This window comes from Arthrobacter sp. SLBN-122, assembly GCF_006715165.1.
Classification (GTDB): domain Bacteria; phylum Actinomycetota; class Actinomycetes; order Actinomycetales; family Micrococcaceae; genus Arthrobacter.
In genome coordinates, this window is the sequence record NZ_VFMS01000001.1 from 2,103,606 (window position 1) to 2,158,414 (window position 54,809).

Annotated in this window: 57 protein-coding genes (2 of these 57 cut by a window edge); 26 read left to right on the forward strand and 31 right to left on the reverse strand. The window is 65.9% G+C overall.

The window, feature by feature from the left end:
• From FBY36_RS09810 to FBY36_RS09825, 4 genes are all read left to right on the forward strand, one after another.
• Positions 1-456 carry the end of a GMC oxidoreductase gene (locus FBY36_RS09810; RefSeq protein WP_142118949.1) on the forward strand. 1,113 nt of this gene lie to the left of the window's left edge, so 456 of the gene's 1,569 nt are visible here — the last part of the coding sequence; its start codon lies off the left edge, out of view; the stop codon is at positions 454-456.
• Positions 457-516: 60 nt separating this feature from the next.
• The gene (locus FBY36_RS09815) at positions 517-1,479 is read left to right on the forward strand and encodes a LysR family transcriptional regulator (RefSeq protein ID WP_142118951.1); all 963 of its coding nucleotides are present in this window, start codon (positions 517-519) and stop codon (positions 1,477-1,479) included.
• A 124-nt stretch (positions 1,480-1,603) separates the two neighbouring features.
• On the forward strand, positions 1,604-2,167 hold the full coding sequence (locus FBY36_RS09820) for a DoxX family protein (RefSeq protein ID WP_142118953.1): 564 nt from the start codon (positions 1,604-1,606) through the stop codon (positions 2,165-2,167).
• Between the two features lie 125 nt (positions 2,168-2,292).
• Positions 2,293-3,075: an SDR family NAD(P)-dependent oxidoreductase gene (locus tag FBY36_RS09825; protein ID WP_142118955.1), complete on the forward strand. Its 783-nt coding sequence runs from the start codon at positions 2,293-2,295 to the stop codon at positions 3,073-3,075.
• An 8-nt stretch (positions 3,076-3,083) separates the two neighbouring features.
• Here the strand turns inward: FBY36_RS09825 and FBY36_RS09830 are convergent, their stop codons facing one another.
• The 9 genes from FBY36_RS09830 to FBY36_RS09870 form a co-directional block, all read right to left on the reverse strand.
• A complete protein-coding gene (locus FBY36_RS09830) occupies positions 3,084-3,860 on the reverse strand; it encodes an SDR family NAD(P)-dependent oxidoreductase (RefSeq protein WP_142118957.1) in 777 nt (258 codons plus the stop codon).
• Positions 3,861-4,859, reverse strand: coding sequence for a fumarylacetoacetate hydrolase family protein (locus tag FBY36_RS09835; RefSeq protein ID WP_142118959.1), 999 nt, complete (start codon positions 4,857-4,859; stop codon positions 3,861-3,863). It lies immediately after the preceding gene.
• A gap of 11 nt (positions 4,860-4,870) precedes the next feature.
• Positions 4,871-5,944 (reverse strand): amidohydrolase family protein, encoded by a 1,074-nt coding sequence (locus FBY36_RS09840; RefSeq protein WP_142118961.1) that lies wholly within the window; start codon positions 5,942-5,944, stop codon positions 4,871-4,873.
• Positions 5,941-7,065, reverse strand: a complete 1,125-nt coding sequence (locus FBY36_RS09845) for an FAD-dependent monooxygenase (protein ID WP_142118963.1) — start codon at positions 7,063-7,065, stop codon at positions 5,941-5,943. Before FBY36_RS09845 ends, FBY36_RS09840 begins: the two co-directional genes overlap by 4 nt.
• Positions 7,066-7,133: 68 nt before the next feature.
• Complete coding sequence (locus FBY36_RS09850; protein ID WP_142118965.1) at positions 7,134-8,171, reverse strand: cyclase family protein; 1,038 nt, start codon at positions 8,169-8,171, stop codon at positions 7,134-7,136.
• The gene (locus FBY36_RS09855) at positions 8,168-9,112 is read right to left on the reverse strand and encodes a fumarylacetoacetate hydrolase family protein (protein ID WP_142118967.1); all 945 of its coding nucleotides are present in this window, start codon (positions 9,110-9,112) and stop codon (positions 8,168-8,170) included. The genes FBY36_RS09850 and FBY36_RS09855 overlap by 4 nt, the downstream gene beginning before the upstream one ends.
• A gap of 6 nt (positions 9,113-9,118) precedes the next feature.
• The gene (locus FBY36_RS09860) at positions 9,119-10,138 is read right to left on the reverse strand and encodes a VOC family protein (RefSeq protein WP_142118969.1); all 1,020 of its coding nucleotides are present in this window, start codon (positions 10,136-10,138) and stop codon (positions 9,119-9,121) included.
• Between the two features lie 226 nt (positions 10,139-10,364).
• Positions 10,365-11,084, reverse strand: a complete 720-nt coding sequence (locus tag FBY36_RS09865; protein WP_235008790.1) for a matrixin family metalloprotease — start codon at positions 11,082-11,084, stop codon at positions 10,365-10,367.
• 468 nt (positions 11,085-11,552) lie between these two features.
• Positions 11,553-12,731, reverse strand: coding sequence for an ABC transporter substrate-binding protein (locus FBY36_RS09870; RefSeq protein ID WP_142118973.1), 1,179 nt, complete (start codon positions 12,729-12,731; stop codon positions 11,553-11,555).
• A gap of 243 nt (positions 12,732-12,974) precedes the next feature.
• Here FBY36_RS09870 and FBY36_RS09875 point away from each other — a divergent pair, with 243 nt between their 5' ends.
• On the forward strand, positions 12,975-13,121 hold the full coding sequence (locus tag FBY36_RS09875; protein WP_142118975.1) for a lmo0937 family membrane protein: 147 nt from the start codon (positions 12,975-12,977) through the stop codon (positions 13,119-13,121).
• Between the two features lie 54 nt (positions 13,122-13,175).
• On the opposite strand, the gene FBY36_RS09880 is transcribed toward FBY36_RS09875, so the two are convergent.
• Together FBY36_RS09880 and FBY36_RS09885 are read right to left on the reverse strand one after the other, a co-directional pair.
• Positions 13,176-14,474 (reverse strand): Y-family DNA polymerase, encoded by a 1,299-nt coding sequence (locus FBY36_RS09880; RefSeq protein ID WP_200830477.1) that lies wholly within the window; start codon positions 14,472-14,474, stop codon positions 13,176-13,178.
• A gap of 8 nt (positions 14,475-14,482) precedes the next feature.
• Positions 14,483-14,914, reverse strand: coding sequence for a LexA family protein (locus tag FBY36_RS09885; RefSeq protein ID WP_142118977.1), 432 nt, complete (start codon positions 14,912-14,914; stop codon positions 14,483-14,485).
• Between the two features lie 133 nt (positions 14,915-15,047).
• Here FBY36_RS09885 and FBY36_RS09890 point away from each other — a divergent pair, with 133 nt between their 5' ends.
• The 3 genes from FBY36_RS09890 to FBY36_RS09900 all read left to right on the forward strand — a co-directional run bounded on the left by FBY36_RS09890 (position 15,048) and on the right by FBY36_RS09900 (position 17,091).
• Positions 15,048-15,866 carry an HAD family hydrolase gene (locus tag FBY36_RS09890; RefSeq protein WP_142118979.1) on the forward strand — a complete coding sequence of 273 codons (819 nt, stop codon included), beginning with the start codon at positions 15,048-15,050 and terminating at the stop codon, positions 15,864-15,866.
• A 109-nt stretch (positions 15,867-15,975) separates the two neighbouring features.
• Positions 15,976-16,239: a hypothetical protein gene (locus tag FBY36_RS09895; protein ID WP_142118981.1), complete on the forward strand. Its 264-nt coding sequence runs from the start codon at positions 15,976-15,978 to the stop codon at positions 16,237-16,239.
• Between the two features lie 27 nt (positions 16,240-16,266).
• Positions 16,267-17,091, forward strand: coding sequence for a glycerophosphodiester phosphodiesterase family protein (locus FBY36_RS09900; protein ID WP_142118983.1), 825 nt, complete (start codon positions 16,267-16,269; stop codon positions 17,089-17,091).
• On the opposite strand, the gene FBY36_RS09905 is transcribed toward FBY36_RS09900, so the two are convergent.
• A complete protein-coding gene (locus tag FBY36_RS09905; RefSeq protein WP_142118985.1) occupies positions 17,088-17,555 on the reverse strand; it encodes a hypothetical protein in 468 nt (155 codons plus the stop codon). The two genes, FBY36_RS09900 and FBY36_RS09905, sit on opposite strands and share 4 nt — an antisense overlap.
• 134 nt (positions 17,556-17,689) lie before the next feature.
• On the opposite strand from FBY36_RS09905, the gene FBY36_RS09910 reads away from it, so the two are divergent.
• On the forward strand, positions 17,690-17,926 hold the full coding sequence (locus tag FBY36_RS09910; RefSeq protein WP_142118987.1) for a DUF6480 family protein: 237 nt from the start codon (positions 17,690-17,692) through the stop codon (positions 17,924-17,926).
• Positions 17,927-17,978: 52 nt separating this feature from the next.
• Here FBY36_RS09910 and FBY36_RS09915 read toward each other — a convergent pair whose 3' ends face one another.
• The 3 genes from FBY36_RS09915 to FBY36_RS09925 form a co-directional block, all read right to left on the reverse strand.
• Positions 17,979-19,049 (reverse strand): EAL domain-containing protein, encoded by a 1,071-nt coding sequence (locus tag FBY36_RS09915; RefSeq protein WP_235008791.1) that lies wholly within the window; start codon positions 19,047-19,049, stop codon positions 17,979-17,981.
• A gap of 170 nt (positions 19,050-19,219) precedes the next feature.
• A complete protein-coding gene (locus FBY36_RS09920; protein ID WP_142118989.1) occupies positions 19,220-20,770 on the reverse strand; it encodes a putative bifunctional diguanylate cyclase/phosphodiesterase in 1,551 nt (516 codons plus the stop codon).
• A gap of 18 nt (positions 20,771-20,788) precedes the next feature.
• On the reverse strand, positions 20,789-22,474 hold the full coding sequence (locus tag FBY36_RS09925; RefSeq protein WP_142118991.1) for an ATP-binding protein: 1,686 nt from the start codon (positions 22,472-22,474) through the stop codon (positions 20,789-20,791).
• Between the two features lie 184 nt (positions 22,475-22,658).
• Between FBY36_RS09925 and FBY36_RS09930 the strand changes: the two genes are divergently transcribed.
• From FBY36_RS09930 to FBY36_RS09950, 5 genes are all read left to right on the forward strand, one after another.
• The gene (locus tag FBY36_RS09930; RefSeq protein WP_142122581.1) at positions 22,659-23,435 is read left to right on the forward strand and encodes a class I SAM-dependent methyltransferase; all 777 of its coding nucleotides are present in this window, start codon (positions 22,659-22,661) and stop codon (positions 23,433-23,435) included.
• Positions 23,436-23,590: 155 nt separating this feature from the next.
• Positions 23,591-24,040, forward strand: coding sequence for a hypothetical protein (locus tag FBY36_RS09935; RefSeq protein ID WP_200830478.1), 450 nt, complete (start codon positions 23,591-23,593; stop codon positions 24,038-24,040).
• Positions 24,041-24,129: 89 nt separating this feature from the next.
• Positions 24,130-24,573 (forward strand): hypothetical protein, encoded by a 444-nt coding sequence (locus tag FBY36_RS09940; RefSeq protein WP_142118993.1) that lies wholly within the window; start codon positions 24,130-24,132, stop codon positions 24,571-24,573.
• A gap of 62 nt (positions 24,574-24,635) precedes the next feature.
• A complete protein-coding gene (locus FBY36_RS09945) occupies positions 24,636-25,445 on the forward strand; it encodes an SDR family oxidoreductase (RefSeq protein ID WP_142118995.1) in 810 nt (269 codons plus the stop codon).
• A gap of 96 nt (positions 25,446-25,541) precedes the next feature.
• A complete protein-coding gene (locus FBY36_RS09950) occupies positions 25,542-26,666 on the forward strand; it encodes a glycerate kinase (protein ID WP_142118997.1) in 1,125 nt (374 codons plus the stop codon).
• 5 nt (positions 26,667-26,671) lie between these two features.
• Here FBY36_RS09950 and FBY36_RS09955 read toward each other — a convergent pair whose 3' ends face one another.
• From FBY36_RS09955 to FBY36_RS09965, 3 genes are all read right to left on the reverse strand, one after another.
• Entirely contained in the window at positions 26,672-27,037 is a 366-nt protein-coding gene (locus FBY36_RS09955) for a LuxR family transcriptional regulator (protein ID WP_142118999.1), read from the reverse strand.
• Between the two features lie 71 nt (positions 27,038-27,108).
• On the reverse strand, positions 27,109-27,771 hold the full coding sequence (locus FBY36_RS09960) for a DUF6766 family protein (protein WP_142119001.1): 663 nt from the start codon (positions 27,769-27,771) through the stop codon (positions 27,109-27,111).
• Between the two features lie 3 nt (positions 27,772-27,774).
• Positions 27,775-28,296, reverse strand: coding sequence for a DUF6328 family protein (locus FBY36_RS09965; protein ID WP_142119003.1), 522 nt, complete (start codon positions 28,294-28,296; stop codon positions 27,775-27,777).
• Positions 28,297-28,516: 220 nt separating this feature from the next.
• Here FBY36_RS09965 and FBY36_RS09970 point away from each other — a divergent pair, with 220 nt between their 5' ends.
• From FBY36_RS09970 to FBY36_RS09980, 3 genes are read left to right on the forward strand one after another with little or no spacing between them, the layout of a single operon-like run.
• Complete coding sequence (locus tag FBY36_RS09970) at positions 28,517-29,416, forward strand: SDR family oxidoreductase (protein ID WP_142119005.1); 900 nt, start codon at positions 28,517-28,519, stop codon at positions 29,414-29,416.
• A gap of 48 nt (positions 29,417-29,464) precedes the next feature.
• Positions 29,465-29,830 carry a hypothetical protein gene (locus tag FBY36_RS09975; RefSeq protein WP_142119007.1) on the forward strand — a complete coding sequence of 122 codons (366 nt, stop codon included), beginning with the start codon at positions 29,465-29,467 and terminating at the stop codon, positions 29,828-29,830.
• Between the two features lie 41 nt (positions 29,831-29,871).
• Entirely contained in the window at positions 29,872-30,930 is a 1,059-nt protein-coding gene (locus tag FBY36_RS09980; protein ID WP_235008793.1) for a glycosyltransferase family 2 protein, read from the forward strand.
• 26 nt (positions 30,931-30,956) lie between these two features.
• Here FBY36_RS09980 and FBY36_RS09985 read toward each other — a convergent pair whose 3' ends face one another.
• The 7 genes from FBY36_RS09985 to FBY36_RS10015 form a co-directional block, all read right to left on the reverse strand.
• On the reverse strand, positions 30,957-31,958 hold the full coding sequence (locus tag FBY36_RS09985; RefSeq protein ID WP_142119009.1) for a sugar phosphate isomerase/epimerase family protein: 1,002 nt from the start codon (positions 31,956-31,958) through the stop codon (positions 30,957-30,959).
• Positions 31,959-31,983: 25 nt separating this feature from the next.
• The gene (locus FBY36_RS09990) at positions 31,984-33,168 is read right to left on the reverse strand and encodes a Gfo/Idh/MocA family protein (protein ID WP_142119011.1); all 1,185 of its coding nucleotides are present in this window, start codon (positions 33,166-33,168) and stop codon (positions 31,984-31,986) included.
• A gap of 72 nt (positions 33,169-33,240) precedes the next feature.
• Entirely contained in the window at positions 33,241-34,044 is an 804-nt protein-coding gene (locus FBY36_RS09995; protein ID WP_235008794.1) for a carbohydrate ABC transporter permease, read from the reverse strand.
• 28 nt (positions 34,045-34,072) lie between these two features.
• Positions 34,073-35,086, reverse strand: a complete 1,014-nt coding sequence (locus FBY36_RS10000; RefSeq protein ID WP_142119014.1) for a carbohydrate ABC transporter permease — start codon at positions 35,084-35,086, stop codon at positions 34,073-34,075.
• 64 nt (positions 35,087-35,150) lie between these two features.
• Complete coding sequence (locus FBY36_RS10005) at positions 35,151-36,476, reverse strand: ABC transporter substrate-binding protein (protein ID WP_142119016.1); 1,326 nt, start codon at positions 36,474-36,476, stop codon at positions 35,151-35,153.
• A 50-nt stretch (positions 36,477-36,526) separates the two neighbouring features.
• Positions 36,527-37,669, reverse strand: a complete 1,143-nt coding sequence (locus FBY36_RS10010) for a Gfo/Idh/MocA family protein (RefSeq protein WP_142119018.1) — start codon at positions 37,667-37,669, stop codon at positions 36,527-36,529.
• Positions 37,666-38,406, reverse strand: a complete 741-nt coding sequence (locus tag FBY36_RS10015) for a sugar phosphate isomerase/epimerase family protein (protein WP_142119019.1) — start codon at positions 38,404-38,406, stop codon at positions 37,666-37,668. The genes FBY36_RS10010 and FBY36_RS10015 overlap by 4 nt, the downstream gene beginning before the upstream one ends.
• 186 nt (positions 38,407-38,592) lie before the next feature.
• Here FBY36_RS10015 and FBY36_RS10020 point away from each other — a divergent pair, with 186 nt between their 5' ends.
• Positions 38,593-39,819, forward strand: a complete 1,227-nt coding sequence (locus FBY36_RS10020) for an ROK family transcriptional regulator (protein WP_142119021.1) — start codon at positions 38,593-38,595, stop codon at positions 39,817-39,819.
• A gap of 34 nt (positions 39,820-39,853) precedes the next feature.
• Here the strand turns inward: FBY36_RS10020 and treS are convergent, their stop codons facing one another.
• Complete coding sequence (treS, locus tag FBY36_RS10025) at positions 39,854-42,130, reverse strand: maltose alpha-D-glucosyltransferase (RefSeq protein WP_142119023.1); 2,277 nt, start codon at positions 42,128-42,130, stop codon at positions 39,854-39,856.
• A gap of 364 nt (positions 42,131-42,494) precedes the next feature.
• On the opposite strand from treS, the gene FBY36_RS10030 reads away from it, so the two are divergent.
• Both FBY36_RS10030 and FBY36_RS10035 read left to right on the forward strand, forming a co-directional pair.
• The gene (locus FBY36_RS10030) at positions 42,495-43,379 is read left to right on the forward strand and encodes a GAF and ANTAR domain-containing protein (RefSeq protein ID WP_142119025.1); all 885 of its coding nucleotides are present in this window, start codon (positions 42,495-42,497) and stop codon (positions 43,377-43,379) included.
• Positions 43,376-44,305: an SGNH/GDSL hydrolase family protein gene (locus FBY36_RS10035; protein ID WP_142119027.1), complete on the forward strand. Its 930-nt coding sequence runs from the start codon at positions 43,376-43,378 to the stop codon at positions 44,303-44,305. The genes FBY36_RS10030 and FBY36_RS10035 overlap by 4 nt, the downstream gene beginning before the upstream one ends.
• Here the strand turns inward: FBY36_RS10035 and FBY36_RS10040 are convergent.
• Positions 44,302-45,654, reverse strand: coding sequence for a uracil-xanthine permease family protein (locus FBY36_RS10040; protein ID WP_142119029.1), 1,353 nt, complete (start codon positions 45,652-45,654; stop codon positions 44,302-44,304). The genes FBY36_RS10035 and FBY36_RS10040 overlap by 4 nt on opposite strands.
• 200 nt (positions 45,655-45,854) lie before the next feature.
• Between FBY36_RS10040 and FBY36_RS10045 the strand changes: the two genes are divergently transcribed.
• Together FBY36_RS10045 and FBY36_RS10050 are read left to right on the forward strand one after the other, a co-directional pair.
• Entirely contained in the window at positions 45,855-46,460 is a 606-nt protein-coding gene (locus FBY36_RS10045) for a malonic semialdehyde reductase (protein ID WP_142119031.1), read from the forward strand.
• A 104-nt stretch (positions 46,461-46,564) separates the two neighbouring features.
• Entirely contained in the window at positions 46,565-47,074 is a 510-nt protein-coding gene (locus tag FBY36_RS10050) for a 2'-5' RNA ligase family protein (RefSeq protein ID WP_142119033.1), read from the forward strand.
• Here FBY36_RS10050 and pgm read toward each other — a convergent pair.
• Positions 47,071-48,735, reverse strand: a complete 1,665-nt coding sequence (pgm, locus tag FBY36_RS10055) for a phosphoglucomutase (alpha-D-glucose-1,6-bisphosphate-dependent) (RefSeq protein ID WP_142119035.1) — start codon at positions 48,733-48,735, stop codon at positions 47,071-47,073. The genes FBY36_RS10050 and pgm overlap by 4 nt on opposite strands.
• 238 nt (positions 48,736-48,973) lie before the next feature.
• On the opposite strand from pgm, the gene FBY36_RS10060 reads away from it, so the two are divergent.
• Complete coding sequence (locus FBY36_RS10060; protein ID WP_142119037.1) at positions 48,974-49,918, forward strand: nuclease-related domain-containing protein; 945 nt, start codon at positions 48,974-48,976, stop codon at positions 49,916-49,918.
• On the opposite strand, the gene FBY36_RS10065 is transcribed toward FBY36_RS10060, so the two are convergent.
• Positions 49,878-50,804 (reverse strand): LysR family transcriptional regulator ArgP, encoded by a 927-nt coding sequence (locus FBY36_RS10065; RefSeq protein ID WP_142119039.1) that lies wholly within the window; start codon positions 50,802-50,804, stop codon positions 49,878-49,880. The two genes, FBY36_RS10060 and FBY36_RS10065, sit on opposite strands and share 41 nt — an antisense overlap.
• 71 nt (positions 50,805-50,875) lie before the next feature.
• On the opposite strand from FBY36_RS10065, the gene FBY36_RS10070 reads away from it, so the two are divergent.
• Positions 50,876-51,472 carry a LysE/ArgO family amino acid transporter gene (locus FBY36_RS10070; RefSeq protein ID WP_235008795.1) on the forward strand — a complete coding sequence of 199 codons (597 nt, stop codon included), beginning with the start codon at positions 50,876-50,878 and terminating at the stop codon, positions 51,470-51,472.
• A gap of 34 nt (positions 51,473-51,506) precedes the next feature.
• Positions 51,507-51,971: a DUF4190 domain-containing protein gene (locus tag FBY36_RS10075; protein WP_142119041.1), complete on the forward strand. Its 465-nt coding sequence runs from the start codon at positions 51,507-51,509 to the stop codon at positions 51,969-51,971.
• Between the two features lie 76 nt (positions 51,972-52,047).
• Here the strand turns inward: FBY36_RS10075 and FBY36_RS10080 are convergent, their stop codons facing one another.
• Entirely contained in the window at positions 52,048-53,490 is a 1,443-nt protein-coding gene (locus tag FBY36_RS10080; RefSeq protein WP_142119043.1) for a purine-cytosine permease family protein, read from the reverse strand.
• A gap of 212 nt (positions 53,491-53,702) precedes the next feature.
• Positions 53,703-54,401, reverse strand: coding sequence for a FadR/GntR family transcriptional regulator (locus FBY36_RS10085; protein ID WP_142119045.1), 699 nt, complete (start codon positions 54,399-54,401; stop codon positions 53,703-53,705).
• Positions 54,402-54,533: 132 nt separating this feature from the next.
• On the opposite strand from FBY36_RS10085, the gene FBY36_RS10090 reads away from it, so the two are divergent.
• A protein-coding gene (locus FBY36_RS10090) for an SLC13 family permease (RefSeq protein ID WP_142119047.1) crosses the window boundary here: on the forward strand, positions 54,534-54,809 show its 5' portion. 1,092 nt of this gene lie beyond the right edge of the window; the window shows 276 of its 1,368 coding nt (coding positions 1-276); it begins with the start codon at positions 54,534-54,536; the stop codon falls past the right edge of the window.

The window sequence follows — 54,809 nt, forward strand, 5'->3', positions numbered from 1 at the left end:
TACTCGGCGAACCGTTGGGGCTACGTCAACATGGGCTACGGCATGCGCAAGCGCCCCCGCTTCGAGGACGCCGTCACGTTCGATGACAACGAGCCGGACTACCGTGGCTTCCCGAACATGACCATCGACTACGCGCTCACCGAACGCGAAGAAGCTGAGATCGCCGAGGCCACCGAGCGGCTGCGGCGTGCGGGCAAGGCGCTGGGCGTCTTTGTGGCCGAGCCCAGGCTGATGCCCAACGGCTCCAGCCTGCACTACCAGGGCACCATGCGCATGGGGGCGGCCGACGACGGCACCTCGGTTGCGGATCCGTGGTCCAGGGTGTGGGGCTACGAGAACCTGCTGGTGGGCGGCAATGCACTGATTCCGACGGCGACAGCCATGAACCCGACACTGATGAGTGTGGCCATCGCTGTCCGCGGCGCCCGGAAGGTGGCCGGGGAGCTCGGTTCCTGACCTGGTGCACCGCAGGCGGCGGTTGAAGGGACGAACCTGGGGCACGGATAACCTGTGGGTATGAAAAACCTGGACCTGAACCTGCTGCCCCATCTTCAGGTCCTGCTGGAACTGCGAAACATCTCCCGGGCGGCGGAGCGGCTGCAGCTCAGCCAACCGGCCACCAGCGCGGCGATGGCCAGGCTCCGGCGCCATTTCGACGACGAGCTCCTGGTCCGCAACGGCCGCACGTATGACCTCACGCCCTTTGCGCAATCCCTGGTCCCGCTGGTTGATGAAGCCATGCTTCACATCCAGCGGGCCACGCGCGTGCGGTCCGGGTTCGACGCCGCCACCAGCGAACGGGAGTTCGTGATTGCTGCCTCGGACTATGCGGCCGCGCTGATCGTGGGCCCGCTGCGGGGGATCCTCCGGGACGAAGCTTCGGGTGTGTCCGTGGATTTTGTTCCCACTGCCGGTTCGGGGATCCAGGGCCAGATGGCCGACTACTCCAAGATCGACCTGCTGGTGGGGCCCACGGGATACCAGATGCAGGGTGCCAGTAAGCAGCTCTTCCGCGACAGTTTCGTGGCCGTGGCCGACGCCGGCAACCCCCTGCTCCAGCAGCCCCGCCTGACCCTCGAGGACCTGATCGCGGTGCCGCACGCCGTCGGCTATTTCGGCGAGGGCATCAGCACCCCGGCAGACAAGCTGTTCGAGTCCCGGGGCATCCAGCGCCGGGTGGCAGCCGTGGTGGCAGGCTTCCTGTCCCTCCCACTCCTGGTCGAAGGAACTGACCTTGTGGCACTCGTCCCGCGGATGCTGGCCGGACGGACCCAGCGCGGCGCGGACATCGTGGTGCTGGAGTTCTCCGGCGGGACAGAAGCGTCCCTGGTGGAGGCGATGTACTGGCACCCATCCCAGGCTGAGGACCCGGCGAGCGTGTGGCTGCGGTCCGTGGTGCAGCGCTCCTGCGCCCGGCTCCACGAGCTCTTCCCCGTCACCGCCCACCCTGTGACGATCCATGCAGCGGATACCCCCTAAGCGGTACCACAGCCGGAGGGGGCTACCCCGCGTGGCCTTCCTCCCGTGACCGGGAAGTTGCGCGCTCGTAGACTCATGCTGAAGCGAGCCGCGCAGCGACTCATGCAACCCAAGGAGGACTGTTATGAGCAATGTAACTACCAGCCCCGAGGCGGCGGCCGCCGCACAGACCCTGTTCCGGGTGGCGTTGGGGGGAGTGCTCGTCGCTCACGGATCACAGAAACTCTTCGGCTGGTTCGGCGGGGGTGGCGTCGAAGGCACCAGCAAGGGCATGCACGCCATGGGCTTCCGCCCCGCAAAACCCAGCGCCGTCCTTGCGGGCGTGGGTGAAGCAGGAGCCGGCCTGGCCTTGGCCCTGGGCATGGCCACTCCTGCCGCCGGCGCCGCTGCCGCAACCACCATGGGCGTCGCAGCCAGCGTCCATGCCCCGAACGGTTTCTTCGCCCAGGAGGGCGGCCTCGAGTACCCAGCCGTGCTGGGCCTGGCAGCAGCGGCCTTCACTATCGGCGGCTCCGGCCCGTTCTCCCTGGATGCCCTCACCGGCCATGTCCTGGACCGGCCCTGGATGCGGATTACCGCGCTGGCCATGATCCCCACCGCCATCGCGGTTCAGATTTACCGTCGGCAGCAGGCCCTCGCCGCAGACGCTGCGGCTCCGGCCGCCGGCACTGCCGCGGAAGATGCCTGAGCCCGTCGCCCTGACTATCTGGGGGACTATCCGCGCGGCGGATATCACCTAGACCCAAGACGCCGTTCCCCTTCCGGCCCATCCCTGCGAAAGTCGAGGAAACACGCTTTTCGGAAGGATCTCCCATGCCCGCTTCCAGCCCGCGCCTGGCCGGCAAGACGGCCGTCATCACGGGAACGGCCAGCGGCCAGGGCAGGGCTGCCGCGCTCGCCTTCGCTTCGGAAGGGGCCTTCGTGGCGGGCTGCGACATGGACGACGCCGGCGCCGCGGCCACGGTTGCGGCGGTCACCGAGGCCGGGGGCCGGATGAGCAGCAGCCGGGTTGATCTGACGGATGAGGCAGCCGTGGCGGCCTGGGCTGCGGAGGTCACCGCCGAGTATGGCCAGGTCCACATCCTGTACGCCAACGCCGCCGTCACGCGCTTCGCCCCGGTGGAGGAACTCAGCTTCGATGACTGGAAATGGAACATTGAACACGAGATGGACGTGGTGTTCCTGCCGGTCAAGTACTTCTGGCCACAGCTGATCCAGGCTGCCAACAGTGCCATCGTCCTGGTGGGCTCCACGGCGGGGGTGACCGGTTCCATGACCAACGGCCGGCTGGCCCACACCGCCACGAAGGGGGCGGTGGTGGCCATGACCAAACAGCTTGCGGCCGAAGGTGCCCCGCACGGACTGCGGGTTAATGCGGTCAGCCCGGGGATGATCCGTACCGCGGCCACCGAGGGCAACCTCCTCGCACCGGACCACCCCATGCGGACCATCGCCGGCAGCATCCCGCTGGGCCGGATTGGGGCGCCCGAAGAAGTGGCAAAGTGCGCTCTGTTCCTCGCCTCGGACGAGGCCTCATATGTCACCGGCGCCAATCTGATGGTCGATGGCGGCTGGTCGGCTGTGTTGCCGGGCTGACTGTTTGGTTACTGCAGGGCGTCGGAGACCGACTTGGCACCGCCGTGGGAGGCCTGGCCGCCGTCCACCGGGATCTCGGTGCCCGTTACGAAGGAAGAGAGCGGGCTGAGCAGGAAAAGCACGACGGCGGCCACCTCCTCCACGCTTCCGGTTCGTCCCAGCGGGGTTTCGGCCAGGGTGGCCTGCCGGAACTCCGGCTTGGCGCCGGCCGTCATGGGTGTTTCGATGAAGCCCGGATGGACAGTGTTGACCCGGATCCCGTGCGGGCCAAGTTCCATGGCTGTCACCTGGGACAACCCACGCAGCGCCCACTTGCTCGCGGTGTAAGCCACCGGATAATGCGCCGTCACGCCGGCAACAGAGCCGACATTAACAATGGACGCGCCGCTGCCCATCAACGGCGCCAGCGACTGGATTCCCAACAGGCTGCCGGCAACGTTCACCTCGTAGACCTTCTGGAGGTCGGCAACTGACGCCTCCAGCAGCCGGCTTCGCTGGGTAATGCCGGCGTTGTTGACCAGCCCGTCCACCTGCCAGCCTTGGGACCGGATCCATGAAGTGAGTCCGGACCATCCGGAGGCATCGGTGACATCCAGTTGCCGGTACACCAGGGCGCCGGCCGAAGCCGAAGTCTCCGCGCCCAGCCAGTCTGGCATTTCCGCTGCCAGGTCGGTGGCGATCACCCGCGCCCCGGCCTCCGCCAGCAGGCGCGCCTCCGCAGCACCTTGGCCCTGGCCTGCGCCGGTGACCACCACCGTCCGGCCCTCCAGCTGAAGCGAAACCACCTAGATTCCGGAAGGAGCGGCAGCGGCGATCCGGTTGCGCGGGCGGGTCCGGGCCGGAACCCGGGTTATGGCCGCGCGCCGGGTGCCCACGGTGTTCTCGATGGTTCCGATCCCTTCCACCGTCATCTTCACCACGTCTCCGGTTTTCAGCGGCGGGGGAGTCTGCGCGCCGTTGCGTCCCCAGAGTTCGGCCAGGCAGCCGCTGCCGCAGGTGCCGGAGCCCAGCACGTCGCCGGGCCGCACCACCGAGTCCTGCGAGGCATAAGCCACCAGCTCTGCGAACGGCCAGCCCATGTTGGAGAGCAGGTCCTGGCCGATCGCTTCCCCGTTGACTTCAACAGCCATGGAGATCGGCAGGAATCCCTCGGCGTCGTGCCGGTCCTCGAACTCGTCCGCCGTGACGATCCAGGGGCCCAGCGTGTTGGCAAAGTCCTTGCCCTTGCACGGTCCCAGGCTGACCTTCATTTCCCGGCGCTGCAGGTCCCGCGCCGACCAGTCGTTGAGCACGGTGTAGCCGAAGATGTGCCGGTGGGCCTCCTCCGCGCCCAGGTTCCGGCCGTCGCTGCCCGGAACGCGTCCGACGACGGCGGCAACTTCCGTTTCAAAATCCAGGTCCGTGCAGCCCGCCGGAATACCGATCACCTCGCCGGTGCCCGTCACCGTATGCGGGTTGGTGAAGTAGAAGGTGGGCGCCTCGTACCATTCGGGCACCACGCCGGCCACGCCGTCGATGCTCTTCCGCACGCCTTCGACGTGTTCCTCGAACGCCACGAAATCGCGGATGGTGGCGGGCACCAGCGGGGCGAGCAGGCGCACATCCGCCAGCGGAACGGCGGCAGCGGAACGTACTGTTTCCCGGGCAACGCGCAGGGTTTCGTCCAGTCCCGCGTCGAGCAGCGTCTGGACGGACTGCCCTGCCGGCAGGGCGTAGCAGTTTCCGCCGTCCACAAAGCCGGACTCCGTCCCGCCGTCGTGATCCCAACGGGCAATCTTGACCATGTACGTGTTCCTTAAGCGTTGCGTCGGGCGGCCAGGGCGGCCGCCGCGGTGATGCCCAGCGTGCGGGCGGTGCCGCCCAAAACCCGGGTTTCGTCGTCGGGCGACAGGCTGGCAGCCTGGACCTCGTCCACGGGAAGGTCGGAGCCCATGTCGAACGGGTAGTCCGAACCCAGCAGTACCTGCTCCGGACCGGCGGCGGCCACGAGTGCCCGCAGTTCCGCGGGGCTGTGGACGAGCGAGTCGAAGTACAGCTTCTTCAGGTAGGACGACGGCGGCTGGGCGCAGCCGTGTGCCTCGGGCCGGACCTTCCACGCGTGGTCCGAGCGGCCCAGGGTGGTGGGAAGGTAGCCGCCGCCGTGCGCTGCCACAACCTTGAGCTCCGGGTGCCGGTCCAGGACGCCGCTGAAGATCAGGTGGGACAGGGCCACCGCATTCTCGGCAGGCTGGGAGACGGTGTTGGCGAGGTAGAACCTGTCCAGCCGCTCATCCAGCGAGCAGCCGAACGGGTGCAGGAACACCAGGGCCCCCAGCTCCTCCGCCCGGCTCCAGAACGGTTCCAGCCGGGAGTCGGACAGTTCCACGGTGCTGCGCTCCGGGTCCCCGGGGGTGGCGGCGAAGGAACCGATCTCCACGCCCAGCAGACCGCATTCAACCACGGCGTGCTCCAGGGCTTCCACCATCAGGGCGGGGTGCTGAAGCGGGACCAGGCCCAGGCCGTTGAGCCGGTCCGGCGCGCGGTCCACGAACTCCCGCACCGCATGGTTGGCGGACTTGGCCAGTTTCAGGGCCAGTTCCTCACCGGCGAAGTAGTAAAAGTGCGACGGCGACGGGGAGACCAGCTGCACGTCCACGCCCTGGGCGTCCATGTCAGCGAGCCGGCGGTCCAGGTCCGTCAGCTGCGGCCAGCGCTCCTTGATCATCCTGCCCGACGCAGCCATGGACTCCGGGCCGTTGCGCCGCACTTCAAGGGCCTGCTGGGCGGCGAAGCCCTCCGGATCCGCCTCGGCCACGAGCTGTTGCAGGGCCGGAAGCAGGATGTGGGAGTGGACGTCGACGGTGGGCGCTTGAACGGAATCTGTGCTCATGCGGGTTCCTTCAGCATGGTGGACAGCGTGTTCATCAGGCCGGGCACGTTGGCGTCGCGGACGCCGTCGAGCATCCACTGGCCCAGCTGGACGGAAGCGGTAACCACTGCCTTGGCCCGGTCCAGCCGGCGGTCGGTGAACTCCTTGAACAGGGTCTCGGTGACATCGTCGGCCTGGATCAGCAGCTCAGCCAGAACAGCTGCATCCTCCAGTGCCATGGCTGCACCTTGAGCCACCGTGGGCGGGCAGCTGTGGGCGGCGTCGCCGATGATCACGGTGCGGCCACGGTTCCACGGACCGTCCACCAAGTGGGTGGTGAACCACGTGTAGTTGATGCGCGCGCTATGGTCCAGGTTGGCCCGGATATCTTTCCACGGGCCGCCGTAGGCCGCGGCGAGTTCGGTCATGATGCGCGGACCGTCCTCGTGCCTGCGCTCCTGGGCCTTCTCCACGAGGTAGGCGTAGATGGTGTCAGGACCGGTGGGGCAGTAGCCGGCGATGAAGCAGGGGCCGCCGTAGGTCAGGTCGGTGCGGACCACCTCTTCGGGCCGCTCCACAAAGGCGCGCCAGATGCCCATGCCGGTGGGCTGGGGTTCGACGTCGATGCCGATGGCCTTGCGCACGGCTGAGTGCAGCCCGTCGGCGCCAATCAGGAGGTCGTATGTGGCGGAGACGCCGTCGGCGGTGCTGACGGTGACGCTGCCGCCGTCGTCCGTTACTTTGGTGACCGTCTTGCCGTAGCTGATCCTTGCACCGGCCTGCTCGGCCCGTTCGCGGAGGATGGCGGTGAGGTCCGGCCGGTACATGCCCATGGTGGCGGGAAGGTCCTCGCCACCGGTGCGGATGTCCTCGAGGACCGCGATGACGGTGCCGGCGGGGTCCGGAGCGCGCAGGCCCAGGGTGCTGAACCCGTAGCCCTTCGCCTCCACCTGGTCCCAGACGCCCAGCTGCCGGAGAACCCTCAGGGCATTGCCTTGCAAGGTGATTCCGGACCCGAGGGTCTGGGGGGCGTCGGCCTTCTCGAGGATTTCCACCTGGATTCCGGCATCGGCCAGGAGGATGGCTGCGGCCAGCCCAGCGGCTCCTGCCCCAACGATTCCCACGTTCTGTACTGCTGCCATCGCTGACTCCTTTGTATTTGACGGCGTTACTGCTGATGGTTGTTGTACTGAAAGCTACCGGACTGTAATTACCGGACGGCGATCGGGTTGACGGGCGATCCCACAGCGCCCGTGATGGGCAGCGGCGCGGCGGTGAGCAGGAAGTCGTACCTGCCGTCCGCCGCGCACGCCTCGGCCAGTCCGTCCGGGTCCCACATCTCGCCCAGGAACAGGCCAAGGTTGGGGATGGCGATCTGGTGCAGGGGCTGGAAGGCGCCTTCGAATTCGTTGGGACGGACCTCGAAACCCCAGGTGTCGGTGGCGACTCCGGCGATTTCACTGCGGTGCAGCCAGGGTGCGGTGCTGAAGGACAGCCCCGGGGCTGACCCGCCGGCGTAGTCGCCCCAGCCGTCGCGGCGGACCCGCGTGTATTGTCCGGTGCGGATCACCACGATGTCGCCCCGGCCCACTGTTGCGCTGGGGCCCTGGAGTTCTATGGTCCGCTGGAGGTGTTCCGGGGTGACGGCGAATCCGTCCGGCAGCTCGCCGTCGTTCCTTCCCAGATCGGGGCCCAGCGCCCGGCCGACGTCGAGCAGCACGCCCCGGGTGACGATCTTGGCGGCGGCCGTCTCGATGCCCGTGACCAAGTCTCCCTCGGAGGTCACCACGTCACCTGCGGCGCGGCCGTTCCACGCTTTGCCTTGATCGAAGATGTGGCCCAGGCCGTCCCACTGGGTGGAGCACTGCAGGGGCATGGCGATTACGTCGTCCGCGCCGCCGAAGCCGTGTGGGAAGCCCTGGTTGCCGCGTTCGGCGTCCACCCCGGTGTCCGTCATGGTGTGCACCGGGTTGGTGCGGCGGCGCCAGCCCTTCTGCGGTCCATTTGTATCGAATGGCTGGGACAGCGAGAACGCCTCACCGGTCTTCACCAGGGCCGCTGCCTCGATCCGCTTGGCGGCGTCGATGAAGTTCAGGGTGCCCAGGACGTCGTCCCGGCCCCAGCGGCCCCAGTTGTTGTGTGCTTCGGCCATGGCCCGGATGCTGCCGAGCGGATCCTCACGCCGGATGACCGGGGAATCAGTTGATTCCCCGGTGCCGGTGGTCAATGCCGTGTCCTGGGTGGTCACTGGACTTCGTCCTTGCAGTGGATGAGCTGGGTGCCAAGGCCCGTGATGGTGCCCTCCATGACGTCCCCGTCCTGGAGCAACCGGCCCCAGTGCTGGCCGTTGCCCGCGGGGCTGCCGGTAAGCACCAGGTCGCCGGGGCGCAGCGGCATGATTTGGGACGCTTCGCTCACCAGCTTGGCCACGCCAAAGATCATGTCCGAGGTGGATTCGTCCTGCATGGCCTTGCCGTTGAGCTTCAGGGTCACCTGGACGTCCTGCGGGTCGCCGACGAACTTGGCGGGCACCAACAGCGGCCCGGTGGGCAGGAAGCCCGGGGCGTTCTTGGCGCGGTACCAGTCCGATCCAATGGCGGGCATGTCTTTGCGGAAGACGTACTCGCGGGTGGTGATGTCGTTGACCATGGTGTAACCGAACACGTACTCGAGGGCCTCCTCGGGGGTCACCCGGAACGCTGTCTTTCCGATCACTGCCGCCAGTTCCAGTTCCCAGTCGTGTGACGTGGAGTAGGACGGCAGGGTGAGGTCGTCCGTGGCGGAAGCGATCGCCGTCGGGAGTCCGATGAAGAAGTACGGCGTGCCCTGGCCTGCGCGCTTGTCCATCATGGCGGCCGTCTTGGCTCGCACTTCTTCCTCGTCCTCACCGGGTTCGCGGTGGGCTGCGGCGAGGTCGATGACGTGCTTGCGGTAGTTCGCGCCGGTCTGCAGGACCTGGGCAGGCTCCACCGGGGCAAGGATTTCGACGGCGGCACGCGCCAGGCCGGTGTCCTTATCTGCGGAGGTGGCCAGGCTGTCCAAATGGGGTTCGGTGGTTTCCCAGTGTTCGATCAGGGAGTTGACGTCCCCGTCCAGCGGCAGGACTCGGTCTCCGACCAGCAGGCCGGCGCGGGCTTTGCTGTCGCCGGGCTCCTGGAAGCGGATCAGGGCATATGTCGCTTCAGGCATATCTTTCTAGCCCCGTCCCTGCTTGGCGTACGGGTTCAGGAGGGCTTCCTTCATCTCGGGGGATGCACCTTCCTCAGTGGCGGTGAAGCCTTCGGCCGGCGGGAAGGATTCGGTCATGGAGTGCGGCATGGCGCCGTTCTTGTAGAAGTTGTTGGAACCGAGTGAGGGCTTCCAGGTGTTGGCTTCCCAGTCCGGGACGTAGTTGCGGTAGCCGCCGGAGTTGAGCTCGACGCGCAGCCCGGACGGGTCGCGGAAGTAGAGGAAGTTTTGCTCGCCCACGCCGTGGATGGAGGGGCCGTATTCCATAGGGGTCCCGTTTTCCATCATGACGTCAGCGGTACGGAGCAGGTCTTCGGTGGCATCTACCCAGAAGGCGATGTGGTTGACGCGGCCGGGGCGGCTGGAGGTGTCAAGGACAACGCCTAGGTCGTGCGACTTTTCGTTGGTGGTCAGCACGGAGAACACGGTGATGGGCGCTTCGTCCAGGTCCACGAACGCCATGACGCGGAAACCGAGGGCCTCGTTGTACCACTTGGCGAAGCCGCGGACATCCGAGGAGGCAACGGTGACGTGGTCCAGGAAGCGGGGGGCAGCGGCGTGGCTGCTGCGGCGTTCCGGGCGGTCCGGGTAGGTGGACTCGAAGCCGGGCTCGGCCACGAACTTTTCCACGTCGTAGAACAGGCGCATGTGGTGGCCGTAAGGACCGGTGAATTCGTAGGCCTTGCCGTAGCCATGGCCGCCGGCGGTCCAGATGCCCTGCACGCCGGTGGCTTCGATGCGCTGGGCGGCTGCTTCAAGGGCTGCCTGTGAGTTGGTGCGCCAAGCCATCCGGCCCAGGGAAGCTTCCGGGCCTTCCGTGATAACGAGGCTGTAGCGGTAGTAGTCGCCCCAGCAGCGGAGGTAGACGTTGCCGTCCACGCGGTCGATGATGCGCATGCCGAACTTTTCCTCGTAGAACCGTGCCGAAGCTTCGACGTCCGGGGCGGTGATCTCGAGGTGGGCAAGATGGGAGAGCGGAGTTTCCACGTTGAAGTCCTTCTGGTTACTGGCTGCTGTTGGTTTGGTGCAGGTCCTGTAACCACTGTGAGGCACTTCATATATTCGGGGAAGACGACCTTTTCGATATCAACTATTTGTCACACCGATAGCGGCGGACTTCCGAAGTCAGGCGTCAGATCGATTGCTCCGTAAATGCCGTTCTGAGGGTTCAAAAGGACATCTACGGAGCAATCGATGGGGGTGCTACTACTCCTTACAGCTGTGGCACGCAGGGGCCGGTCCCCAGCAGGGCGAGCCCGGCGCGGTCACCCGCCGCGAAGTCTGTAACGCCCATGTTTTCGGCGTACATGAGTTGCGTCGGATCCTTAACATGGTCGAGGCCCAGGACGTGTCCCAGCTCGTGCATGATGACCGCGCGCACCTCTGCCGCACCCTGCGGCCGGCTGGCAAGGATATCGGCAAGATCAGGTGCGTCAAGGCGCACCTGGCCCGCGGCGAGGACCAGCGGCAGCAACGGCTGCCCGGCGGCCTGTGCGTAGCCGCTTCCGCCGAGTCCGGCAACGTCTCCCGCAAGGGCGTGACTTTCGTCAGGCGTCGACCAGGCGATCAGCACGGGCGCCCACCGCTTCCCATAGCGGTCAGGCTGGAATGCCTGTCGATCATCGCTGGGAGCCTCTGCAGTGGTTCCGTCATACACAAACTGCAGGCCGGATGCCTGGGAAGCTGCTGCTACTGCTTCCCGGATCAGGGTGTCTCCCCCCGCCAGGGCGTTGTCCGGCCGGACAACGTAATGGACCGGGCGGCACGGATCGTAAGCGACCAGGGGCTGGCCTGCTTTGGGTGACTCCTGCAGTACATAGGCAGTGGAGCCTGTGCTTGCCGGCGGGGTGCCCAGGGGCGAGGAAGCCGCCTCATACCCCGGTGGCGGGACTTTCGCTCCAGGGAGATAGGGAGCCGCAAGGGGAAGAATCACGCGGTCGAAAAGCGTCGGTGTGAAGTACAGGCACACAACGACGGCGATCCCGACTGTGGTTCTGAACCGTACCGACCGCCCGGCCGGACGCGGCTTCCTGTACCACCGGTGTGTCTTCTTCCGTTGCGTTGCGGTGGGCTCGGAACTCCGCCACGGTGCAGGCGTCGCGGCCTTGCCGAACGCCTCGTCGATGGCCCACTGGGGGATCCGCCCGCTGGGGGAACGCCGGACAGCAGGCGGTGCGAATTCACCGGAATTTTCTGGCCGCGTATTGCTGTTCTTCCCAAAGCCGGTCACCGGCATCCCCCTAAGCCCTGCCGCCCGCCGCCGGGCAACCCCATTAGCGTAGCGGCGGGCTGCCAGCCCTGGCACTGCAAAAGCGCAGGATTTCCGCAGGAATCGATTGCTCCGTAAATGCCGTTCTGAGCGTTCAAAAGGACATTTACGGAGCAATCGATGGGGGTGTCACTACTCCTTGCCCAGTCCCGCCGCGGACGTCTTCTCACCCGAGACGCTGTTGAGTGCCCGCAGGTCAAAGATCCCGTTGATGTCCGCCTGCTTTGTGGTGCCGGCAGTCACGCCGTCGGCCAGGAGCTTCTGGTAGGTCCCGGCCAGGGGGTCCACCGTGAAGACAATGTTCTTGAGGGACCGGTCAATGACGTCGGCCTTTAGTTCGGCACCGGCCGCTTCCTTGAGCGCGGCGTTGATGGCCGTGGCCTTTTCGCCGGCTGGTGCGGCGTTCAGCCACTCAACCGACTTCACGTGGCCCTTCAGCAGGGCTTTGACAGTGTCAGGGTGGTCGGAGGCGAACTTCTGGTTCACGATCAGGATGGTGGTAGGAAACTCTCCCGGCTTACCGGACAACGAGCCGTCCCACAGGTCCTTTTCATCCACCAGAACCTTCGCTCCAGCTGTCAGCACCAGGCGCGACGCCCACGGCTCAGGCAACCACGCGCCGTCGAGCTTTCCGTCCTGGAACAGCTTCAGGGTCTGGGCGTTCTCCGTGGGGTTGATGGCGACGTCCCCGCTGCCGTCCACGTTGGTCTTGTAGCCCTGTGAGGTGAGCCAGGCCCGGAGCGCGACGTCCTGCGTACCGCCGAGCTGCGGCGATGCGAGTGTCTTGCCCCTGAGGTCGGCGGGGGAGTTTATCTCCGGCTTCACCACCAGCTGCGCGCCGCCGGCCGCGGCGCCGGCGATGATCTTCACTGATGCGCCCTGGCTCTTGACGAAGGAGTTGATGGCCGGGTTGGGGCCGATGTAGGTGGCGTCAATGGCGCCTGCGTTCAGTGCTTCGATGGCTGCGGGGCCGGCGTTGAACACCTGGGTGCTGAGCTTGGTACTGCCCAGTTCATCGGCGATCAAACCCTTGCTGACCCCCACCAGGGCCGGCGCGTGGGTGACGTTGCCGAAGTAGCCGAGCTTCAGCTCTGCGGCGGGGTGGCCGGCCGGGGCCACATCGGCTGCCGGTGCTTGAGTGCTGTTGTTGACGGCGGAGGCGACGGCGGCGCCCCCGCCGATGAGGGCGAGGGCCGCTGCCGCGACGCCGATCTTCAGGCCGAGGGGCCGTTTGGGTTTGGCTGATTGTCCGGCGACGATGCGGGTTGAGGCCTGCTGGTTTTGCGGACTGATGTCCTGCGGGTTTGCCATGGGGAATTCCTTTGCTGGGGCGGATGCTGAGACGAGGTTACGGAGCGCCCAGCGGACCCACAATCATTCATGTCGCAGTGGTTCACGCAGCGACGCGAAGCCTCAACGTGGCGTCGCAGGGCGTCAAAAACCGTCGCGAAACGTCGTTATCCGGATCATGGCAGTTGCCCGCCTTGATTTGCCCGCCGTACTTGTGGGTACGTGCAGGTCATGGGGACTTTGGAAAACTAACAAGGAGACATCATGTTGCTTTGGATCGCTATTGTTATCGCCGTTCTCTGGCTTCTCGGCCTTCTGACGAACATCGGTGGTGGGCTTATCCACATACTTTTGGTTGTTGCCGTGGTTGTCCTCATCTTCCATTTCATCCAGGGCAGGTCGCGGGTATAGATGCGAAGGGGCGTCCCGCCGCCGGCTATGGTGCCTGCGGCGGGACGCCAAGACTCAGGCGGCCTTGACTCGCGGCAGTTCGTCCCAGTGGGTGGTGTAGCGGGGCGAATGCATCTCCCTTTTCATGGTCCAGTCCAGGCCCGACCTGATGCCCGCATGCCCTAAGCCAATGGACCCGCGCCCGAACCGGCGGCTCACGTCCTCAAGCAGCGGCCCGATGGCGCGTTCCTCGTGCCGGTTCTCGAAGATCTCCAGCGGGGGCTGGTTTCCGGTGGGCCGCAGGTCGGTGAGCATCAGGCCGGCCTTGGCGTATTTCAGGCCGTCCCTGATGCTGGGAAGCAGCGCCTGGGCCGCCTTGGTGAGCAGGAGCGGATCCGCCGTGGGCATGGGCAATGAGACACAGACCGAAGGATGGTGCTGTTCGTGGTCCCGGAAGGGTGACGTGGCAGCGAACGCCGTCAGGACTTTCGCCTGGAGTCCGTGCTTGGAAAGCCTGGCGCTCGCCTGCTGCCCATAGATGCTGAGTACCTCCCGCAGGCCGGCCGCGGTGGTCACCGGCGTGGCGAAGGACCGGGAAAAGATCAGCTGGTCGCGGCCGATGCGCTCCTCCTCCATGGGGATGCAGGGGGTGCCGCGCAGTTCGAGGACCGTCCGCATGAGCACCACCGAGAACTTGTCCCTGATGGCCACCGGATCCGCCCGGACCAGGTCCAGCACGGTGAAGATCCCTAAGACGTTGAGCCGCTTCATCAGCCGGCCGGCGATGCCCCAGACCTCGTCCACCGGCAACCGGGCCATGAGTGCCTCGCGCACATCAGCGGGGACCGACTCCCAAAGGCAGACCCCTCCGAAGGCGGCGTTGTTCTTGGCCCACTTGTTACACAGCTTCGCGAGGGTTTTGGTGGGTGCAATGCCGACGCACACCGGCACCCCCACATGCCGCCGCACTGCCTCCTTCATCCTGCGGCCCAGGGCCAGCAGTTCCTCCGGTCCGCCCTTCACGCCCAGGAACGCCTCGTCGATGCTGTACACCTCAAGCCAGGCGGAGTACCGGCCCAGCAGTTCCATCACCCGCGAGCTGATGTCCCCGTAGAGCTCATAGTTGCTGGACTTGGCCACCAGACCCCACTCTTTGGCCCGCGGAGCCAGCTTGAACCAGGGCTCCCCGGTGGCAATGCCCAGCGCCTTGGCCTCGGGGGAGCGGGTCACGGCGCAGCCGTCATTGTTGGACAGCACCACCAGGGGGCGCCCCTCCAGGGAGGGATCGAACGCGCGCTCCGCGGAGGCGTAGAAGCAGTTGACGTCGACATGGGCAATCTGCGGCATCCGCCGCATGAGTGCGGGCCTAGGCATGGCGTGCCTCAGACATGGTGCAGGCACCTGGTGGCGACACCCCAGATGGTCAGCTCGGACAGTGCGGGGACGTGGATGTCCGGGTATTTCGGGTTCTCCGCCTGCAGCACCACGCCCGTGCGGGTGACGCGGAGGCGCTTCACCGTCAGTTCCCCGTCCAGCACCGCGATCACCACGCACCCGTCCCTGGGTTCCAGTGCCCGGTTGACGATCAATTCATCGCCGTCACTGATGCCGGCGCCCTCCATGGAGTCCCCGGTGACCCGGACCACGAACGTGCTGGTGATGTCCTTGATGAGGTGCGCGTTCAGGTCGATCCGGCCGTCGAAGTAGTCCTGCGCCGGCGACGGAAACCCTGCCGCCACCGCCACAGGGGAGATCAGCACCGAGAACAACGAGGCGCCCGCATCTATCACGCGGGGACCGATAATAACGCCCACAACACACCCTTATTCGAATATATGTTCGATAGCTTCAGTGTAGCCCCGGGCGCTGACAACCGGCATCCGCCCGGGGGCCGGGGTGCTCCGCAGGGGAGTACGCGGCGGCCGGCAGCCCACGTAGACTGGCAGGATGCGGCTGGTAGCAAGCGATATCGACGGAACGATCCTTGGGCACGATGGTAAAATCAGCCCCCGCACTATCCGCGCCTTCCACGCCTGCCGCAATGCCGGCGTCGAGCTTGTCTTCGTTACGGGGCGCCCGCCCCGGTGGCTGCACCCCCTCGAGGAGCAGCTGGGCCACACGGGACGGGTGATCTGCTCCAACGGCGCCGTGGTCTGGGACCTCGAGGCGGACCGGCTGGTTTCCGCCCGCACCCTCGCCATCGGCAACGTCCTGGAAGCCCGGCGCATCATCAAGACGCTCCGTCCCGCCGCCTTGTTCGCCGCGGAAACACTTACCGGATTCCACCTGGAACCGGGCTTCATCGAAAACGAATCCAGCGAACTGCTGGCCGAGTTCACTCCCGCGCCGCTGAAGGACACCCTCACGGGCGACGATTCAGTGGTCAAATTCCTTGCCATCATCCGCGACGGCACGCCCGATGATTTCCTGGCGGAGGTGGCGCCCGCCGTCGAACATCTGGCCGCCACCACGCACTCCTCGCCGGGTGTCCCCATGCTGGAGCTCTCCCTGCCCGGGGTCAACAAGGCCGTCACCCTGGCTGAGTACGCCTCGGCCCTGGGCATTGACGCCGCGGACGTGGTGGCCTTCGGCGACATGCCCAACGACATTGAGATGCTGCGGTGGGCCGGCCACGGCTATGCCATGGCCAGCGGCCATCCGGAGGCCATCCGGGCGGCGGGGCAGCAGGCGCCGCATTTTGACGACGACGGCGTGGCCCAGGTTCTGGAGGCAAGGCTCGCCTCCCTGGGCGTCCAGTTCTCCTGATTCCCGCTACCCCTATATTCACGGCTCCCGCTCACCTGGCGTTTACCTTCCAGCCGTAGCGTGAAGCGTGGAAGGCAGGCACTTCGCACGCCGGCTCACAGGGGGCAACATGGCAAGAAACGTCAAGCAGCACGTGGCTGATGGGCCGCTGCGCAAAGCAACGCCCGCGCCACACTGGAAGCAGCTGCGCCAGGGCGACCGCGTCCGGGTCCTGTTCTCGCCGGGGTTTGAAGCCGGCGGCGTGGTGGACACCATCACGGCAGACCACACGGCCGTCTGGGTGCACCTGGACGGCGGCCGCGGCCGGACCCTGCTGCACTGCGGGGATGGGGTGGACATTGTTCCGTGCGGGGAGACTGCCTGCCGGGACTGACCGGCAGGTCCGGGGTACGCTCGCAGTGTGACCCTGCCCTTTTTCGAGCACAAGGACGACGCCGGGCGGCAGCTTCCCATCGCCATGGCCCACCGCGGGTTCTCGGCCGAGGGGCTGGAAAACTCCATGGCCGCGTTCCGCTCCGGCGTCGAACTCGGTTTCCGGTACCTCGAAACGGACGTGCACACCACGGCCGACGGCGTCCTGCTGCTCTTCCACGATGAAACCCTGGACCGGGTGACCGACGGCCGGGGGCGTGTCGCGGAGCTGCCGGCCGCCGACGTCGCGAAGGCGCGGATCAACGGCCGCGAGCCCATCCCCACCTTCGATGAGCTGGTGACCCAACTGCCCCACGCCAGGCTGAACCTGGACGTTAAAGACTGGAATTCCGTCCAGAGCACTGCCGCGGCCATCGAGCGGCACCAGGCGCACCAGCGGGTGCTGGTCACCAGTTTTTCGGACCGCCGGCGGCGGGCGGTGCTGAGACTGCTCAGCCGGCCGGTCGCCTCATCGGCCGGCGTGGCCTCCAGCGCCCTCTTCACCCTGTTGGGCCCGGTGCTTCCGCGCCCGTTGTTTCGCCGGCTCATGCGCCGGGTGCTTCGGGACGTGCACGCGCTCCAGGTCCCCGTCCGCTATGGACGGGTCCCTGTTGTCAGCGCCGGCTTCATCCGCCGGGCCCACGCCCTGGACCTGGTTGTGCACGTCTGGACCATCAACGACGCCGTCGAAATGCACCGGCTCCTTCAGTTGGGTGTGGACGGCATCGTCACGGACCGGGCGGACCTGCTCCGTGGCGTGCTGATGGAGCGCGGCGAGTGGCCAGGGGGCCACCCGCCTGGCGCGGCCTCCTAGCCGCGGCCCGTGCTGGTGGACGGGTCCTGGTCGCCCTCAGTGGGGTCTGCGCGAAGCTCGTCGGGGTTGCTCTCCGGAAGTCCCCCGGACACCCCCGACACCCCCGGGCTGCCCTGGGCCGGCCCTGCCCCGCCCGTGGGCGCTGTGGCATCGCCGGCCAGGCTCGCGTCGTCCGGTGCCCGGCCAGTCTGCCCGCCGCCGTTTGCGTTGTTGGTTTCGTCCGCATCCCCGCCGAACGGGTTCTCGGACACCGGCCCCGGGGCTGCCCCCGTCTTAAGGCCGGGCGCCTTCTGCTTCTCCGCCTCCATGGCGTTTGAACCTTCGCTCAGGGACGAGTGGACTTCCACGTCGTCATTGGGGTCCGCGGGGTCGGGCACATCCATTTTTTCCGTTGGTTTGGATGTCCCGGCCAGGTCCTCCATGGCGTTTTCTGCTGCCTTGCCGATGCTGTCGCCAATTCCCATGTGACTGCTCCTTCCGACATCGCTGCCGGCGCCCCAGCGGCATACCGGCCCTACTCCTCCAGAATTATCAGCATGCTTACAATTAGTCCAGTGCTGGGGAATCGGACCGCAGCCGGAGAGGAAGGAAGAGCAGCATGAGCACTTACCATCCGGAAAATGACCCCGCGAACCCTGACCGGCCGGGGAAGGAAGAGGGTGGCGCCGCCCAGCCCCACCTGGGCGAGCAGCGCAGCCGCGAGTCGGCAGGCTCGCCGAACCCGGACCCGGCGGAGGGCAACATCACCGGGCTTGAACCGGGCGGGGGAGTGCCCCCGGGAGAGACGCCGCCGGCCGAGGACCAGATGAGCCGGGACCAGGGCCATTCCGAATAGCGCCCGAATGGCCAGCGCGGCGGCGTGCGTCATGCCGCCGCGCTGGCCCCGGTCAGGAAGGCTTTTTGCCGTGGCGGCCGTGCGACTCTGCCGGCCCTGCCGGCCCCGCCAAATGACGCTCCAGCCCGTCCATGTCCAAGCGCGTGTTCCAGTTGGCCCAGTCCTGCGGCCGGACCGACGGGCGTCCCAGCAGGTACCCCTGGCCGGCGCTGATCCCAAGTTCGGTGAGGACCTTGAGTTCGCCCACCGTTTCGATGCCCTCGGCCACCAGGGTGGTGCCGATCTGGTCGGTGAAATCCACCAGGCAGGCAGCCAAGGCCCGCTGGAGGCCGTCCTTGTCGACGTCGCCGATCACGTTGCGGCCCACCTTCAGGAAGTCGGGCCGCAGGTGGATCATGCGGCTGAGCGCGCCGGCGCCGGTATGGGTGTCGTCGACGGCGATCCGGAGGCCTTGCTCCCGGAGCGGATTGATCGCGGAAATGAACTGCAGATATTCCTCTTCGGCAATGTCCTCGGTCATTTCGAGCACGACGCGGTGGATGGGGAGTTCAATGTGGTCGAACAATTCCGGCAGGCGCGGGTCCATGCAGGACGTGGGCGAAATATTGAGGGACACATAAAGGTTTTCCGGCAGGTCGCGCGCCGCAGCCGCCGCGGAACCCAGAGCCGAGAATTCAAGGTTTGCGCCAAGGCCCACGGCCGCGGCCTCGGCGAACCACAGTTCCGCGGCGGCGCCGTCGTCGCTGACGAAGCGGGAGAGGGCTTCCGCGCCCACCACGGTTTTTCCTTCCAAGCCGTAGATGGGCTGGAAGGCGGTCATCAGCATCTGGTTCTCAAGCAGCGCGCTGATCCTCGAGATGCTTCGGATGGCGTCCAGCTGCTCAGCGAAGCGCGGCGGCAGCGTGGGCGGCGTGAGGCGCATTTCCCGGGCCGTTTCCAGTGTTTCCACCGTGTTGGCATCGCTGCGCCGGGTCTCAAGGAGATACTCCAGCAAAGCCCGTTCGGGCACGCCGGGATTCTCATCGAGGCTGTTGCTCAACTGTTGCCGGACGGCGGCTCCCGCAGGATCCGTATCCGCCAGCACGCCGGCGATAATTCCCCATGCCTGTACCCGAACCGACATTAGCGACGCCCCCAGTTGACGAAGTAATGACCCCATGGCCCATTAATGTTCAAATTTCCAAACGCCTTATAAAAGTACGGTGTTGCCAGACCTGAATTTCGCGGCGGCGAAAAACCTGACACCGCACGCTGATCGTATAACGGCAGCCACAAAAGCGCAGTAGTTTTGTGCTACTGGTTAGCGCTTTCCTGCTGGTCAGCCAACAGTTGGGGAATCTGGTCAGGCGGAACCGGACGGCAAAAGTAGTAGCCCTGGGCGCTGCGGCACCCCAGCCCGCGCAGGATCTCCGCCTGCTCTGCCGTTTCCACGCCTTCCCACACGGCTTCCAGCCCGCACGCCCGCACCAGCTGCAGCACCGCGGCCACCAGGGCAGGCTGGCTGGGGTCGGTCTCCAGCCCGGCAATCAGCGATTTGTCCACCTTGACCCGGTCCACGGGAAGGCGCCGGAGGTAGCTGATGGAGGAATAGCCGGTACCAAAATCATCGATTTCGATGCCCACGCCCAACCCGCGGAGACCGCCCAGCGAATACCGGTCCAGCTCATTACCTTTGACGATGGCCACTTCCGTCAATTCCAGGACCACCTGCTCGGGCCTGACCCCGGTCTCCTTGAGCACCGTTCGCACGTCCTCAATGAACTGCAGGCTCTGCAGGTCCGTGGCGGAGATGTTGACCCGCACGGAAAACGTGCTGTCCAGCAGGGATGCGTCAATCCAGCCCCGCAACTGTCTTACTGCCGTCCTGAGCACCCACAGGCCCAGCTCCGAGATCAGTCCTGCCTCCTCGGCGAGGGGTATGAACTCGTCAGGCATGATGAAGCCCCGGCTGGGATGGTTCCAGCGGACCAGTGCCTCCACGCCTTCGATCCGTCCCGTGGCGAGCTCCACCACCGGCTGGTAGTAGAGCGTCAGTGCGTCATCCTTGATGGCGGCCCGCAGGTCGTCCACCAGTTGGCTGCGGAGCCGCCGCACCAGCAGCATTGCCGGCTCGAACCGGTGCAGCTTGTTCTGCCCTTCAGCCTTGGAGGCATACATGGCGACGTCGGCCTCCATCAGCATGTCCTCCGGGCTTTGGCCTTCGCTGCCCACGCTGAGCCCGATGCTGGCACCGCAGCGCACGCTGCGGCCGGGGAGCTCGATGGGTTCGCCGAGGTCCGCCAGGATGCGGTGCGCCACAATGGCCGCCTGGTCCGCCGACGCCGACGGCATGACGATCGCGAATTCGTCACCGCCCAGCCGGGCCACGACGTCGGACGCGCGGACAGCGGTCCGGAGCCGTTCGCCCACGGTCACCAGGACCTGGTCGCCGGCGGTGTGCCCCAGGCTGTCATTGATGGACTTGAACGCGTCCAGGTCCAGCAGCAGAATGGCGGGGCCTTCCTCCGCAGGATCGCCCTCAGCAGCATCGCGGGCCTGCAGGGAGCTGCGCAGCGCCTCGATCAGGGCCGAGCGGTTGGCCAGGCCGGTAAGCGGGTCCTGCATGGCCATCTTCTGCATCTCGAGGTGTGCCTCATGCAGCAGTTGGGTGCGGACCTGGACGCGCTGCTCAAGCTCTTCGTAAATGACCTGAAGGTCCTCAGCCAAGAGATTGGTGCCCATGATGATCGCATCCAGTTCATCGCGGGCGGGGGAGACCTCTATCCGGGAGCTGAGGTCGCCGGAAGCCAGCCGGACAATACCTTCCAGCAACTGGGAAAGCCGGGGGTCGTCGTCGGCAAACATGCAGTCCTCCTCCGGCGCCTAGTTGGCCTGGGCGCTGTCTGTGCCGAGGGGGAGGCTGACGGTGACGGTGGTCCCGGTGCCCAGGGTGGAGGCGACGTCGATGCGGCCGCCGTGGCGGTCCACGATGTCCTTGGAGATGGCAAGGCCCAGGCCTGTTCCCGGGATTGCGCCGTTCATGGCGTTGGAGGCCCGGTAGAACCGGGTGAAGACGTGGTTGATCTCGTCGCTCGAAATACCGATCCCGGTATCGGCGATGCGTACGGTGGCCCACTTGGAGCCGTCCGCGGCGGCGTGGGATTCGCTGCCCACCTCGATCCGTCCGCCGCTGGGCGTGAACTTGATGGCGTTGGACACGAGATTGGTAAAGACCTGCTGCAGCTGTACTTCATCGGCGAGTATCTCCGGATCCTCCGGAACGGGGTCCACGTCGATGGTGACGTTCTGCAGTGTGGCCAGGGGGCGGAGGGCAGCCGCCACCAGATCCAGGGTCCGCCCCAGCCGAACCGGTGCCAGCTGCATGGCCATGGTGTCCAGCCCGCCGCGGGAGACGCTGAGCATGTCCTCGATGAGCGTGCGGAGGCGTTCGGTGTTGCGGACCACGATGTCCAGCATCTGGTGGACTTCCCTGGACACCGGATGCTCGGTACTTTCCTGGATCATGTCCAGGTAAGCCATGATCGAGGTCAGCGGGGTTCGCAGCTCGTGGTTCACCGTCGCCAGGAAGTCCGTCTTGGCCTTGTCGAGCTCCCGCAGCTGCTTCACCACCTGCTGCTGGCTGTTGATCAGGTGGCTTTGGATGAGACCGTAGGCGGCGTTGCCGGCCACGTGCTGGATCAGCCCCAGCTCAGCGCTGGACCAGGTCCGGGGCCGGTCCATCGTGGCGATCCAGATGATGCCCAGGGAGGAATTACCCTCGCCGATGGGCACCGCCAGTGTTGAGGCGGCTCCGGCGATGTCAGGGCCCGGACCCGGCTTGGCCTCGCTGCGGGCCGCCGATTCGTTTCCGTCGGCGGAGAGCGTCTCCGTCCCTGCCCAGAGGGCGTCTGCCGTAGCGCGGGCCTCATCCTCGCGTGGAAGGGCCTCCGCGGGCAGCTCGGCCAGGCCCCACCGGTCCCAGCTGGCCGTGATGAGGGGGACCCGGTGGTCCTCAAAGGTTGCCAGGACAACGTGGTCGGCCTTGAAGGTGCGGCCGAATCCCGCGACAACGTGGTTCGCGATTTCCTGCGGATCGTTGGTGGCGCGCACTGCCGCCGAGACACCGCGCAGCTGCTCCCGGAGCCCTTCGGCTTCCTGCCTGGAAGCACGGCGGCGGGATACCTGGTCGATAAGGACGGAGGCGCGGTGCACCAGCTCCTGCGGTGCAGGCGGCTTGGTGATGCAGTCGTGGATGCCGGGGGGATTGGCGGCTTCGATCTCAGCGGGGTTGTCCAGGTCCACCATGACCAGGACCGGTGCCGTGGACGTGGACAGGACACCGGACAGGAAGGCATCCGCCACAACGACTGACGGTTCAGTGGCGTCCAGCGCCGCGGCGAGGCTGTGGGCGTCGGTCGCTTCGAGGACGGTGTATCCGGCGCCGCGCAGTGCCTGTGCATTAAGGGCCAGCCGGCCGGCGTCGGGATCGGCGACGACGGCGGTGCGGGGCGGGCGCACGTCACTCGGGACAGCCGTCACAGTGCTCCCTTCCCTCCCAGTTGAGTACATTCTAGGGGGATGCGGGCCCGGAGGGTCCACGGGGTGCTGACCCTTACGTCCACTTTCCGCCGCTGCCGCCCGGGCTGGGGCACGCCGTAATGTTGCCGAGGGTCCGCCGCTGCGGCGGCCGGGACCATATATTTGAGCCGTGTCTCCAACAAACCCGCCACGGTCCGCCTGGCAGAAGTACCTGATGATCCCCAAGCTTGTCAGGCTGTCGCGCAGCGCCCCGAAGGACCGTCACAAGGCGTGGGACCGGTATTGGGCCGGCATTACCGCTACCGGCCCCGGCGGTGAGGTCCTGTGGGACTCGGGCAGCAACCACGAGTTCCAGGGCTACCAGGACAGCCTCCTGCGCCACCTGGACCCCGCCCTTCCCGTGGTGGATACCGGCTGCGGGCACGGCAGCTTTACCCGTGCGCTCGCAGGAATTTTTCCCAGCGTCATCGGCGTGGATGTCTCGCAGCATGCTGTTGCCCGCGCGCGGGCCGAATCTGCCGGAATCAGCAATGCCGCCTTTGAAGCCCGGGACATGACAGCGGAAGGTGCTGCTGCCGAGTTGGCGGAGTTCTTCCACCTGGGCCTGGACGGCGCCAACGTCTTCATCCGCGGCGTGCTGCACGTCCTCGATCCCGCCCACCAAGCGGCGATGGTCGAAAACCTGCGGACCCTGGTTGGCCGCCGCGGCACGGTTTTCATGGCGGAAACCAACTTCCAGGGCAACCCGGTGGAGTACGTCACCCATCTTGGCGCAACCACCCGCGGCATTCCTGCACCATTGGAGCTGGCCATCCGCGGACTTCCCATGCCGGGGCACTTCGGGCCCGAAGAGCGCGAACGTGCGTTCCCGCCGTCGGCCTGGGAACTCCTTGAAGATGGCCATGTGGCCATCGAAACCAACCCGGTGACCGGCGTGCCCGGCCAGGACCGGGTTCCCGGGTATTACGCAGTGGTCCGCCCACGCCGGTAACCACGGCCGGCAGGGGTTCCGCCGGTTCCGCAAACTTCGCGCAGATCCCCGCACCGTGCCCACAGTGTGACTTCCATCCCCTTGACAGCGGGCGGATCCGGAGGCTCCATAGTAAGTAGACTTACTAGTTAGCCAGAGGTGAAAGGAAGAGCGCCATGGCACAGGATAAAGGCAATAAGACCCGCGAAGCGGATGGCAGCAGGGACGAGGACGACTTGGGTGCAGGCCCCGAGGGCGGGAAGATCCGCCATGGCCCCGACTCTTCCAAATCCCTGAAGTACTCGCAGGAAGTCACCTCACCGGATGACGAGCCCGAACGCGAGGGCCGCAGCCTTGCCACCACCCACCATGAAGTCATCAGGAGGTGGGCGGAGGAGCGCGACGGCGTTCCCGCCACGGTGGAAGGTACGGAACACGGCGACCATCTCGGAGTGCTCCGGATCGACTTCGGCGGCAAGGACGACAAACTCCGCCACATCAGCTGGGATGAATGGTTCGACACCTTCGATTCCCGAAAACTGAATTTCATCTACCAGGAACAGCGCAGCGACGGCACCCAATCCAATTTCTTCCGGTTGGAAAATCCCAACCGCGAAGACGCCTAAGCCGCACCGCGCCCCAGCGTTCGGGCCGGCACCGGATCACCCTCCGGCGCCACGCACCGGCCACCGGCGCAAGACCTACAGGAATCAACATGAGCAACCTCATTCCATCCGGCGCACTGCGCCGGATGCTCCTTCCCCCCACCTATGGGCGGCACGTTACCTCCGCCACTGAGTTCACCATCCTGTCAGTGGAGGTATGGGCATCCGGGCTGGTGGTCAACATCCACCTTCCCTCCGACGACGCCGCCGAACCCCGCCTCACCGTCCAGGACCACTTCGGGACGCAATACACCCTGAAGGAAACGGCCACGGTGGGCTCCCGCAATCTGCAGGTCTTCACCCCGTCGGTACCGCCTGGCACCAGGAGCCTGACCATCCGGTCAGCGGACGACGGCGACGGCCGGCCCGTGGTGACATTCGCGGTCCCGTTGATGGCCGTGCCGGAAGCGCAGCCGGACTTCGAGGCAGCCGGCCGCAGGGCCAAGGCCAACCACGACGAGTCCTACGAGGATGACCTCCGCCGTCCCGCCTGACCAACCCTGAGCCAGAACCCCAACCGACCAGAACCACGCCTGACCCGACGAAAGGCCCCGCCATGCCGGACACCAGCAACTTCACGCCCACCACCGCCATCGTGACCGCCTCCGACTCCGGGATCGGCAAGGCCACCGCCGTGGCCCTGGCCCACGCCGGAATGGACGTCGGTGTGACGTGGCATTCGGACAAGGCAGGTGCTGAGGAAACCGCCGAGGAAATCCGCGGCCTGGGGCGCAAAGCCGTGGTCCGGCAGCTGGACACCACCGAACTGCGTGCCGCTGCGGGCGTGATCGATGAACTCGCCGAGGAACTGGGCGGGCTGGACGTCTTCGTGAACAACGCGGGCACCGGTGCAAGCACCAAGTTCCTGGACATGGGCATCGATGACTGGATGCAGGTCCTGGACACCAACCTCAATGGCGCGTTTGTCTGCCTGCAGGCGGCAGCGCGGCGGATGGTCAAGGCCGGCAGGGGAGGCCGGCTGGTGGCCGTGTCCAGCGTCCATGAGTTCCAGCCGCGCGTGGGCTCGTCCGCCTACGATGCCTCCAAGCACGGGCTGGGCGGGCTCATGAAGACTCTCGCCCTGGAGCTGGGCCAGTACGGCATCACCGCCAACACGGTGGCGCCGGGCGAAATCGCCACCCCGATGACAGGCCAGGAGGACCAGGATCCCAGGGCGACGGAGCGGCCCGGGGTGCCGCTGGGCAGGCCCGGGGACGCGCGGGAGATCGCCGACGTCATTGCTTTCCTCGCCTCGCCCGCCTCAAGCTACGTAACCGGGGCGGCGTGGGTGGTCGACGGCGGGATGCTTCAGATGGGTCCGCAGGCGGGATCGCACATCACCGGCAACGACTGGCGCGAGGCGTAGTCCCGCGGCGCACCGTTCTTCAGGCGGGCGGTCACAGAAGTCCCTGTAACGCGAGCGGCAAGCGCATTCCCAGGACTTGCTGGCATGATGGAGCGCATGCGCATTCTTATCGCTCCGGACAAGTTCAAGGGGTCCCTGACCGCGGCCGAGGCTGCCGCCGCCATCGCGGAAGGCGCCTTGCGGGTGTACCCGGAAGCCGTCGCCACCCAGTTTCCCATTGCCGACGGCGGCGAGGGCACCCTGGAGGCGGCCGTGGCTGCGGGCTACGAGGAGCGGCTGAATGCCGTGGTGGGTCCCATCCTCACCCCGCTCGGTGCCGCATGGGCAGTCCACAAGGGCGGCGACGGCAAGGTCACGGCAGTGATCGAAACGGCGCAGGCCTCCGGCCTGGCCGACATGGAACCAACTCCTGCCAACGCCCTGCGTGCCCACAGCTACGGTTGCGGCCAGCTCATTACAGCTGCCCTGGACGCGGGGGCCACCGAGATTGTCCTGGGCCTGGGCGGTTCGGCCATGACCGACGGCGGCAGCGGCGCACTGCGCGCCCTGGGCCTGAAGCCCCTGAATTCCGCCGGGAACGTGGTGCCCCTGGGTGGCGGTTCGCTGGCCGACCTGGTGGCCCTGGACACCACGGGGCTGGATCCGCGGCTCTCCGCAACGACCTTCCGCATCGCCGTCGACGTCCGTAATCCGCTGTACGGACCCTCGGGCGCCGCGCATGTCTTCGCCCCCCAAAAGGGTGCGGACCAGGAGGCTGTGGAAATGCTCGACGCCGGGCTACGCAACTGGGCGTCCGTGCTGCGGGAAGCAACGGGCCGGGACGTGAACGTCCCCGGCGCAGGCGCCGCCGGCGGCTTCCCGGCGTCGTTCCTTGCCTTTACCGACGCCACGCTGGAAGGCGGCTTCGCGCTGGTGGCCGGGCTGACCGGCCTGGCCGAGCAGCTGGAGCAGGCAGACCTGGTGATCACCGGTGAGGGATCCATGGATTCGCAGTCGCTAACCGGAAAAGCGCCCATCGCGCTCGCGGACGCGGCCCGGGAACGCGGCATCCCCGTCATCGTGGTGGCCGGCAGGATCCTGGTGACCCTTGAGGACCTCGCCGGGCACGGCGTGGTTGCCGCGGCGCAGCTGCTGGACGTCGCGTCGAGCCCCGACGACGCCGTGGCGAACGCCGGCAAGTACCTGGCCTGGGCGACAAGCCAGGTACTTGAGGGCGCCTAGCTGAATTAGCCCACGATCGTGGTGTTGCGCCGGCGCCGGAAAATCAGCACCGCAATCACCACCAGCACGGCGATTCCAGCAACCACCCACGGGAAGTAATTCAGGCGTGTGGACTCGTTCTGGGCCGATTCACCCGTGCCGGGGTTGGCGGGGCCGGTGGACGCGGTATCACCGGGGGAAGGTGTGGGAGACGTGCCTGCGGCCCATGCCGTGCCTGTTGATCCCGAGGCCATCCGTGCCGCCTCTGCCTGGTTGGGGTTTGCCTGGCTGATGGCGGATTCGGGCGCTGCTGCAACGGCGGCGCCGGCAGGAAGGGCCGGGGCGGCCAGGAGCAGCAGGGCCAGCAGGACGGTTCGCAAGGACGTTCTCATACAGTCTCTCCTCTTTGGATGGGGCTGGGTGATGGGACGGGTTTTATCGGGCAGGATGACTGGCCGGGACCTTACGCCCCGGTTTCGTAGTGGGGTTCTGCAACAGGCTTTGACTCCGGGGAGCCCTTTTCCCGCAGGTAGACCGAAGCTCCCGCAAGGACCGCCACCACCAGGAACTCGCTTTGCCAGTTCTGGAAGGATTCGAACCAGAACCGGCTGGTGCCCAGGTACTGCAGGAAACTGATGCTGGGCTGGCCATGGCTTTGCTGGTCACTGTTGTACTCCTGCACGCCGCCGGCGGCGTGGAGGGTGAAGGAAGCGAGGAACAGGATAAAGAACATGACCGACAGGGAGTGCTCATACACTTTGAGCACCACGCCGCCGCGACGCACCGGCCAAGGGATGTTGTCTTTGAGGACCGCCTGGCGCGGGTCTTCGTCCTGCGGGGCTTTCTTGCCCATGGGCTTGGATTCGGATGAGCCTTTTTGGAAAAGGAACACCGTGAGGACCACGTACATGGCCATCTGCAGGAACTCCGATTCCCAGTTCTCGAAAGTGGCCTCAACGAAGGCGCCCGTGCCCAGGAATTCCAGGACCGAAACCGCAGGTTCCCCGTGGGACTGCTGTTCCTCGCTGTAGGAAGCGGCCCCCGAGAGGATCATGCCGACAAAAAATGCAATGAACAGGCCCGCGTTGGCAAGCAGCAGCCCATGTTCCTTGGCCCATTTACGCATCGTCTACTCCTTATCCGAGGTGGGCGGGACAATCCTTCCCGTGGCCCGCTTGTTCAGTCGAAGCGGTACGAACACCAGCATGACCACCATGACGCCCAGCAGCGCTGCGCCGGCGGTGACTCCGGCGGAGCGCCCGACGGCAACATCGAACACCAGGGCGGCCGTTCCGGCGCTCAGCAGGGCAATGCCGCCAAGGGCGATCTTGGTGATGGTGTCGGCGCTGGAGACCAGTGTTTCCTTGAGCCGTTTGCGGAAGAGCCGGCGGTGCACGCTGACCGGGAGGAGGATAAAGGCGGTGGTCAGGGCGGCGATGACAACGTTGACGAGGTAGAGGCCAACCTCCCAGTCGTCCAGCTTTTCGAACCGCTGCTGGAATGGCAGCGTCAGCAGGAAGCCGGCCAGGATCTGTACCCCGGTCTGGAGCACACGCAACTCCTGCAGGAGTTCGGCCCAGTTGCGGTCAAGCTGCTCCTCGCGGGTCTCATTGCGTCCCGTCCGGCCCGTGTAGTCCTCAACTTCGGACATCGGCTCTCCTTCCTCTCCGGCCGCGGCCCCGGCCTTCTTTCTATTCCTCCCCTACCCAGAAACAAGGCTGGCCGTTGCGTGAGCTACAACATTTGATAAGTTTACTGATTATTACCGCTGAGCGGTGGACTTGGTCCTCCGCCCGGGATAGCTTCGAAGGGCCGGAGCACGGCAGTGCTCTTCCCACCGACACAGGTCAACCGACACAGGCAGGCGGACTATGAGCGAGACGGACAAGCAGACAGACCAGCCGAAGGATCCGCGCGACGGCTACCACTCGGGCCCCTTCCCTGAACAGGAACAAAAACAGCCCGGACTGACTGCGCCCATGCACCCCAAGCCCGACCACGGGGAGCAGAGCTACGAGGGGCACGCCAAACTCGAAGGCAAGGCGGCGCTCATCACCGGCGGGGACTCCGGCATCGGCAAGGCAGCCGCCATCGCGTTCGCCCGTGAGGGGGCCGACGTCGCCATCTCCTACCTGCCCGAGGAAGAAGACGACGCGCAGGACACCGCGGAGTGGCTCCGGAAAGCCGGGCGCCGCGTGCTGCTGTTTCCCGGCGATGGCCGCGAGGAGGAGTTCAGCACCCGCATCGTGGAGGAAACGGTCTCCGAATTCGGCCGCCTCGATGTGCTGGTCCTGAACGCCGCGTACCAGAAGAACCGCGAGAGCCTGGAGACCCTTCCCACCGAGGAGTTTGACCGCGTCTTCAAGACCAACCTCTACTCGCTGCTGTGGTCCGCGCGGGCGGCCGTGCCGCACCTGAAGGCCGGGGCCTCGATCATCACCACCGCCTCCATCCAGGCTTTCAACCCGTCACCGGGGCTGATCGACTACGCCATGACCAAAGCGGCGCAGGTGGCGTTCACCAAGGCGCTGGCCCAGGAACTGGGCCCCAAGGGGATCCGCGTCAACGCCGTGGCTCCGGGCCCCATCTGGACACCGCTGATCCCGGCCACCGAGTGGCCGGACAAGCTCCCCTCCTTCGGGCAGGACACCCCGCTGGAACGCGCGGGGCAGCCGGCCGAACTCGCCGCGGCGTATGTACTGCTCGCCTCGGAGGACGGTTCCTACATTTCCGGCGCAGTCCTGCCCGTCACGGGCGGCAAGGGGCTTTAACCAGGATCACCAGACCAGCAATATCGGCAATGAACAACAGGAGGAAGCATGACGCAGGAAAACCAGCAGGCTGAACCCGAGACGGCTCCGGGCGGCTACGGCACCCCTACCGCCGAGCAGGAGGCCGCCGGGACGCAGGGCGGCCAGGGCCAGCAGTCCGGTGGCGGTGCATCCTCGGGCGGCGCGGACACCAACGAACCGCAGTCCGGTACGGGCCAGGAGCCCGTCCCGCACGACATGGATCTTCCGTCCAGCGCGGCGGAAATCGATGAGTCCAATGACGATTCCCAGGGGTCGGCGCCGGTGTCCTCGGAGTCCGGGCAGGAAGCCACCGGCATTCCGGACGGCAGCGGAAACGACCTTCCCAAGGAGGAGTCGCCCAACGACAACGATGAAAGCTTCGACGCCGGATAAAGCGTTCTGATCCATCCAAGCCCCCGTTTCTGCTGCCCCTGATGGCAGCAGAAACGGGGGCCTTTGCGTTCAGCAGGCTCCACCACATCGCCCCCTGGCGGCGGGGCAGCACCCGCGAATACATCCCGTCCGGCTGGGTACGGAACATGCAGAACCCATGTCGCCGGCAGGCAGCAGCGAGCAGTCTGTGCATCCGCCGGCGCCAAAAATCAACGCCGGGAAGGTGGAATGTGGCCAGGAGATCTTCTGAACAGTGGGCGCGGCCGCAGGACCGGCCGGACAACGTGGTGGTGGACGTCCTGATCCCCACCTGCAACAGGCCGGCCGAGCTCGCCGTCACCCTTGCGGGACTGGCCGGACAGACTGAGCCCGCGTTCGCCGTCGTCATCAGCGACCAGTCAGCGGGGCAGCCCGCCTTTGACCATCCCGCTGCCGCTGCAATGGTGCGCGTGCTGGAGGCGCAGGGCCGGCCCGTCACGCTGCTGCGGCACCTGCCGCGGCGCGGACTGGCCGAACACCGCCAGTTCCTGCTGGACCAGGCCAGGGCGGCCCAGTGCCTCTTCCTTGACGACGACGTCTGGCTGGAGCCGGGTGCCCTGGAGCGGCTGAGCACGGCGCTGGGTGAGCTTCAATGCGGTTTTGTGGGAATGGCGCCGCAGGGACTGTCCTTCCTGGACGACCGCAGGCCGGAACAGACGGCCGCCTTCCAGGCCTGGGACGGCCCCGTGACTCCGGAGCGGATCCGGCCGGGCGCGCCGGGCTTTGAGCGCTGGCCGCTGCACAGCGCTGCCAATCTCAGCCACCTCAGTGCCGAACTGTCGCTGCAGCCCGGCCAGTGGGTGCCGTACCACGTGGCGTGGCTGGGTGGCTGCGTGCTGTACCGCAGGGATGCATTGAACGACGCCGGAGGGTTCCGTTTCTGGACCAGCCTCCCCGCCGATCACGCGGGCGAGGATGTCGTGGCCCAGTGGCAGGTCATGGAACGGCACGGCGGGGCGGGCATCCTCCCCTCCGGAGCGGTCCACCTTGAGTCACCCACCACCGTGACGGACCGGCGGGTGGAGGCGTACGACGTCGTCCTGAAAGAGGATGCTGTCTGATCAGCTCCTAACCCTGCCGGTTCCCCCTAGTCCCCGCTGCTGAAGGCGGCGTCGAAGCTGGTTTGTGAAGCGGGGAAGTCGTACTTTTTGAGGTTGGCGAGGGCCTCGGGGGCGCCGTGGAGGCGGTCCATGCCTGCGTCTTCCCACTCCACGGAGATGGGGCCGTTGTAGCCGATGGCGGCGAGGGCGCGGAAGGAGGCTTCCCAGGGGACGTCGCCGCGGCCTGCGGAGACGAAGTCCCAGCCGCGGCGGGGGTCGCCCCAGGCCAGGTGGGAGCCCAGGACGGTGTTCCGGCCGGTCTGCCGGACCTTGGTGTCTTTGCAGTCCACGTGGTAGATCCGGTCCTTGAAGTCCCAGATGAAGGAGACGGGATCGATGCCCTGCCACATCATGTGTGAGGGGTCCCAGTTCAGGCCGAAGGCTTCGCGGTGGCCGATCGCTTCGAGGGTGCGGACGGTGGTCCAGTAGTCGTAGGCGATCTCGGAGGGGTGGACTTCGTGGGCAAAGCGGACGCCGCATTCGTCGAAGACGTCCAGGATGGGGTTCCAGCGGTCGGCGAAGTCCTGGTAGCCGGCGTCAATGACCTTCTCCGGGACGGGCGGGAACATGGCCACGTACTGCCAGATGGAGGAGCCGGTGAATCCGACGACGGTGTCCACGCCCAGTGCCTTGGCGAGGCAGGCGGTGTGTTTCATTTCCTCGGCGGCGCGTTGGCGCACGCTTTCCGGGTCGCCGTCGCCCCACACCTTTGAACCGACGATGGCCTGGTGGCGGAAGTCGATGGGGTCATCGCAGACGGCCTGGCCCTTGAGGTGGTTGGAAATGGCCCAGACCCTGAGGTTGTACTTGTCCAGGATCTCGAGTTTGGACTCGACGTAGCCGGGCTCGTCCCAGCGCCAGGCGTCCAGGTGGTCGCCGGAGACCGCGATCTCCAGGCCGTCATAGCCCCAGCCGGAGGCCAGGCGGGCGACTTCTTCGAAGGGCAGATCGGCCCACTGGCCGGTGAACAGGGTGAACGGGCGGGGCATGCAGGGCTCCTTGAAGATAAGGGTGCTAGTGGCGGACGACGGTGAGGGTGCTCTTGTTGGCGGCGGACTGCTCCACCGCGTCCAGGACGTACTGGACGTTCAGTCCTTCTTCGAACGACGGCGAGGGCTGGGTTCCGTCCTGAATGGCCAGCAGGAAGTCGCGGACCTGGTGGGTGAAGGTGTGTTCCCAGCCGATGATGTGGCCCTGCGGCCACCACGCCTCCAGGTAGGGGTGGTCGGGTTCGTTGACCAGGATCCTGCGGAAGCCCTGCTCACGAACAGGCGCGGTGGCGTCCAGGAAGCCGAGTTCGTTAAGGTTTTCCAAATCGAACAGGATGCTGCCCTTGTCACCGTAGACCTCAATCTGGAGGGAGTTCTTCCTTCCGGTGGCCACCCGGGAGACCTCCACTGAGGCCACCGCCCCGGAGGTGAGGGACAGCGTGGCCCAGGCGGCGTCGTCGACCGTTACGTCCTCCATGCCGTCCGCACCGGGGCGGCGCTCCACGAAGGTGTTGAGCCGGCCGCTGACCTCGGTGACCTGGTCGCCCAAGAGGAAAAGCACCTGGTCGATGGCGTGGGAGGCGATGTCCCCCAGCGCCCCGGACCCGGCAGTCTCCTTCCGCAGCCGCCAGGTCATGGGGGCCTGGGCGTCCGCGAGCCAGTCCTGGAGGTAGGCGGCGCGGACGTGCCGGACGGTGCCCAGCCGGCGCTCGGCGATCAGTTCCCTGGCCAGGGCCAGGGCCGGGACGCGCCGGTAGTTGAAGCCGATCATCGACTGCACCCCGTTGGCCCGGGCCTTGGCCGCGGCGGCGGTCATCAGCTCGGCTTCCGCCAGGGTGTTGGCCAACGGCTTTTCCACCAGGACGTGCTTGCCTGCCTCCAGCGCAGCGATGGCGATCTCGGCGTGCATCCAGCCCGGAGCGCAGATGTCCACGATGTCGATGTCATCGCGGGTGATCACCGTGCGCCAGTCGGTGGCTGATTCGGCCCAGCCGTACTTTGCCGCGGCCTCTGCCACGGCACCGGCGTCCCGGCCCACGAGGACCTTCTGTTCGAAGGCCGGGACGTCGAAGAAGCTGGCCACGTTCCGCCACGCGTTGGAGTGGGCCTTGCCCATGAAGGCGTAACCGATGGCGGCCACACCCAGCGGGCGGGAGGCGTTGGCATTGCGGCTGTCCTGAGACAGTGGTGACGTATGCGCCGTGTTCATTGTGTTGCTCCTAGGAATAGCGTTTGCTTGCCGCGAACGGCGCTTGAGCGGCCTGGCTTTGGTTCGAAAGGTCTACTTGACAGCGCCGGCCGACAGCCCGGCGACCAGGTGCTTCTGGACCAGTATGAAGCCGATCAGCACGGGCAGGCTCACTACGACCGATGCGGCCATGAGTTGGTTCCAGAACACATCGGATTCACTTGCGTACGCCTTGAGGCCCAGTGACAGCGTCTTGGTCGCCTCATTGGTGAGGACGGAAGCGAACAGGACTTCGCCCCAGGCCGATATGAACGAGTAGACCGCCACAGCGATGATTCCAGGTTTGGCCACAGGGAGGATCACGCGGAACAGGGCCCCCATCCGGCCGGTGCCGTCGATCATCGAAGCCTCCTCAAGTTCCTTCGGAATTGAGGCAAAATATCCGCTGAGCATCCAGATCGCAAAGGGCAAAGTAAACGTCATATACGTGATGATCAGGCCTAGGTAGGAACCCTGCAGCTGAAGCCCGGTCATGTTCCGGATTTGGGTGAAGATCAGGTAAAGGGGCAGCAGGAACAGGATGCCGGGGAACATCTGCGTGGACAAGACGGTCAGGCTAAAGGCCCGCTTGCCCTTGAACTGCAGCCGTGCGACGGCGTAGGCGGCCAACACGGCCACGGTCACGGAGCATGCCGTTGCTGCGACCGTGATGATGAGGCTGTTCTGGAAATACTTGGACAACGGCACTGTGGTCCAGATGTCCAGGTAAGGGGACAGGGTGATTTCGCGGGGGATCCACTTGAACAGTCCGGAAACATCCTTCAGCGGCTTAAGTGACGTGGAAACAACCACGTACAGGGGGACTGCCACCCAAAGCGAAAGTACGGTCAGTACCACGTTCCGCAGTATGCGAAAGTTGCGGGTCTCAATCATTGTCGGCCCCCTTGGGCAGCACCATGCGGATGTAGAAGACGGATGCGATGAAGAGGGCGATCAGCAGCAGGACACTCATTGCTCCGCCCAAGCCGAAGTTCCAACTGCCGAAGGAGTTCTGATAGATCAACGGCGATATCAGTGTGGCTTCTTTCGGAGACGAAGCACCGAACAGAACGAACGGAATATTGAATTGGTTGAACGTCCAAAGCGACATCACCATGAGGAGTACACCATTAGCCGGGCGGACCATGGGCAATGTGATAGTCCGGAACTGCTGCCAGAGCGAGGCGCCGTCGATCGCTGCTGCCTCGTAGACATCGTGGGGAACGTTCTGGAGGGCCGCCATCAGCATGAGGAACGCGAACGGCCAGAGTTGCCAGACATTCACCACGATCATGGCGCCGAAAGAGTTCTGGCCAAGCAGCCAAAAGGGCCTTTCATCGCCGACGAGACGGAACGTATCCACGAGGATCTGGTTCACTGCGCCGTCGCGCTGGTTGAACATGAAGGCCCAGGCAATGGTTCCAACATAGGCCGGGAGTGCATAGGGAACCAGGAAGAACGTCCGGAGGAGCGCGCGCCCTTTGAAGTTGGAGGAAAGGAAAACTGCTCCCGCCATTCCCAGCACCCAGGAGAAGCCGACAACCATGATGGTATAGAAGAGCGTACGGCCCACGGTGCTGAAGAAGGCCTGTCCTATGGTGCTCTCCGGGTTGAGGCCGTTGATGAAATTCTGCAGGCCCACGAACGGCGCGTTCAGCCAGTTCGTCAGGTTGAGCTGGGTCAGGGAGATAAAGGCGATCCAGATTCCCAGCAGCATGGGGCCGATATGGATCAACAGTTCAAGGATGGCTGCCGGGGCGATCAGGCCATAGGGAAGGAATGAGCGGCGCCGCTTGCGGACGGGTAGGGCGGTGCTGGCCTTGGGCCGGCCGGGTTCAGGATCAAAGGCAGGGGTGCTGCCGGCAGCGGCTGGGCCGCCGTCCAATGCTGAATGGGACATGGGAAACTCCTTTGCCGGAGCAGGGGCGCCGCAGCGAGGCGGCGCCCCTACTCAGTTGGCCTGGTTACTGGGCCGCGGCCATCTGGTTGTTGGCATCCTTGAGAGCTGCCTTGATGTCGTTTTCGGTAACTGTTCCAGTGGCTGCCTTCGCAAAGAGGTTCTTGATGGCGGTTCCGGTGAGGGTCTCCATCTGCCCCTCTTTCGCGATCAGTGGCATCGGCAGGGAGTGGTTGGACAGTGCATCGTTCTTCGCCTTGACTTCCTCAGTTTGGAACGCTGCATCCTTGGATGCGGCCGTGACCACCGGCAGGGAAGAGTAGGCTTTGTTGAGGGCCACTTGTTCTTCATCGCTGGTCAGGAATGCCGCAAGCTTGATGGCATTCGCCTTGTTGTCGCTGTTTTTGAAAACACTGAGGTTGATGCCGGCAACGTGGCTCTGGGTGCCCCTGCCCCCTGTGGCGTCGGCAGTCATCATGGGGATTGGAGCAACGCCCCAGTCCTTGAAGTCGCGGGCGGCGAAGTTCTTCAGCGGGCTTTGGTCGAACATCATGGCGGCCTTGCCGTTGATGAGGTTGTCCACCTTCTGTGCACCCTGGCTGATTTCAGCGTCTGACGGCGACATGACCTTGTCAACGGCCATTAGGTCCACGAATTGCTTGACGCCGGCAACCTGGGGATCGCTGTCGAAGGTTGGCTTGCCATCCTTGTCGAACAGGCTTCCACCGTTTTGGAGGCCCCTCACGAAAGCCTGGTGGGAGTTGGCGGAGACGGATGCCCCGGCCGCCGTGAAGCCCCACTGGTCAGGTTTGCCATCACCGTTGGTGTCCTTGGTGAGCTTCTTGGCGTCGGCAACGAACTCGTCCCAAGTTGTCGGCGCCTTCTCTATGCCGGCTTCCTTGAACATTTTGGTGTTGTAGTACATGTTGTAGGCCAGGCCGTAAAGAGGCACTGAGGTTGGAGTCTTGCCTTCCGCGCCGCCCGTGGACCAGCTGGTCTTCAGGAAGCGGTCCTTTCCGCCAATCGCGTTGAGCAATTCACCTTCTACTGGCTCGAAAGCACCGGTCTCTTGCAGGGTCACTGCCCAAGTGTTGCCAATGTTCAGTACATCGGGGCCGTCGCCGCTGGTGACCGCCGTGAGGATGCGGTTGTAGAGGTCGGTCCAGCTGATCACTTCCAGCTGCACCTTCACGCCGGTCTTTTCCGTGAAGCGGTCCAAGGAGGGTTTCAGTTTGGTTGCCGTGTCATCCAGGCTGTTGCCCTGATCCGAGGCCCAGTAGGTGATGGTGTCGCTGGAAGCCTGGGAGCTTCCGCCGCCTCCACAGCCGCTGAGCCCCAGGGCCAGGGCAACAGTGGCGGCGACCGCCGATATGACTTTCAGGGGGTTTTTCATGATTGCTCCGGTTTTCTCGTCGTCGAGCTGGGGCTGGTGTTGGCCTGAAACTAGGCTGAAAAAGTTGCTTCGGTGGGATCCCAGTCCTCGGGGAGGGCAGGAACCTTGGCGGCAGAACTTTCGACGTCAACAAACGTGCGATTGTCGATTGATTCTGAGATGGAGGCCATGGTGTCAAGGATGTGGAACGCGAGCTCTCCCTGTGCGCGGTGCGGGCGGCCTTCCCGGATCGCCCGCGCCATTTCAAGTACCCCTGTGCCCCGGCTGGCGGTAGAGCCAACCGACGGAACAACGGTCCAATCGTCTGAGCCGAGCTTGCAGATCCTGATGTCGCCATCGAACATGTTGGGGTCCGGAAGTGCGATGGTGGCGTCGGACCCGGTGATCTCAACGAAGCCGGCACGCTTGAGTGGCGAGTCGAAGCTGAAGATGCTCTGTGCGGATTCCCCGGCTTCGAATTCCAGGATCGAGCTGACGTGGGTCGGGACGGTAACCTCAAACTGCTCTCCGGCCTTGGGACCTGAACCAATGACACGGGATTCGCGGGATTTTGACCCAAACGCGGCCACGCGGCGGATGCTGCCGAAAGTCTGGACGAGGGTTGTCAGGTAGTAGGGTCCGATGTCGAACAGGGGCCCTGCGCCGTCCTGGAAAAGGAAAGCCGGGTTGGGGTGCCATGACTCCGGGCCGGGCGACTGCATCAGGGTTAAGGCCGTCAGGGGCGTACCGATGTCCCCCCGCTCGATCATGCGGCGGGCAGTCTGCAGGCCGGCACCAAGGAAAGTGTCAGGTGCGCAGCCGAGCCGAACGCCGGCGGCATCCGCTGCCTTCAGCAGGCCGAGACCGCTCTCGCGGTCCAGTGAGAACGGCTTCTCGCTCCAGACATGCTTCCCTGCATGCACCGCCTGGGTTGCCACTTCCACATGCGCGGCTGGAATGGTCAGGTTGATAACGATTTCCACTTCGGGGTTGCCCAAAACGGCGTCCACCCCTCCGTGATTGGGAATTCCATATTCGGCGGCACGGGTGGCTGCGGCTTCCTCGAACAGGTCGCCGATGGCAACTACACGGACGTCGGGAAAGCTGGTGAGGTTGTCCAGATACTGCTTGCTGATGACGCCGGCACCAATGATGCCGACGCCTACCGGGCCTGAGCCCGAGGGACCAAACGAGGCTCCTGCTGCCTGGCTCATGCATTCACCTTTCCGGCGCTGAGGTAGTTATAGCTGTCACGTACAGCCTCGAACATGTCGCCTTGGAAGTCGTCGAGTTCCACGACGCCGGCTTCGAGCGACCCGGCCGCGGCAAGAACGTCCCAGATGGGCATTTGACCATCTCCAACAGCCAATTGGCTGGAGGGATCCGACGTGACCGGGCCATCCTTGATATGGATGAACTTCACCCGCTGCCCGAGGCGGGCCAGCAGTTCGGTGGGGTTCTGGCCCCCCACAGCCGCCCAGTAGGTGTCCAGTTCCAGGACCACCTCGGGCGAGAGGTGATCAGCAAGGTGTTCAATCGCAGTTTTGCCGTCGATGACTGACTCCACCTCCCACCAATGATTGTGGTAGCCGACTCGAACCCCATAGCCAGCTCCCTTGATGGCAGCTGCATTCAGCTGTTCGGCTGTCGCCTTGATGTCTTCGATGGTGTTCCAACGTTCGATCGGAACGTGGGGGTCGATAACGGTGCCAATGCCCAGCTGCTGTGCTGCGGCAAAAATGGCGTCCTGGTCGTCGGTGAGCAGGGGCGCATGCCCGGACGGAGCGATCAGGTTGTTTTCTGCCAGTGCTTGCTTGAGTTCAGCAGCTTTGGCGACGAATCGGTAGGGCTCCACCATGGTGAAACCAATTTCGGCCAGTCGGCGGATAGTTCCGGCCAGATCCTCTTCAAGGGCCTTCCGGACCGTGTAGAGCTGGATCGAGTATGACACTGTCTCTCCTCGTCGTTTTTGGTTTTAGCCCAGATCGACGCCGCCGATGGTCACCATCGATGGGCCTTATGTGCTGTATCTCACAACCTAGAGGCACTTATGACGACCGTCAAGCAAAAGTTGAAATATTATCGACGTACTTCTGATGGTGTGGCAGGCATAAGGGATACGTGTTATCACTAGGACATGACAGCAACATCTGGAAATGACCACGGCCAGGACTCCGTTGCGCTTGACGTCGGCAGCCTGTCGCGCGCCGGCGACCTCTTCCAGCTGCTGCGTGACGGCCAGGCCCGCACCCGCGCCGAGCTTGCCCTGAGTACGGGGCTGGCCCGGTCAACCGTGGCCTCGCGGATCGACGCGCTGATGCTGTCAGGCCTCGTCGGCCCCGCCGGCGAGGCGCTCTCCAGCGGCGGCAGGCCGCCGTCGCGCTTTGCCTTCAACCCAGCCGCCCGCCTGGTGCTGGCCGTGGACGTGGGCGCCACCCATGTCATCGTTGCGGTCACGGACCTCGGCGGCAACATCCTGGCCGAACACCGGCTGGCTCAGCAGGTGGCCGACGGCCCGGAAGCGGTCCTGGACCAGGTGGTGGCGCAGGGCAAGGAACTGCTGGCGTCCACCGGACGAAGCGTGGCGGAACTCGCCGGGATCGGAATCGGCCTGCCCGGACCCGTGGAACACGACACGGGCAAGCCCGTTAAGCCGCCCATCATGCCGGGCTGGGACGGGTTCGATGTGGTCAGCTACGTTCAGCGGTCGCTGCCCGTGCACGTGCTGGTGGACAACGACGTGAACATCATGGCGTTGGGGGAGCAGTCCGCCCACTGGCCCGAACACAACAACTTCTTCTTCGTGAAGGTGGCTACCGGTATCGGCTCCGGCATCATCAGCAACGGGGAACTGCAGCGCGGCGCCAACGGCACGGCAGGCGACCTGGGGCACGTCCAGGTGGCGCGCGGCGCGGACGTCCTGTGTGCCTGTGGAAACTACGGGTGCCTGGAAGCGCTGGCGTCAGGTCCCGCCGTCGTGCGTTCCCTCCGGGACCAGGGGCTGGACGTGGCGAAGGGCGCGGATGTGCTCCGGCTGGCCGCAGACGGCAACCTCCAGGCCATCCAGGCACTGCGCCAGGCCGGCCGGGACATCGGCGAGGTATTGGCCACCGTGGTCAACCTGCTCAACCCGTCCGTCATTGTGGTGGGCGGCAGCGTCGGCGAGACGGGGGAGCACCTGGTCGCCGGCATCCGCGAGGTGGTCTACCGGCGCTCGCCGCCGCTGGCCACCTCGCACCTGCGCATCAACGGCTCGCGCGCCGGCAGCCAGGCAGCAGTCCTGGGCGCCAGCAAACTGGTCACCCAGTACGTCCTCTCGCCGGCTGTCATCGAAGCAACGCTGGCAGGCGCCTTCGCGGGGTAGGACCGGAAGTCCCGGCCCTACCCCGGTACGTACCTTAGGCGTCCGCCTCGGGCTCAGGCGCTTCGGTCAGGATCAGGGCAGTTCCGCCGTAGGCGGGCAGCTCCAGGAAGAAGCTGTGCAGGTCATCCACCTGCCCCACGGTCTCGCCGCTGAACAGATCCTTGACGTTGGCGCCGGAGGGCAGCTCATTGGACTGGATGCTGCCGGCGATGTCCTGGCCGGAGAAGTTGAGCGCGGTGACCTGGAGGGTGCCGTCCGTCAGCCTGTTGACCAGCACCAGTGCGCTGCGGTTGGAAACGTCCGGGACATCGAGCAAGGTCCCGGTGGCGATGCCGTTCTCTTCCCGCACGGTGAGGATCCGCTGCAGCCGGCGCGCGAACGACTCGGGGTCCTTCAGCTGGTCCGGCAGGGAGCCATAGAGGCTGCGCGCCCGCGGCATCCCTGAGGAGGAGGTGATTGCGTCCGGGCTGGTGCCCATGAGGTCGTGGGCGCCGCGGTTGATCCAGCGGGTATCGCCCTGCGAGGTCAGTTCCCGTACGCTGCTCCGGTCCAGCGCCAGGATTCCCATGAGGTCCCAGCCGGACAGGGCAAAGACGCCGGGCTGCAAGGCGTTGTACATGGCCAGGAGCAGATGGACGTCCCGGATCAGTGCTTCCTGTTCCGCGGTGGTGGCGGACGGGTCCTTGATGCCCAGCGCAGCCATGATGAAGCTGACCGAGGTGCAGGCAATGCCGTTGGTGGTGAAGACGGCGTTGTATGGCGCGTTCTCGCCGGTCAGCCGCTCGCGCATGGTCTGCTGGATCTGTTCGGCCAGCTGGGCGCCGGTGAGTTCCTCGCCGTTGAGCTCGAACATCTCGTCCCGGTGCCCCGCGGCGAAGTGCAGGAGCTCGTAGGTGAGTTCGTCGTGGTTCTGCAGTGCGTGCACCAGGGAGGCCTGGTCCACGCCGATTTCCTGCGACAGGCGGAGGGTCAGCCGCAGGAACTCGGTATCGGCCGTGACCAGGGCGTAATGGTACGCAGGCCGGGTAATGAAGTCGTAGGACAGGTCCGGGCCTGCTTCGGAGGTTGCCTTGATGTCATCAATGGTCAGGTTCAGCTCCTGGAAGGAGAACCCGCCAACTTTGCGGATCATGGACCCGATGAGCTGGTTGGCGGCCTCGGACAGCGGGTGTCCTTCGGACCATCCGGGCTGCTCCTCGGCGCTCTTCTCCACCCCGAGGAACCCGTTGGCATCCAGGCGCAGCGCCCCGGTGCCCAGGTCCACCAGCGAATGCAGGGCATCGCCCACCACCAGCCGCATTCCCGCGAAGGTGGGATCCAGCCAGTTGATGGAGGGCTGGCCTGCCTTGAAGTAGTGCAGGTAGACCCAGCGGCGGGTCTTCCCGGCCGTGTCCACGATCGGCCTGGTAGCGCTCCAGTTGGTTTCCTTCACCCCGGGTTCGTAGAAGATGACCCGCTGCAGCCGGCCGATGATGTAGCCGGCCTTCTGCAGTGCCTGCTCCGAGTCGAGGCTAAGGTTGACCGAGTCGGCCCCCTCGGGGACGTCCGGGAGCAGGTGCCAGTCGTCTTCCGGGATGTCCACCATGTGGTAGATGCCGGGGTAGTCCCGGAAATTCATTTCGGCCAGGCGGAAGTCCGCGCCCTTGCCGGTGTGGCCCGGGACGATGTCGTCGATGACCGTGCCGTCATGCTCAGCGGCCACCTCGCACATGCGGCGGAACTCCTCCTCTGTGCCGAAGACCGGGTCGATCGCCATGCTGATTCGGTCGAAGTGCCCGTCCACGCTGGGAGTGTGGGACCAGCCGCTGATGCCGCCGGCGAGCTTCACGGGTCCGGTGTGGATGCCGCGGATGCCGATTTCACGGAACGCCTTCCACATGGCCGGATCGCCCAGGGCGGAAAGGAAAGACTGGCCCGTGGGGGTGATGAAGGACAACGGGTAGGCGGTGAACCATACGGAGGCACGTTCGACGGCGGCCCGCGGGTTGGGATGGGCATAGGAGTTTTGCCACATGCTCGCCTGGCCGGACAGCTGCCGGGCCAACGTATTCGCGTCCCCGAGCATGGCCTGGTTGCGGAGCCAGTCCACGTAGGCCGCGTTCCGCCCGTCGAACTCGAAGGACGGCCTGCTGCCTACGAACTGGCGCCGGCGCGCGATGGGCCGCAGCGCCTTTGGCCTGGCTGCAAAGAACTGCTCGTCGAAATTGACGTCCAGTTCCGCCGTCGGCTCCGCAGCGCCCGCTTCCACTTCCCCGTTGCCTGCGGCTGCATCCGCTTCCGAAGTGTTCCCGCTGGTGCCCGGCTCCCGCATAAGCTCCTCTTTCCATTGCTCGTTTCCGTGCTGGCATGGATGCTCAAAAGACCCCTTGCCCAAGGAAAGGTACCCAGGGCAACAGGGAGTATTCGGCGTTCCCTCTCCCGATGCTACTGCGCAGCGGGGCCGGTGGAAGGGACAAACGTGCCCGGGCCAAGGGATGCTTTGCCCGATCTCCCGGCCAATCTGCTGGGGGAGGGCGGCTGAAAGCAGGGGGTCCTTGCCTACCTACGCCGGTCCCGTACCGCGAATCCCCCTTTCCCCCTTGTTTCGCCGAGTTTGCCCACTAAGCCCGCCGCCGGTCGTATTCTTAGAACAAAGGTTTTGCAGTGGGCCGGAGTGCTGATAGCAGGGCTGGAGCATGGCCGCTGAACCCACGGGGCAGGTTGGCTGGGGACCGCTTCCAGTTACCCCGGAGCCGGTTTTCGACAGCAAGGACGTTGAAGACTACCTCCGGGATGTGACCCGCGATTTCATGGCGGGCATCAAAGGTGAGCGCCGCAGCATCAGCTGGGCGGCCACCCTCTTCCGCCTGGGCAAGGCGCACACCCTTGCGGCCAGCACTGAGCAGGCACTTGAGGCGGACCGCGAACAATGCTCGTTTGCCGATGGGCCGGTCATGGAAGCCATGCGTACCGGGGAGTTCGTCCTGGTGTCGGACCTGAGCCGGGACCGCCGTTGGCCGGGGTATTCCAGCGCCGCCGCCGGCCACGGCGTGCAGTCCCTCCTCTCTGTCCCCATCCTCACCGAAGGCGGGACCAGTGCCGGCATCAACCTTTACGCGCCGTCCCCGCATACCTTCACCAGCGATGACCTGGTGCTCAGCCAAAGCTATGCGCGTGAGGTGGCGCGTGCCCTCCGGGTTGTGGTCCGGGTGGCTGAGCGTGCGGAAGCGACGGCGGGCCTCGCCGTCGTCCAAAGCTCCCTGGTCCTGGTGGACCTCGCTGTGCGCAGCCTGATGAACGAATACGGCCTCACCCGGGAGGGCGCGCTGCGGTTCCTGCAGACGCAGGCGATGCACCACGAGCTGGATCTCCGGGACGCGGCATTGAACGTTGTGGCCCCCACGGGGATGGGCCCAGGGGCCGGGCAGCCTTCGGGGCTGCGGCAGGAAACGTACGACGGCGTGGCGGAGCTCCCGCGGCCGTCGTCGGCGGGGCGGGACTTTCCAACCGGAACGTCGCCCCGCAAGAACGCTGCGGCGGGGAAGGAACCCCCGCCCGCTGCGGAAGGGAGGACAGCATGACCATCGGGAAACAGGAACTGCGCTCCATCGCGGACGGACCGGGCAGGCACCCCTGGCACCGGTTTGTAGCCCTGGGAGACTCCTACACGGAAGGGGTTGGCGACCCCGAACCGGACAGCCTGGGCGGGCTTCGGGGCTGGGCTGACCGGGTGGCGGAGGAGCTGGCCGACAGCCAGCCGGACTTCGCCTATGCCAACCTGGCCATCCGCGGCATGCTGCTGCGGCAGATCCTCGACGGGCAGCTGGAACAGGCCCTGGAGCTGAAGCCCGACCTGATCGCCATGTCCGGCGGTGGCAACGACATCGTGTTCCGCCGCGGCGACCCGGACAAGCTGGCGGAAAAGATTGATGAGGCCGTGGGGGTCCTGGCTGCCACGGGCGCCACAGTGCTGCTGTATGCCGGTCCGGACTGGGGGAACACTCCGGTGTTCGGCAAGGTCCGCGGCCGTGTGGCGATCTACAACGAGCATCTCCACAGGATCGGGGCCCGGCACCACGCCATCATGGTTGACCTTTGGTGCCTCCCGGAACTGCAGCATGCGCTGATGTGGGACCCTGACCGGCTGCACTTGTCCCCGCTGGGCCACCACTCGGTGGCCGTGGCCACCCTCACCGCCCTGGGCGTACCGCACACGCTCAAGCCGTCCCAGCCCCGGCCACTTCCCGTCCACGGGTGGACGCAGGCCCGGGCCGAAGACCTGGTCTGGGCGAAGCAGTACTTCGTACCGTGGGTGCTGAAACAGATGCGGCCCCACCAGATGAATGGACTGGCAGCGAAGCGGCCGCTGCCGGGCCCGGTGTTCGGCGCTGGCCGTCCCGGTCCCTTCCCGCCCGGCCATCCGGCCGTCGGGACGTCCGTGCCCGGCGCCACCACCTATGTGGTGCCTGGAACGGATCCGGAACTGGGAACCGGCAGCGCGGCTTAGCGCTTCCTGGGGGAACGCTTCGCCGCGGCCTTCATGGCGGCCTTGGCCGCGGGCGGCAGTACGCCCTGCTCCGTTTCGGGTTCGGCCACCGTTCCGCGTGCCTTCGCGATGGCCTTCATGCCGTGGTAGATCACCAGGGCGGCAGCCGAACCCAGGGCAATGCCCGTGAACTTCAGGTCGCCGATGGTCCAGGTGTAGTCCGCGATGCCGATGATCAGGGCCACCGCGGCAGTGGTCAGGTTGACCGGGTTGGAGAAGTTCACCTTGTTCTGAACCCAGATCTTCACGCCCAGGATGCCGATCATGCCGTACAGCATGGTGGCCGCGCCGCCCAGCACGCCTGCCGGGACGGTGGCGATCAGCTCGCCGAACTTCGGTGAGAAGCTGAGCAGGATGGCGAACATGCCCGCCACCCAGTAAGCCGCCGTCGAATACACCTTGGTGGCAGCCATGACGCCGATGTTCTCCGCATACGTGGTGGTGCCGGACCCGCCGCCCAGGCCGGCCAGGACCGTGGCGGCGCCGTCGGCCATCAGCGCGCGCCCGGAGACGCCGTCGAGGTTCTGGCCTGTCATGGCGGCCACGGACTTCACGTGGCCGATGTTCTCTGCCACGAGCACCAGGACCACCGGGACAAACAGGCCCAGGACGCCGATGTGGAACTCCGGGGTCTGGAAATGGGGCAGGCCCACCCAGGTTGCGGCGTCCATCTTGTCGTACTTCACTTCGCCGCGGAGCATGGCCACCAGGTAGCCCACCACCACGCCCACCAGGATGCTCAACCGGCCCAGGATCCCGCGGAACAGGACGCTGACCAGGATGATGGTGACCAGTGTGATCAGGGCCGTGATCGGGGCGGCGTCGAAATTCTGCTTGGCGGCGGGGGCCAGGTTCAGGCCGATCAGGGCCACGATCGCCCCGGTGACGATGGGCGGCATCAGCCGGTTGATCCAGCCGGCGCCAAACTTCTGCACCACGGCACCCACCAGGGCCAGGGTGGCACCGGCCAGCACCACGCCGCCCAGGGCACCGGGGATGCCGAACTGCGCCTGTGAAGCCGTGATGGGGGCGATGAACGCGAAGCTCGAGCCCAGGTAGCTGGGCACCCGGCCCTTAGTGATTACCAGGAACAGCAGCGTGCCGATCCCGGAGAAGAACAGCGTGGTGGCGGGCGGCATCCCGGTGATGATGGGAACCAGGAAGGTGGCGCCGAACATGGCCACCACATGCTGCATCCCGACGCCGATGGTGAGGGGCCACGCCAACCGCTCATCCGGGGCCACCACCTGGCCGGGCTTGATGGTTTTGCCGGTGCCGTGCAGCTTCCATTTGATTCCGAGCATGCTCATGGGAAGGAATGCCTTTCAAGGGGGTGCCGCGAGGGGGCAAAGAATAACTTGCTCCAGAATACCGCCAAGTATTTGCGGCCGTCCGCTGTGGCCAACGTCACCGGCCGTCACGGGAAGAGGAGGAAAGCACTTGAAGTTGCAACTATGGAAAGCATCAGATGCCACCCCGGCAGGCGGGCGGCGCAGCGAAAGGTAAGCCATTGACCATTGCCCATGAAGAAGCGGTTATCGATTCGGCAGCCGTGGACGCCATCTTCGCCCAGGCCCGCACCGCCAACTCCTTCACCGGCGAGGTGACCGAGGAACAGGCCCAGGCCATCTACGAGCTCACCAAGTTCGGCCCCACCGCCTTCAACTCCCAGCCGCTCCGCGTCACCTACGTCCGCTCGTCCGAGGCCCGCGCCACCCTGGTGGACGCCCTGTCCCGCGGCAACCAGGCCAAGACGGCCTCGGCTCCGCTCGTGGCCATCCTCAGCTACGACACCGACTGGGCCGGGAAGTGGGAAGACTTCCTCCCCGGCTACAACGCCCCCAAGGCCATGTACGACGCCGACCCGGCACTCGCCGCCGCCACGGGCAACAACAACGCCCACCTGCAGGCCGGCTACTTCATCCTGGCCGTACGCTCGCTCGGTTTCGCCGCCGGCCCCATGACCGGCGCTGACTTTGCCGCGATCGATGCCGCCTTCTTCCCCGCCGGAGACCAGAAGAGCTTCCTGGTGGTCAACATCGGCCAGCCCGGTACCGACGCCTGGGGTGAGGCAAAGCCCAAGTTCTCCTATGACGAGGCCGTCCGCACCGTCTAACGCTTCCCCTGATGCTCCATCACTTACGGTCCCTATTCGCCTGAATGGGAACCATAAGTGATGGAGCATCTGTGCTTAAAGCCGGCGGGTGGGAGACTGGGCGTATGTCCGTGCGGAACCTCATCTTTGTGGCCTTCGTGGAACCGGTGGCTGCCGGCCAGGTTTTTCCGCGGGCGGAGTGGCCGCTGCACATCACCCTGGTGAGGTTCGACGCCGCCACCACAGATGGTGCCGACGTCGCCGACAGTATCGCCGGGTTCGCTGCGCCCCATGCCGAAGCGGCCCTTGGAGCCCCGCTGGTGGTGGGAGAGGACGCGGGGTTCGGGCGCAACGGCTCCGTCCCGGTCAACCTCATCAGGCCGCAACCGGACCTCCAAAGGCTGCATGAGAATCTCGTCGAGGCAGTCGGCGGCCTCGGCGTCAGGATCCTGACGCCGGCGCACACCCGCGCGGGATACCGGCCCCATGTTTCACACCATGGCAGCAAGCGCCTCCACCCGGGCGACGCCGTCGTGCTTGACCGCGTCGCCCTGGTGGATATGGCTCCCGGCGGGGACCACACCACCAGGCGTGTCCTCCGGCTCTGGAGCCAAGAGTTCCCGGAGCGGGGCTAGGCGATGACGCTGTCCACCAGTGCCTTGGCCTCCGCCTGCACCTGCTTCAGGTGCTCCTCGCCCTTGAAGGACTCGGCGTAGATCTTGTACACGTCCTCGGTGCCGGAGGGGCGGGCCGCGAACCAGGCGTTCTCGGTGACCACCTTCAGGCCGCCGATGGCCGCGCCGTTCCCGGGGGCCTCGGTCAGCTTGGCGGTGATCGTCTCGCCGGCCAGTTCCGTGGCCGTGACATCCGCAGCGGAGAGCTTGCCCAGCTTCGACTTCTGCTCCCGGGTGGCGGCGGCATCGATCCGCGCGTAGACGGGGGCGCCGAACTGGTCCGTCAGCCCCTTGTACAGCTGGGACGGGGAGTTGCCGGTGACCGCTGTGATCTCCGAGGCCAGCAGTGCCAGCAGGATGCCGTCCTTGTCCGTGGTCCAGACGCTGCCGTCCAGCTTGTTGAAGGAGGCACCGGCGGATTCCTCGCCGCCGAATGCGCCTTCACCGGAGAGCAGGCCGGGCACGAACCACTTGAAGCCAACGGGAACCTCCACGAGCTTGCGGCCCAGACTCTCGGCCACGCGGTCGATGATTGAGGAGGACACCAGGGTCTTGCCGATCACCGAGGCAGGGTTCCAGCCGCTGCGGTTGCGGTAGAGGTAGTCGATGGCGACGGCAAGGTAGTGGTTGGGGTTCATCAGCCCGCCGTCCGGGGTGACGATGCCGTGGCGGTCAGCGTCGGCGTCGTTGCCGGTGGCCACATCGAAGGCGGGCTGGCCGGAGGCTGCGGCGTCGGACATCCGCTGGATCAGCGAGGCCATGGCCGACGGCGAGGAGCAGTCCATGCGGATCTTCTCGTCCCAGTCCAGGGTCATGAAGGCCCACTGGGGGTCCACGGTCGGGTTCACCACGGTGAGGTCCAGGTGGTGGCGCTCGCCGATTTCGCCCCAGTAGTCCACGGATGCGCCGCCCATGGGGTCGGCTCCGATCCGGACGCCGGCGTTGCGGATGGCGTCCAGGTTCAGGACGGACGGAAGGTCGTCCACGTAGCTGCTCAGGAAGTCGAACTTGCCGGTGGTGTCTGCGGCCTGGGCATCAGCCAGCGGGATCCGCTTCACGCCGCGCAGGCCGTTTTCCAGCAGTTCGTTGGCCCGGTTGGCGATCCACCCGGTGGCGTCCGAGTCCGCCGGGCCGCCGTGCGGGGGGTTGTACTTGAAGCCGCCGTCGCCTGGCGGGTTGTGGCTGGGGGTCACCACGATGCCGTCGGCCTGCGGGGCTCCCGGCGCCGCCTTCCGGTTGTAGGTCAGGATGGCGTGGCTCAGGGCGGGGGTGGGAGTGTAGCCGTGCCTGGCGTCGACCAGGACCTGGACGCCGTTGGCGGCGAGCACCTCCAGGGCGGAGTTCTGTGCGGGCTCGCTCAGTGCGTGGGTGTCCTTGGCCAGGAACAGGGGGCCGGTGACGCCCTGCGCGGCCCGGTATTCAACGATTGCCTGGGTGATGGCCACGATGTGCTGTTCGTTAAACGACGCCTTGAGGCTGGATCCCCGGTGCCCCGAGGTGCCAAACACCACGCGCTGGCCGGGATCACCCAGGTCCGGCGCAATGTCGTAATACGCGTCAAGGAGCGCAGTGATGTCAACAAGGTCCTGGGGTTGGGCAACTGTGCCCGCGCGGCTAGCCATGGCTCCAGCATGCCAGAACCTGGCAGGAGTCCAAACGACCCGCCCAAAATCCGGACCCTGTGACACGCAATGACGCCATCAACCAAGTAGTCCACCTGAGTACCCGGCCGGAAAGTACCTATATACCCGGCCTTTGGCGCCCTGCTACCTTTCAAAAAATTCCAGGAAAACAACCGAAAGAAACGGACGACGGCGGGCCGCCGCCGTCGTCCGTCCGGCAAGGAAACGGGGACGTCCAATGGGGGCAGGAGACGGGGCAGCTGAGCAGTCCAGGCTGGCTGCCGAGCGCGTTGCGAGGCTGAAGCGCCAACTCGACCAGGCGGAGCGTTCCACGAAGGCGTGGGACGCCGGCGCGGTAGGCGAGCGGGTGGTGGCCGAGAAGCTCAGCGAACTGGTCCCACGCGGCTGGTACGTGCTCCACGACGTCCACTGGCCTGGGCGCCCCAAAGCGAACCTTGACCACGTCCTGGTGGGCCCAGGCGGTGTTGTGGTGGTCGATTCAAAGAACTGGACCGGCGAAGTGCGGGTGGCGTCCGGGGTGCTGTGGCAGGGCCGGTTTGCGCGCACCCAGGCCGTCGAAGGCGCCCTGGCCCAGTGTGCTGCCGTGGCCTCGGTCCTGGCTCCGCCGCACCGCCGGTTGGTGCGGCCACTCATCTGCATGTCCGCGCAGCCTGATCTTTTCGGAGTCACGGACTCCGATGTTGCCGTGGCGGGTTCGCAGCGGGTGGTGGGCGCCATCGAGTCGCTGCCGGCCGTGCTCGACCAGCAAACTGTCGTGGGCCTGTACGCGCATCTGGGCCAGCAGCTCACCCATGAGCAGGAGCCAGGCATCACTGCCCTCCGCAGCGTGCGGCCGGGAACCGTGGTGCGCCCCGCAGGAGCATTGCCTCCCGCCGGTCCTGCGGCACGTCCGCGGGAAAATTCCGGATCCGGGGAGGGGACGGGGCGGAGCCAAAGCGTGGCGCGGCACCCCGCGGGCCGCGCCCTTCCCCCGGGAGCGAGGAAGTCAGGACAGCCCATACGACAGAGGGCGGGAACGCGGACAGGGTCGTCGGCAGCACCTGCGCATCGCGGACGGAACGGCAAGGCCCAGCAGCACGGCGGTACCAGCGGAGGGAAGCTTGCCCTGCTGGCAGCCTTCGTCATTTTTGCCGTCTATATCCTGCCCTACTTGGGCCGTTAGCCTCCGCCGCACCTCCCGGCAGCAGCCGCCCTTTGGCTGCCGCGCGGACTGCAGCGGTCATCCGGTTGAGCCGGTCTGAATCGAGGGTCCAGGCCTGCCAATAGAGTGCAACATCCTGGTGTTCGGCACCCTCGAGCCGGACCAGGGCGCCGGATTCCAGCTCATCCGTCAGCTGGAGTTCCGGAATCATTCCCCAGCCCAGGCCGGCTTTGACCGCCGCGAGGAACCCCTGGGACGACGGGACGGTGTGAGTGGGAGGGGACTGCCGCAGGGGCTTCCCAGTGAGCAGCTGCTGCTGCAGGTTGTCCTTCGTGTTGAATTTCAAGACGGGCATTGCTGCCCAGTCCACGCCCCCGGAGGCGGAGAATCGTCGGCGCAGCGCGGGGGTGGCCACCGGGGTGTAGCGCATGGAGCCCAGCAGTTCCGCCTTGCACCCGCTGACCGGGACGGGATCCGACGTCACCGCGCCCATGACCTCGCCCTCGCGCAGCAGCTGGCTGCTGTAGCCCTGGTCCTCAACGTGGAGATCGAGGGCAGAGTCATCCCAGCCGGCGGCCTGGTGCAGGACAGGGACAAACCAGGTGGCCAGCGAATCCGCGTTGACGGCCACCGGCAGGTGTGCCCGGGTGGCGCTGCCGGAGCCCAGCGCTGCCGACGTCTCCGCCTCCAGCACCTGCACCTGGCGGGCCATCCGCAGCAGCAGCGCGCCGGCGTCGGTGGCAGAGCAGGGCAACCTCCGGCGCACCAGCACCTGGCCTACCGAAGCTTCGAGGGCCTTGATCCGCTGGCTTACCGCGGAGGGCGTGATCCGGAGCAGGTCCGCGGCTGCCTCAAACGTTCCTTCATCAATAACAGCCACCAAGGCTTTCAGATGCTCCAGGTTCATGAAGCTATTCTAATGCCCGCCAAGAATTCTTAATTTGCCTACAGTCTGGCCGGGAACCTACCGTCATAGCTATGTGGACTGCAGGAATAACGGGAATGCTGACCGGGATGGCGCTGATCGTGGCGATCGGGGCCCAGAACGCCTTCGTGCTCCGCCAGGGCATCCGGCGGGAGCACGTCGGGGCGGTGGTGGCTGTCTGCATGGCCGGCGACGCCCTGTTGATCGTGGCCGGCACGGCGGGCATCGGGGCCCTGGTCACCCGGTTTCCCGAGGCGCTGGAAGTGCTGCGCTGGGCCGGGGCGGCCTACCTGCTGTGGTTCGCGGTACAGTCCTTCATGGCGGCGGCGAAACCCTCGGCCCTGGCGGAACAGGCTCCCAGGTCGAAGAATTCGGTGATTGCCACTACGGCGGCCCTGACCTTCCTGAACCCGCATGTCTACCTGGACACCGTGGTGCTGGTGGGCAGCCTTGCCAACCAGCAGGGCCCCGACCTGCGGTGGATCTTCGCCTCAGGCGCCGTCACCGGAAGCGTGGTGTGGTTCTCCGCCCTGGGGTACGGGGCAAGGGCGCTGGCGGGAGTGCTCAGCAGCACCCGCACCTGGCGCTGGATTGATGCCGCCATCGGCGTGCTGATGCTGATCCTGGCGGTCCGCCTGGTCCTGCACTGAAGTAGGCTGGAGCCAGATTTGCAGGGGAGAAACCATGAGTAACCAGCCATCCCAGGGACCTGACTACCGAGGTGACGGTTCGCCGTGGCCCAGCTACCAGCCGCCACCCCAAAATGGGCAGGGGTACAGCCCTGGCCAACCCCAGTACGGCCAGGCGCCGTACAACCAAGCCCAGTACGGACAGCCTCAGTACGGGCAGGCACAGTACTTTGGCCAGCCGTCCTACTATGGCCGGCCGGCGGAAGCGAAGACCTTGAGCATCGCGAGCATGGTCTGCGGCATTGCGTCGGTCCTCATGGGCTGGCTGCTGCTTCCGCAGTTTGCCGCCATCATCACCGGCCACCTGGCCCTCCGGCGCGAACCCTCCGGCAGAGGAATGTCCATCACCGGCCTGGTGCTGGGCTACCTGTGCCTGCTGGGCTACGGAGCCATCTGGCTCCTGCTCATCATCGGCCTGGCCGTCGCCGGCACCGTCGGTTCGAATACCGGCACTTTCTAGCCCCCGCCCGCCGGGGAAAGCGCAGGCCCGGGCGCCTGCGCGGCCTTAGCGCCCGGGCCCGCACCGCCGTCGTACCTTATCCGTTCACCGCAACGGCCGGCACTCTACCCGGATTCTCCGGGTAGATCGTCTGCGCCGGCGCGCGGTTGGTGGCCCTGGCCCACGGGTAGTAGATGGCCAGGGTGACCACGATGCCCACGAGCCAGGAGATGTCCGCGCCGCCCAGCAGTTTGGTCACCGGCCCGGTGTACAGCGCCTGCGCCAGGAACGGGACCTGGATGACGACGCCGATTCCATAGGAAACCAGGGCGGCGACGTTCCAGCGGCCGTAACGCCCGTCCGGGTTGTAGAGGGCGGGGATGTCGAGGCGGTCCCGCGAGATCTTGTAGTAGTCCACCAGGTTGATGACCGACCACGGCGTGAACACCATGAGCAGCAGGAGGACGAAGTTCTTGAACAGGTTCAGGAAATCCTTGCTGGCAAAGAGTGCGATGAGCACGCTGGCGCCAATCACCGCAACGATGAAGGCAATCCGTACAGCCTTGGAGACGGTATCCCTGCGGTTGACGGCCGTGCTGATGGTCACGCCGCACATGAACGCGCCGTAGGCATTGAGGCAGTTCACCGTCAGCTTGCCCGTGACGATCATCAGGTAGACGAAGACGGCGATCAGGCCGCCGCCGGCGAGGTCGCCCATGTAGCCCACCTGGTTCTTCAGGAAGTCCCCGCCCAGCTTTGCGGCGGAGAGGCCGCCGGCCAGGGCGCCCAGGGTCATGGCCCACTGCGCGCCACCCACAGAGCCGGCGAAGGTGTACCAGAAGGTCTTCCGTTCCGAGGTGTCCGCGGGCAGGTAACGGGAGTAGTCGGCAACATAGGGGCCGAAGGTAAGCTGCCAGCCGGCGCCCAGGGCAACGGCGGTGAGGAAGGTGGGCCACTCAAAGCCCTTGACCATCATTACCTGAGTGACGTCGAACTTGGTGGCAACGGCAACCGTCAGGTACAGGAAGCCCGTCAGCCCCAGCACGGTGGCGATTCGGCCCAGTGCGTGGATGTATTTATAGCCCAGGATGGCCAGAAGTGCTGTTGCGGCACCGAAGATGAGGATTCCGACGGCGGGCGCGTCCACTCCCAGCATGAGGTTGATCGCCTGCCCCGAGAGGACGGTGCCGGTGGAGGCGAATCCGACGTACATCAGGATGACCAGCACCAGCGGAATCACGGCCCCGTAGACGCCGAACTGGGCGCGGCTGGAGATCATCTGCGGCAGGCCCAGCTTGGGGCCCTGCGCTGAGTGGAGGGCCATGACGGCGCCGCCCAGCATGTTCCCCACCAGCAGGCCAACAATGGCCCAGAAGGCGTCGGCGCCGAACACTACGGCGAGGGCGCCATCCACAATGGCTGTGATCTGGGCGTTGGCGCCGAACCACAGGGTGAACTGGCCGCGTGGGTGGCCGTGCCGCTCGCCGGGCGGAATCATATCGATCGATCGTGCCTCTACGGCGGTGCTGCCTCCGGCCATGGCCTAACTCCTAGTGATGGAAACGTAGTGTCCATCACACCGGATTTGGCTCTCCGTCTACAGCCGCAACCGCTCCCTGCTGTCCGGGAAACCAGACACCCCGGCGTGTCGCGCAGAAGAGTCCCCTCCGTATGGACTATTCCCCTGCGCCTGACAGGGAGAGTGTTCCATACGCGGGGAGTTTGCCCCCGAGAGAGCGTCAGGCCTGGCGCCTAGCGGAGCAGTTCCACGTCCGAGACAAGCTCGATGTGCGCCAGCATGGCACTCGCGGCCGCCTCCGGATCCTGGACGCGGACGGCATCGGCGATTTTCCGGTGCGACGCCAAGGACTGCTCCGGCCGGCCGGGCTGGCCCAGGGACTCCATCCGGGTTTCCAGGATCATCTCGGCAATGAAGGCCATCAACTGTGCCAGGACAGAGGAGTGTGCCGCCGCGGTGATGGCCTGGTGGAACAGTTCGTCGCCGTGGGTGCCGCGGTCGCCGTCGTTGATTTCCTTGGCCATGAGGTCCAGGGCGTTATCGATGGCGGCGAGGTCCTGATCGGTCCGGCGCTCCGCGGCGAGGGCGGCAAGCTTTACTTCCAGGGTGCTGCGCGCTTCCACGATCTCCGGCAGCCGGCTCTGATGCTCGCGCAGGCCCTTGATGACCGACGCCACGCTGGGCCGCCGGGCCAGGACCGCGCCGGTTCCGTGCTGGACGTCGATGACGCCAAGCACCTCCAAGGCCACCAGGGCCTGTGCCAATGTTGCCCGGGAGACCCCCAGCCTTTCGGCAAGGTCGCGTTCCGCCGGCAGGAGATCCCCGGGGCGAAGCTGGGCCGACTCGATGTAGGCGAGGATCTGTTCCACCAGCTGCTCATACAGCCGTGGACGCGTGACGCGTTCCAGGCCCAGCCGTGCTGTCTTCTCCACAAAGCCCTCCCTTGGGTCGTACGGAACAGAATACCTTCTCGTTCTATTGACAGATAGACTCACTGTCTAAGAGGCTAGTCCAGTGAGCCAGTAACTCACGTCACATTCTTCTTCCCCAACGGAGGACCAACGATGTCCGCTCCTGTCTTATCGATCATCATCCTCGCGGCGATGTTCCTGCTCGCCACTGTCCTGCCCCTCAATATGGGCGCGCTCGCCTTCGTGGGCGCGTTCCTGCTCGGCGCCGTGGTGCTGGGTATGTCCACCAACGAGATCCTGGCCAACTTTCCAGGCGGCCTCTTCCTCACGATCGTCGGCGTCACGTACCTGTTCGCCATCGCGCAGAACAACGGCACCATTGACCTGCTGGTCCGCGGCGCGGTCCGCCTGGTGGGCAGCCGCGTTGCC

What these genes read in the sequence shown, in the direction of transcription:
- FBY36_RS09855 (WP_142118967.1), bottom strand. Translation starts at nt 9,112, where the DNA reads ATGCCTGAAGCGACATATGCCCTGATCCGCTTCCAGGAGCCCGGCGAC.
- FBY36_RS09970 (WP_142119005.1), top strand. Translation starts at nt 28,517, where the DNA reads ATGAGCGAGACGGACAAGCAGACAGACCAGCCGAAGGATCCGCGCGAC.
- FBY36_RS09940 (WP_142118993.1), top strand. Translation starts at nt 24,130, where the DNA reads ATGAGCAACCTCATTCCATCCGGCGCACTGCGCCGGATGCTCCTTCCC.
- FBY36_RS10075 (WP_142119041.1), top strand. Translation starts at nt 51,507, where the DNA reads ATGAGTAACCAGCCATCCCAGGGACCTGACTACCGAGGTGACGGTTCG.
- FBY36_RS09930 (WP_142122581.1), top strand. Translation starts at nt 22,659, where the DNA reads ATGATCCCCAAGCTTGTCAGGCTGTCGCGCAGCGCCCCGAAGGACCGT.
- FBY36_RS09990 (WP_142119011.1), bottom strand. Translation starts at nt 33,168, where the DNA reads ATGAACACGGCGCATACGTCACCACTGTCTCAGGACAGCCGCAATGCC.
- FBY36_RS09890 (WP_142118979.1), top strand. Translation starts at nt 15,048, where the DNA reads ATGCGGCTGGTAGCAAGCGATATCGACGGAACGATCCTTGGGCACGAT.
- FBY36_RS09950 (WP_142118997.1), top strand. Translation starts at nt 25,542, where the DNA reads ATGCGCATTCTTATCGCTCCGGACAAGTTCAAGGGGTCCCTGACCGCG.
- FBY36_RS09975 (WP_142119007.1), top strand. Translation starts at nt 29,465, where the DNA reads ATGACGCAGGAAAACCAGCAGGCTGAACCCGAGACGGCTCCGGGCGGC.
- FBY36_RS09960 (WP_142119001.1), bottom strand. Translation starts at nt 27,771, where the DNA reads ATGCGTAAATGGGCCAAGGAACATGGGCTGCTGCTTGCCAACGCGGGC.
- FBY36_RS10020 (WP_142119021.1), top strand. Translation starts at nt 38,593, where the DNA reads ATGACAGCAACATCTGGAAATGACCACGGCCAGGACTCCGTTGCGCTT.
- FBY36_RS10005 (WP_142119016.1), bottom strand. Translation starts at nt 36,476, where the DNA reads ATGAAAAACCCCCTGAAAGTCATATCGGCGGTCGCCGCCACTGTTGCC.
- FBY36_RS09845 (WP_142118963.1), bottom strand. Translation starts at nt 7,065, where the DNA reads ATGGCAGCAGTACAGAACGTGGGAATCGTTGGGGCAGGAGCCGCTGGG.
- FBY36_RS10040 (WP_142119029.1), bottom strand. Translation starts at nt 45,654, where the DNA reads ATGAGCATGCTCGGAATCAAATGGAAGCTGCACGGCACCGGCAAAACC.
- treS (WP_142119023.1), bottom strand. Translation starts at nt 42,130, where the DNA reads ATGCGGGAGCCGGGCACCAGCGGGAACACTTCGGAAGCGGATGCAGCC.
- FBY36_RS09835 (WP_142118959.1), bottom strand. Translation starts at nt 4,859, where the DNA reads ATGGTCAAGATTGCCCGTTGGGATCACGACGGCGGGACGGAGTCCGGC.
- FBY36_RS10080 (WP_142119043.1), bottom strand. Translation starts at nt 53,490, where the DNA reads ATGGCCGGAGGCAGCACCGCCGTAGAGGCACGATCGATCGATATGATT.
- FBY36_RS09880 (WP_200830477.1), bottom strand. Translation starts at nt 14,474, where the DNA reads ATGCCTAGGCCCGCACTCATGCGGCGGATGCCGCAGATTGCCCATGTC.
- FBY36_RS09955 (WP_142118999.1), bottom strand. Translation starts at nt 27,037, where the DNA reads ATGAGAACGTCCTTGCGAACCGTCCTGCTGGCCCTGCTGCTCCTGGCC.
- FBY36_RS09980 (WP_235008793.1), top strand. Translation starts at nt 29,872, where the DNA reads ATGGCAGCAGAAACGGGGGCCTTTGCGTTCAGCAGGCTCCACCACATC.
- FBY36_RS09920 (WP_142118989.1), bottom strand. Translation starts at nt 20,770, where the DNA reads ATGTTTGCCGACGACGACCCCCGGCTTTCCCAGTTGCTGGAAGGTATT.
- FBY36_RS09945 (WP_142118995.1), top strand. Translation starts at nt 24,636, where the DNA reads ATGCCGGACACCAGCAACTTCACGCCCACCACCGCCATCGTGACCGCC.
- FBY36_RS10030 (WP_142119025.1), top strand. Translation starts at nt 42,495, where the DNA reads ATGGCCGCTGAACCCACGGGGCAGGTTGGCTGGGGACCGCTTCCAGTT.
- FBY36_RS09825 (WP_142118955.1), top strand. Translation starts at nt 2,293, where the DNA reads ATGCCCGCTTCCAGCCCGCGCCTGGCCGGCAAGACGGCCGTCATCACG.
- FBY36_RS09905 (WP_142118985.1), bottom strand. Translation starts at nt 17,555, where the DNA reads ATGGGAATTGGCGACAGCATCGGCAAGGCAGCAGAAAACGCCATGGAG.
- FBY36_RS09870 (WP_142118973.1), bottom strand. Translation starts at nt 12,731, where the DNA reads ATGGCAAACCCGCAGGACATCAGTCCGCAAAACCAGCAGGCCTCAACC.
- FBY36_RS09935 (WP_200830478.1), top strand. Translation starts at nt 23,591, where the DNA reads ATGGCACAGGATAAAGGCAATAAGACCCGCGAAGCGGATGGCAGCAGG.
- FBY36_RS09965 (WP_142119003.1), bottom strand. Translation starts at nt 28,296, where the DNA reads ATGTCCGAAGTTGAGGACTACACGGGCCGGACGGGACGCAATGAGACC.
- FBY36_RS10000 (WP_142119014.1), bottom strand. Translation starts at nt 35,086, where the DNA reads ATGTCCCATTCAGCATTGGACGGCGGCCCAGCCGCTGCCGGCAGCACC.
- FBY36_RS10065 (WP_142119039.1), bottom strand. Translation starts at nt 50,804, where the DNA reads ATGAACCTGGAGCATCTGAAAGCCTTGGTGGCTGTTATTGATGAAGGA.
- FBY36_RS09820 (WP_142118953.1), top strand. Translation starts at nt 1,604, where the DNA reads ATGAGCAATGTAACTACCAGCCCCGAGGCGGCGGCCGCCGCACAGACC.
- FBY36_RS10035 (WP_142119027.1), top strand. Translation starts at nt 43,376, where the DNA reads ATGACCATCGGGAAACAGGAACTGCGCTCCATCGCGGACGGACCGGGC.
- FBY36_RS10060 (WP_142119037.1), top strand. Translation starts at nt 48,974, where the DNA reads ATGGGGGCAGGAGACGGGGCAGCTGAGCAGTCCAGGCTGGCTGCCGAG.
- FBY36_RS09925 (WP_142118991.1), bottom strand. Translation starts at nt 22,474, where the DNA reads ATGTACTCAACTGGGAGGGAAGGGAGCACTGTGACGGCTGTCCCGAGT.
- FBY36_RS09815 (WP_142118951.1), top strand. Translation starts at nt 517, where the DNA reads ATGAAAAACCTGGACCTGAACCTGCTGCCCCATCTTCAGGTCCTGCTG.
- FBY36_RS09985 (WP_142119009.1), bottom strand. Translation starts at nt 31,958, where the DNA reads ATGCCCCGCCCGTTCACCCTGTTCACCGGCCAGTGGGCCGATCTGCCC.
- FBY36_RS10050 (WP_142119033.1), top strand. Translation starts at nt 46,565, where the DNA reads ATGTCCGTGCGGAACCTCATCTTTGTGGCCTTCGTGGAACCGGTGGCT.
- FBY36_RS09915 (WP_235008791.1), bottom strand. Translation starts at nt 19,049, where the DNA reads ATGTCGGTTCGGGTACAGGCATGGGGAATTATCGCCGGCGTGCTGGCG.
- FBY36_RS10070 (WP_235008795.1), top strand. Translation starts at nt 50,876, where the DNA reads ATGTGGACTGCAGGAATAACGGGAATGCTGACCGGGATGGCGCTGATC.
- FBY36_RS09910 (WP_142118987.1), top strand. Translation starts at nt 17,690, where the DNA reads ATGAGCACTTACCATCCGGAAAATGACCCCGCGAACCCTGACCGGCCG.
- FBY36_RS09875 (WP_142118975.1), top strand. Translation starts at nt 12,975, where the DNA reads ATGTTGCTTTGGATCGCTATTGTTATCGCCGTTCTCTGGCTTCTCGGC.
- FBY36_RS09840 (WP_142118961.1), bottom strand. Translation starts at nt 5,944, where the DNA reads ATGAGCACAGATTCCGTTCAAGCGCCCACCGTCGACGTCCACTCCCAC.
- FBY36_RS10010 (WP_142119018.1), bottom strand. Translation starts at nt 37,669, where the DNA reads ATGAGCCAGGCAGCAGGAGCCTCGTTTGGTCCCTCGGGCTCAGGCCCG.
- pgm (WP_142119035.1), bottom strand. Translation starts at nt 48,735, where the DNA reads ATGGCTAGCCGCGCGGGCACAGTTGCCCAACCCCAGGACCTTGTTGAC.
- FBY36_RS09895 (WP_142118981.1), top strand. Translation starts at nt 15,976, where the DNA reads ATGGCAAGAAACGTCAAGCAGCACGTGGCTGATGGGCCGCTGCGCAAA.